64 protein-coding genes and 1 other RNA gene (2 of these 65 running past the window's edge) are annotated in these 53,827 nt (G+C 66.4%); 39 read left to right on the top strand and 26 right to left on the bottom strand.

The window, feature by feature from the left end; genetic code table 11:
- Window positions 1-765 carry the 5' portion of an enoyl-CoA hydratase gene (locus tag JO391_RS20170; RefSeq protein WP_220662180.1) on the bottom strand. Its footprint begins 12 nt before the window's first position, so the window shows 765 of its 777 coding nt (coding positions 1-765); its start codon is at window positions 763-765; the stop codon falls past the left edge of the window.
- 60 nt (window positions 766-825) lie between these two features.
- Window positions 826-1,677: a bifunctional DNA-formamidopyrimidine glycosylase/DNA-(apurinic or apyrimidinic site) lyase gene (mutM, locus tag JO391_RS20165; RefSeq protein ID WP_220662179.1), complete on the bottom strand. Its 852-nt coding sequence runs from the start codon at window positions 1,675-1,677 to the stop codon at window positions 826-828.
- Window positions 1,678-1,766: 89 nt separating this feature from the next.
- On the opposite strand from mutM, the gene ubiE reads away from it, so the two are divergent.
- Together ubiE and ubiB are read left to right on the top strand one after the other, a co-directional pair.
- Window positions 1,767-2,519 (top strand): bifunctional demethylmenaquinone methyltransferase/2-methoxy-6-polyprenyl-1,4-benzoquinol methylase UbiE, encoded by a 753-nt coding sequence (ubiE, locus tag JO391_RS20160; RefSeq protein WP_220662178.1) that lies wholly within the window; start codon window positions 1,767-1,769, stop codon window positions 2,517-2,519.
- Window positions 2,520-4,046, top strand: a complete 1,527-nt coding sequence (gene ubiB / locus JO391_RS20155) for a 2-polyprenylphenol 6-hydroxylase (RefSeq protein WP_220662177.1) — start codon at window positions 2,520-2,522, stop codon at window positions 4,044-4,046.
- A 38-nt stretch (window positions 4,047-4,084) separates the two neighbouring features.
- On the opposite strand, the gene JO391_RS20150 is transcribed toward ubiB, so the two are convergent.
- Together JO391_RS20150 and fliK are read right to left on the bottom strand one after the other, a co-directional pair.
- On the bottom strand, window positions 4,085-4,738 hold the full coding sequence (locus JO391_RS20150; protein ID WP_220662176.1) for a flagellar hook capping FlgD N-terminal domain-containing protein: 654 nt from the start codon (window positions 4,736-4,738) through the stop codon (window positions 4,085-4,087).
- Between the two features lie 12 nt (window positions 4,739-4,750).
- Entirely contained in the window at window positions 4,751-5,275 is a 525-nt protein-coding gene (gene fliK / locus JO391_RS20145) for a flagellar hook-length control protein FliK (protein ID WP_259444925.1), read from the bottom strand.
- Between the two features lie 1,060 nt (window positions 5,276-6,335).
- On the opposite strand from fliK, the gene JO391_RS20140 reads away from it, so the two are divergent.
- From JO391_RS20140 to JO391_RS20120, 5 genes are all read left to right on the top strand, one after another.
- Window positions 6,336-6,659 carry a hypothetical protein gene (locus JO391_RS20140; protein WP_220662174.1) on the top strand — a complete coding sequence of 108 codons (324 nt, stop codon included), beginning with the start codon at window positions 6,336-6,338 and terminating at the stop codon, window positions 6,657-6,659.
- Window positions 6,660-6,857: 198 nt separating this feature from the next.
- Complete coding sequence (locus tag JO391_RS20135; RefSeq protein WP_220662173.1) at window positions 6,858-8,063, top strand: flagellin N-terminal helical domain-containing protein; 1,206 nt, start codon at window positions 6,858-6,860, stop codon at window positions 8,061-8,063.
- A 66-nt stretch (window positions 8,064-8,129) separates the two neighbouring features.
- Window positions 8,130-8,513, top strand: coding sequence for a flagellar biosynthesis regulator FlaF (gene flaF / locus JO391_RS20130; RefSeq protein WP_220662172.1), 384 nt, complete (start codon window positions 8,130-8,132; stop codon window positions 8,511-8,513).
- On the top strand, window positions 8,510-8,914 hold the full coding sequence (gene flbT / locus JO391_RS20125; protein ID WP_220662171.1) for a flagellar biosynthesis repressor FlbT: 405 nt from the start codon (window positions 8,510-8,512) through the stop codon (window positions 8,912-8,914). The genes flaF and flbT overlap by 4 nt, the downstream gene beginning before the upstream one ends.
- Window positions 8,911-9,732, top strand: a complete 822-nt coding sequence (locus JO391_RS20120; RefSeq protein ID WP_220662170.1) for a DUF1217 domain-containing protein — start codon at window positions 8,911-8,913, stop codon at window positions 9,730-9,732. The genes flbT and JO391_RS20120 overlap by 4 nt, the downstream gene beginning before the upstream one ends.
- Window positions 9,733-9,740: 8 nt before the next feature.
- On the opposite strand, the gene JO391_RS20115 is transcribed toward JO391_RS20120, so the two are convergent.
- Window positions 9,741-11,063, bottom strand: a complete 1,323-nt coding sequence (locus JO391_RS20115; RefSeq protein WP_220662169.1) for a FliI/YscN family ATPase — start codon at window positions 11,061-11,063, stop codon at window positions 9,741-9,743.
- A gap of 77 nt (window positions 11,064-11,140) precedes the next feature.
- Between JO391_RS20115 and JO391_RS20110 the strand changes: the two genes are divergently transcribed.
- The 9 genes from JO391_RS20110 to JO391_RS20070 are packed head-to-tail and all read left to right on the top strand — an operon-like array spanning window position 11,141 to window position 15,602.
- Window positions 11,141-11,518 carry a FlgB family protein gene (locus JO391_RS20110; RefSeq protein WP_220662168.1) on the top strand — a complete coding sequence of 126 codons (378 nt, stop codon included), beginning with the start codon at window positions 11,141-11,143 and terminating at the stop codon, window positions 11,516-11,518.
- Between the two features lie 3 nt (window positions 11,519-11,521).
- Window positions 11,522-11,902, top strand: coding sequence for a flagellar basal body rod protein FlgC (flgC, locus tag JO391_RS20105; RefSeq protein ID WP_220662167.1), 381 nt, complete (start codon window positions 11,522-11,524; stop codon window positions 11,900-11,902).
- Between the two features lie 10 nt (window positions 11,903-11,912).
- Entirely contained in the window at window positions 11,913-12,203 is a 291-nt protein-coding gene (gene fliE, locus JO391_RS20100) for a flagellar hook-basal body complex protein FliE (RefSeq protein WP_220662166.1), read from the top strand.
- Window positions 12,200-12,466, top strand: a complete 267-nt coding sequence (locus JO391_RS20095; RefSeq protein WP_220662165.1) for a flagellar biosynthetic protein FliQ — start codon at window positions 12,200-12,202, stop codon at window positions 12,464-12,466. The genes fliE and JO391_RS20095 overlap by 4 nt, the downstream gene beginning before the upstream one ends.
- Window positions 12,467-12,468: 2 nt before the next feature.
- Window positions 12,469-13,179, top strand: coding sequence for a flagellar hook-basal body complex protein (locus tag JO391_RS20090; RefSeq protein ID WP_220662164.1), 711 nt, complete (start codon window positions 12,469-12,471; stop codon window positions 13,177-13,179).
- 9 nt (window positions 13,180-13,188) lie between these two features.
- Complete coding sequence (gene flgG / locus JO391_RS20085) at window positions 13,189-13,974, top strand: flagellar basal-body rod protein FlgG (RefSeq protein ID WP_220662163.1); 786 nt, start codon at window positions 13,189-13,191, stop codon at window positions 13,972-13,974.
- Window positions 13,974-14,402, top strand: a complete 429-nt coding sequence (gene flgA, locus JO391_RS20080) for a flagellar basal body P-ring formation chaperone FlgA (protein ID WP_220662162.1) — start codon at window positions 13,974-13,976, stop codon at window positions 14,400-14,402. The genes flgG and flgA overlap by 1 nt, the downstream gene beginning before the upstream one ends.
- An 8-nt stretch (window positions 14,403-14,410) precedes the next feature.
- Entirely contained in the window at window positions 14,411-15,133 is a 723-nt protein-coding gene (flgH, locus tag JO391_RS20075; protein ID WP_220662161.1) for a flagellar basal body L-ring protein FlgH, read from the top strand.
- Between the two features lie 7 nt (window positions 15,134-15,140).
- Window positions 15,141-15,602: a flagellar basal body-associated FliL family protein gene (locus JO391_RS20070; protein WP_220664648.1), complete on the top strand. Its 462-nt coding sequence runs from the start codon at window positions 15,141-15,143 to the stop codon at window positions 15,600-15,602.
- Window positions 15,603-16,052: 450 nt separating this feature from the next.
- Here JO391_RS20070 and ettA read toward each other — a convergent pair whose 3' ends face one another.
- Both ettA and JO391_RS20060 read right to left on the bottom strand, forming a co-directional pair.
- On the bottom strand, window positions 16,053-17,708 hold the full coding sequence (gene ettA, locus JO391_RS20065; protein WP_220662160.1) for an energy-dependent translational throttle protein EttA: 1,656 nt from the start codon (window positions 17,706-17,708) through the stop codon (window positions 16,053-16,055).
- Window positions 17,709-17,774: 66 nt separating this feature from the next.
- The gene (locus tag JO391_RS20060; protein ID WP_259444772.1) at window positions 17,775-18,245 is read right to left on the bottom strand and encodes a GNAT family N-acetyltransferase; all 471 of its coding nucleotides are present in this window, start codon (window positions 18,243-18,245) and stop codon (window positions 17,775-17,777) included.
- Window positions 18,246-18,339: 94 nt separating this feature from the next.
- On the opposite strand from JO391_RS20060, the gene JO391_RS20055 reads away from it, so the two are divergent.
- From JO391_RS20055 to JO391_RS20035, 6 genes are all read left to right on the top strand, one after another.
- A complete protein-coding gene (locus tag JO391_RS20055) occupies window positions 18,340-18,903 on the top strand; it encodes a nicotinate-nucleotide adenylyltransferase (RefSeq protein WP_259444924.1) in 564 nt (187 codons plus the stop codon).
- Window positions 18,900-20,369 carry a D-alanyl-D-alanine carboxypeptidase/D-alanyl-D-alanine endopeptidase gene (gene dacB / locus JO391_RS20050; protein ID WP_310795056.1) on the top strand — a complete coding sequence of 490 codons (1,470 nt, stop codon included), beginning with the start codon at window positions 18,900-18,902 and terminating at the stop codon, window positions 20,367-20,369. The genes JO391_RS20055 and dacB overlap by 4 nt, the downstream gene beginning before the upstream one ends.
- 123 nt (window positions 20,370-20,492) lie before the next feature.
- Complete coding sequence (locus JO391_RS21640) at window positions 20,493-20,621, top strand: hypothetical protein (RefSeq protein WP_259444771.1); 129 nt, start codon at window positions 20,493-20,495, stop codon at window positions 20,619-20,621.
- 2 nt (window positions 20,622-20,623) lie between these two features.
- Window positions 20,624-20,926, top strand: coding sequence for a YciI family protein (locus tag JO391_RS20045; RefSeq protein ID WP_220662157.1), 303 nt, complete (start codon window positions 20,624-20,626; stop codon window positions 20,924-20,926).
- Between the two features lie 147 nt (window positions 20,927-21,073).
- Window positions 21,074-21,526 (top strand): RrF2 family transcriptional regulator, encoded by a 453-nt coding sequence (locus JO391_RS20040; RefSeq protein ID WP_220662156.1) that lies wholly within the window; start codon window positions 21,074-21,076, stop codon window positions 21,524-21,526.
- A 9-nt stretch (window positions 21,527-21,535) separates the two neighbouring features.
- Complete coding sequence (locus JO391_RS20035; protein WP_220662155.1) at window positions 21,536-22,105, top strand: hypothetical protein; 570 nt, start codon at window positions 21,536-21,538, stop codon at window positions 22,103-22,105.
- Between the two features lie 9 nt (window positions 22,106-22,114).
- On the opposite strand, the gene JO391_RS20030 is transcribed toward JO391_RS20035, so the two are convergent.
- From JO391_RS20030 to JO391_RS19985, 10 genes are all read right to left on the bottom strand, one after another.
- Complete coding sequence (locus JO391_RS20030; RefSeq protein WP_220662154.1) at window positions 22,115-22,894, bottom strand: succinate dehydrogenase iron-sulfur subunit; 780 nt, start codon at window positions 22,892-22,894, stop codon at window positions 22,115-22,117.
- A 128-nt stretch (window positions 22,895-23,022) separates the two neighbouring features.
- The gene (locus JO391_RS20025; RefSeq protein ID WP_220662153.1) at window positions 23,023-23,355 is read right to left on the bottom strand and encodes a hypothetical protein; all 333 of its coding nucleotides are present in this window, start codon (window positions 23,353-23,355) and stop codon (window positions 23,023-23,025) included.
- Between the two features lie 69 nt (window positions 23,356-23,424).
- Window positions 23,425-25,227, bottom strand: a complete 1,803-nt coding sequence (sdhA, locus tag JO391_RS20020; RefSeq protein WP_220662152.1) for a succinate dehydrogenase flavoprotein subunit — start codon at window positions 25,225-25,227, stop codon at window positions 23,425-23,427.
- Between the two features lie 9 nt (window positions 25,228-25,236).
- Window positions 25,237-25,608: a succinate dehydrogenase, hydrophobic membrane anchor protein gene (locus JO391_RS20015; protein WP_220662151.1), complete on the bottom strand. Its 372-nt coding sequence runs from the start codon at window positions 25,606-25,608 to the stop codon at window positions 25,237-25,239.
- 7 nt (window positions 25,609-25,615) lie between these two features.
- Complete coding sequence (gene sdhC, locus JO391_RS20010; protein ID WP_220662150.1) at window positions 25,616-26,005, bottom strand: succinate dehydrogenase, cytochrome b556 subunit; 390 nt, start codon at window positions 26,003-26,005, stop codon at window positions 25,616-25,618.
- Between the two features lie 171 nt (window positions 26,006-26,176).
- Window positions 26,177-26,905 (bottom strand): DUF4344 domain-containing metallopeptidase, encoded by a 729-nt coding sequence (locus tag JO391_RS20005; RefSeq protein ID WP_220662149.1) that lies wholly within the window; start codon window positions 26,903-26,905, stop codon window positions 26,177-26,179.
- A gap of 79 nt (window positions 26,906-26,984) precedes the next feature.
- Complete coding sequence (locus JO391_RS20000) at window positions 26,985-28,016, bottom strand: MaoC family dehydratase (RefSeq protein WP_220662148.1); 1,032 nt, start codon at window positions 28,014-28,016, stop codon at window positions 26,985-26,987.
- Between the two features lie 25 nt (window positions 28,017-28,041).
- Window positions 28,042-28,245 carry a DUF1737 domain-containing protein gene (locus tag JO391_RS19995; protein ID WP_220662147.1) on the bottom strand — a complete coding sequence of 68 codons (204 nt, stop codon included), beginning with the start codon at window positions 28,243-28,245 and terminating at the stop codon, window positions 28,042-28,044.
- Window positions 28,242-28,799 carry an NnrU family protein gene (locus tag JO391_RS19990; RefSeq protein ID WP_220664646.1) on the bottom strand — a complete coding sequence of 186 codons (558 nt, stop codon included), beginning with the start codon at window positions 28,797-28,799 and terminating at the stop codon, window positions 28,242-28,244. Before JO391_RS19990 ends, JO391_RS19995 begins: the two co-directional genes overlap by 4 nt.
- A 54-nt stretch (window positions 28,800-28,853) precedes the next feature.
- Window positions 28,854-29,729 carry an HpcH/HpaI aldolase/citrate lyase family protein gene (locus JO391_RS19985; RefSeq protein ID WP_220662146.1) on the bottom strand — a complete coding sequence of 292 codons (876 nt, stop codon included), beginning with the start codon at window positions 29,727-29,729 and terminating at the stop codon, window positions 28,854-28,856.
- 284 nt (window positions 29,730-30,013) lie between these two features.
- Between JO391_RS19985 and JO391_RS19980 the strand changes: the two genes are divergently transcribed.
- Window positions 30,014-30,226: a CsbD family protein gene (locus tag JO391_RS19980; protein ID WP_220662145.1), complete on the top strand. Its 213-nt coding sequence runs from the start codon at window positions 30,014-30,016 to the stop codon at window positions 30,224-30,226.
- Window positions 30,227-30,257: 31 nt separating this feature from the next.
- Here the strand turns inward: JO391_RS19980 and JO391_RS19975 are convergent, their stop codons facing one another.
- Complete coding sequence (locus tag JO391_RS19975; protein WP_220662144.1) at window positions 30,258-31,013, bottom strand: sulfite exporter TauE/SafE family protein; 756 nt, start codon at window positions 31,011-31,013, stop codon at window positions 30,258-30,260.
- A 161-nt stretch (window positions 31,014-31,174) separates the two neighbouring features.
- Here JO391_RS19975 and mdh point away from each other — a divergent pair, with 161 nt between their 5' ends.
- The 4 genes from mdh to JO391_RS21635 all read left to right on the top strand — a co-directional run bounded on the left by mdh (window position 31,175) and on the right by JO391_RS21635 (window position 35,014).
- Window positions 31,175-32,137 carry a malate dehydrogenase gene (gene mdh / locus JO391_RS19970; RefSeq protein ID WP_220662143.1) on the top strand — a complete coding sequence of 321 codons (963 nt, stop codon included), beginning with the start codon at window positions 31,175-31,177 and terminating at the stop codon, window positions 32,135-32,137.
- Between the two features lie 69 nt (window positions 32,138-32,206).
- Entirely contained in the window at window positions 32,207-32,371 is a 165-nt protein-coding gene (locus tag JO391_RS19965) for a hypothetical protein (RefSeq protein WP_220662142.1), read from the top strand.
- 25 nt (window positions 32,372-32,396) lie between these two features.
- Window positions 32,397-33,626, top strand: a complete 1,230-nt coding sequence (gene pepT, locus JO391_RS19960; protein WP_220662141.1) for a peptidase T — start codon at window positions 32,397-32,399, stop codon at window positions 33,624-33,626.
- Entirely contained in the window at window positions 33,623-35,014 is a 1,392-nt protein-coding gene (locus tag JO391_RS21635; RefSeq protein ID WP_259444770.1) for a class I SAM-dependent methyltransferase, read from the top strand. Before pepT ends, JO391_RS21635 begins: the two co-directional genes overlap by 4 nt.
- Before the next feature lie 4 nt (window positions 35,015-35,018).
- On the opposite strand, the gene JO391_RS19950 is transcribed toward JO391_RS21635, so the two are convergent.
- Window positions 35,019-36,101, bottom strand: coding sequence for a glycosyltransferase family 2 protein (locus tag JO391_RS19950; RefSeq protein ID WP_220662140.1), 1,083 nt, complete (start codon window positions 36,099-36,101; stop codon window positions 35,019-35,021).
- Between the two features lie 256 nt (window positions 36,102-36,357).
- Here JO391_RS19950 and sucC point away from each other — a divergent pair, with 256 nt between their 5' ends.
- From sucC to lpdA, 9 genes are all read left to right on the top strand, one after another.
- The gene (sucC, locus tag JO391_RS19945) at window positions 36,358-37,551 is read left to right on the top strand and encodes an ADP-forming succinate--CoA ligase subunit beta (protein WP_220662139.1); all 1,194 of its coding nucleotides are present in this window, start codon (window positions 36,358-36,360) and stop codon (window positions 37,549-37,551) included.
- A gap of 3 nt (window positions 37,552-37,554) precedes the next feature.
- The gene (sucD, locus tag JO391_RS19940; RefSeq protein WP_220662138.1) at window positions 37,555-38,439 is read left to right on the top strand and encodes a succinate--CoA ligase subunit alpha; all 885 of its coding nucleotides are present in this window, start codon (window positions 37,555-37,557) and stop codon (window positions 38,437-38,439) included.
- Entirely contained in the window at window positions 38,439-38,603 is a 165-nt protein-coding gene (locus tag JO391_RS19935) for a hypothetical protein (RefSeq protein ID WP_220662137.1), read from the top strand. Before sucD ends, JO391_RS19935 begins: the two co-directional genes overlap by 1 nt.
- 58 nt (window positions 38,604-38,661) lie before the next feature.
- Entirely contained in the window at window positions 38,662-41,634 is a 2,973-nt protein-coding gene (locus JO391_RS19930; protein WP_220662136.1) for a 2-oxoglutarate dehydrogenase E1 component, read from the top strand.
- Window positions 41,634-42,839 (top strand): 2-oxoglutarate dehydrogenase complex dihydrolipoyllysine-residue succinyltransferase, encoded by a 1,206-nt coding sequence (odhB, locus tag JO391_RS19925; protein ID WP_259444769.1) that lies wholly within the window; start codon window positions 41,634-41,636, stop codon window positions 42,837-42,839. Before JO391_RS19930 ends, odhB begins: the two co-directional genes overlap by 1 nt.
- A gap of 53 nt (window positions 42,840-42,892) precedes the next feature.
- On the top strand, window positions 42,893-43,246 hold the full coding sequence (locus JO391_RS19920) for a nuclear transport factor 2 family protein (protein ID WP_220662135.1): 354 nt from the start codon (window positions 42,893-42,895) through the stop codon (window positions 43,244-43,246).
- Complete coding sequence (locus JO391_RS19915; RefSeq protein WP_220662134.1) at window positions 43,239-43,646, top strand: MAPEG family protein; 408 nt, start codon at window positions 43,239-43,241, stop codon at window positions 43,644-43,646. Before JO391_RS19920 ends, JO391_RS19915 begins: the two co-directional genes overlap by 8 nt.
- Window positions 43,647-44,039: an MAPEG family protein gene (locus JO391_RS19910; protein WP_220662133.1), complete on the top strand. Its 393-nt coding sequence runs from the start codon at window positions 43,647-43,649 to the stop codon at window positions 44,037-44,039.
- A gap of 79 nt (window positions 44,040-44,118) precedes the next feature.
- Entirely contained in the window at window positions 44,119-45,507 is a 1,389-nt protein-coding gene (gene lpdA / locus JO391_RS19905; protein ID WP_220662132.1) for a dihydrolipoyl dehydrogenase, read from the top strand.
- A gap of 41 nt (window positions 45,508-45,548) precedes the next feature.
- Here lpdA and JO391_RS19900 read toward each other — a convergent pair whose 3' ends face one another.
- The 7 genes from JO391_RS19900 to JO391_RS19870 form a co-directional block, all read right to left on the bottom strand.
- Window positions 45,549-46,007: a class I SAM-dependent methyltransferase gene (locus JO391_RS19900; RefSeq protein ID WP_220662131.1), complete on the bottom strand. Its 459-nt coding sequence runs from the start codon at window positions 46,005-46,007 to the stop codon at window positions 45,549-45,551.
- Between the two features lie 31 nt (window positions 46,008-46,038).
- A complete protein-coding gene (locus tag JO391_RS19895) occupies window positions 46,039-46,716 on the bottom strand; it encodes an HlyD family secretion protein (RefSeq protein ID WP_220662130.1) in 678 nt (225 codons plus the stop codon).
- 65 nt (window positions 46,717-46,781) lie between these two features.
- Window positions 46,782-47,576, bottom strand: coding sequence for an SDR family oxidoreductase (locus JO391_RS19890; protein ID WP_220662129.1), 795 nt, complete (start codon window positions 47,574-47,576; stop codon window positions 46,782-46,784).
- A 45-nt stretch (window positions 47,577-47,621) separates the two neighbouring features.
- Window positions 47,622-48,389, bottom strand: a complete 768-nt coding sequence (hdhA, locus tag JO391_RS19885; protein ID WP_220662128.1) for a 7-alpha-hydroxysteroid dehydrogenase — start codon at window positions 48,387-48,389, stop codon at window positions 47,622-47,624.
- Between the two features lie 106 nt (window positions 48,390-48,495).
- Entirely contained in the window at window positions 48,496-48,996 is a 501-nt protein-coding gene (locus JO391_RS19880) for a helix-turn-helix domain-containing protein (RefSeq protein ID WP_220662127.1), read from the bottom strand.
- A 258-nt stretch (window positions 48,997-49,254) separates the two neighbouring features.
- Window positions 49,255-49,905 carry a GntR family transcriptional regulator gene (locus tag JO391_RS19875; RefSeq protein WP_220662126.1) on the bottom strand — a complete coding sequence of 217 codons (651 nt, stop codon included), beginning with the start codon at window positions 49,903-49,905 and terminating at the stop codon, window positions 49,255-49,257.
- Between the two features lie 4 nt (window positions 49,906-49,909).
- Complete coding sequence (locus tag JO391_RS19870; RefSeq protein ID WP_220664644.1) at window positions 49,910-50,599, bottom strand: M48 family metallopeptidase; 690 nt, start codon at window positions 50,597-50,599, stop codon at window positions 49,910-49,912.
- Between the two features lie 70 nt (window positions 50,600-50,669).
- On the opposite strand from JO391_RS19870, the gene ffs reads away from it, so the two are divergent.
- The 3 genes from ffs to JO391_RS19855 form a co-directional block, all read left to right on the top strand.
- An RNA gene (gene ffs, locus JO391_RS19865) (signal recognition particle sRNA small type) lies at window positions 50,670-50,766 on the top strand.
- 157 nt (window positions 50,767-50,923) lie between these two features.
- Entirely contained in the window at window positions 50,924-52,096 is a 1,173-nt protein-coding gene (locus JO391_RS19860) for an efflux RND transporter periplasmic adaptor subunit (RefSeq protein ID WP_220662125.1), read from the top strand.
- 2 nt (window positions 52,097-52,098) lie between these two features.
- Window positions 52,099-53,827: the 5' portion of a MacB family efflux pump subunit gene (locus JO391_RS19855; RefSeq protein ID WP_259444768.1), read on the top strand. It continues 215 nt past the right edge of the window; only the first 1,729 of its 1,944 coding nucleotides appear in the window; its start codon is at window positions 52,099-52,101; the stop codon falls past the right edge of the window.

Here is a 53,827-nt window from a genome sequence, read left to right as displayed (position 1 = left end):
AAACTGCGGCTGGCGCTTTTCAAGGAAGGCGGCCATGCCCTCCTTCTGGTCCTCGGTCGCGAAGGCCGAATGGAACATCCGACGCTCGAACAAGAGGCCCTCCGACAGGACGGTCTCCTGAGAACGGTTGACCGCCTCCTTCACCATCATCGCGGTGATCGAGGACTTCTCCGCGATACGCGCCGCGATCTTCTTGACCTCTTCGATCAGCGACTTGGCCGGCACCACGCGGCTTACAAGGCCCGCGCGTTCGGCCTCTGCCGCCTCCATGAAGCGCCCCGTCAGGTTCATGTCCATGGCTTTGGATTTGCCGATCGCCCGCGTCAGGCGCTGCGTGCCCCCCATGCCGGCGACGATGCCCAGGTTGATTTCGGGCTGCCCGAACTTCGCCGTGTCGGCAGCAACAATGAAATCGCACATCATCGCCAGCTCGCACCCACCGCCCAGGCAATAGCCGGAAACGGCCGCGACAACAGGCTTGCGGATCGACGCGATGGCCTCGGCCTCGGGGCCGAACAGGTTGTCGAAGAACACCTCGGAATAGGTCTTGGACGCCATTTCCTTGACATCCGCTCCGGCAGCGAACGCCTTTTCCGAGCCGGTCACCACGATGCACCGTACCTGATCGTTTGCATCCGCAAGACGCATCGCCTCGGCCAGTTCCCGCATGAGTTGCGAGTTCAGAGCATTCATCGCCTCGGGCCGGTTGAGCCGGATGAGTGCGGTGTAATCCTCGATCTCGACGATGATCGTCTCGTAGGCCATCGGCGGTTCCCTTCGCTTTTCGGCAGACGGACTCCTAGCAGGCCGCCGGGTCTTGGCAAGTCACCTCTGGCACCCGGGGCAGAAGTAGCTGGACCGGCCCGACTGCACGACACGGGCGATGGTGCCCGCACAGCCCGGCGCTGAGCAGGGCTGTCCTTCGCGGTCGTAGACCCGAAAGGCGTGCTGGAAATAGCCGAGTTCGCCATCCGCCTGCCGGTAATCGCGCAGCGATGACCCTCCGGCCGCGATGGCTTCGGCCAGTACCTCACGCACCAGGGGCACGATCTGCCGCAACCGGGCTTCCTCGATCTGGCCGGCAAGGAGCCGGGGGTCGATGCCGGCGCGGTAGAGCACTTCGCAAACGTAGATGTTGCCGAGCCCTGCCACGACCCGCTGATCCAGCAATGCGGCCTTGATCGGGGTGGCCCGGCCCTTGAGCCTGTTGAAGAGGTAGTCCTCATCGAACGCATTGCCCAGGGGCTCGGGGCCAAGGCTCGCCAGCAAGGGATGCGCGTCTGTGGCCGCGGTTGGCATCAGATCCATCGCGCCGAACCGGCGTGCATCGTTGAACGTCACGCGGGCGCCCCTCTCCATGTCGAACACGACATGATCGTGTTTCTGAGGCGCGGGATGGTCATGATGAAAGGCACCAAGCTGAACACCGGACACAAGCATCCGACCAGACATGCCAAGGTGAATGAGAAGCGTCTCGCCCGTGGACAGGTCGGCGAGGATGTACTTCGACCGGCGGCGCAACTGTTCGACGCGCGCGCCGGTCAACCGCTCCGCCATGCGGTCCGGCAAGGTAAAGCGCAGGTCGGGACGGTTGACCTGCGCCAGACGGATGATCTGGCCGGTCATCACCGGTTCCAGGCCCCGACGCACGGTTTCGACTTCGGGCAGTTCGGGCATCTTCCCCCACCGGACAGACGGGCGCATTGCAGCGGGCGCCCCGCGACCTATAAGGAAGCGGGAACCCGGAACCTTCAAGGCCGCAGGGCATGACCGATACCAAGAACGGAACCACGCATTTCGGCTTTCAGACCGTGTCCGAGGCCGACAAGGCCGGCCTGGTCCATGGCGTCTTCACACGGGTGGCGAACCGCTACGACATCATGAACGACCTGATGTCGGGGGGCGTGCACCGGCTCTGGAAGGACGCGATGATGGACTGGCTCGCCCCGCGTCCAGGCCAGCGCCTGTTGGATGTTGCGGGCGGAACGGGGGATGTGGCCTTCCGTTTCCTGGGGCGGGCGCCGGGCTCCAGCGCCGTTGTTCTTGACATGACCGAGTCCATGCTGGTCGAAGGGCGCAAGCGCGCCGAGGCCGACCGCATGTCCGACCGGCTGGATTGGGTTGTCGGGGACGCGATGGCGTTGCCGCTGCCCTCGGCCAGTTTTGACGTCTACACCATCAGCTTCGGCATCAGGAACGTGACCCGTATCGCCGATGCGCTGAAGGAAGCCTACCGCGTCCTGCGACCGGGCGGACGGCTCATGGTGCTGGAGTTCAGCCAGATCCCGAATGACCTGCTGCAATGGCTGTACGACCGCTACAGCTTCAACGTCATTCCCGTCATGGGGCAGATCGTGGCGAACGATCGCGACAGCTATCAGTATCTGGTCGAATCGATCCGGAAGTTTCCGGATCAGGAAAGCTTTGCCACCATGATCCGGCAGGCGGGCTTTTCGCAGGTCAAGTTCCGCAACCTGACCATGGGCGTGGCGGCCCTGCATTCGGGGTGGAAGATCTAGGTGAGGGGCCCTCATAACATCGTCCGTCTGGTCCGCACCCTGGCAACGCTGGAGCGGGCAGGCGCCATAGGCGTGGTGCTGGAAGCATTCAGCGCGCCGCCAAGGCTGCGGGTCCTGGCGCGGGTGCTCGGCTGGCCCTTTGCCTGGCTTGGCCTGAGGGGAGACCCCGCGCTGCCGCCGCTGACCCGGGCGATCACGGCGCTTGGACCGGCCTACATCAAGTTCGGGCAGATCCTGTCGACTCGCCCCGATATCGTAGGCGACGAACTGGCCGAACAATTGCGCTATCTTCAGGATCAGCTGCCTCCCTTTCCCATCGCGATAGCGAAAGGGACCATCGAAGCCGAACTGGGCATTCGTGTCGACCAGGCCTTCAGCGAGTTTTCCGAACCGGTTGCAGCGGCCTCCATTGCGCAAGTGCATCGCGCAAGGCTGGCCGACACCGGGGCCGAAGTCGCGGTCAAGGTGCTGCGCCCCGATATCGAACGGGCCTTCCGCAAGGACATCGACGCCTTCTACTTCGCGGCTCGCGTCATCGAAACCCTCGCCCCGTCTTCGCGCCGGTTGCGGCCGATGGATGTGATCGCACATTTCGAGGGCGTCGTCATGGGCGAGCTGGATCTTCGGCTGGAAAGCTCGGCCGCGGCAGAATTCGCCGCGAACACAGAGAAGGACGTCGGAATCCAGGTGCCACGGCCGCTGTGGTATCTGTCCGGACGGCGGGTGATGACGCTGGACTGGGCAGAGGGTCTGCCTCTGGCCGACAACGCCGCGCTCGATGCGGCGGGGCATGACCGGCAGGTGCTGGGTGCGCGGGTGCTGCAGCTGTTCCTCAGCCATGCCCTGCGTGACGGCTACTTCCATGCCGACATGCACCAGGGCAACCTCAAGGTCGCGGCGAACGGCGACATCATCGCCTATGACTTCGGCATCATGGGCCGGATCGACGAATACACCCGCCGCGTCTATGCCGAGATCCTGATGGGCTTCATCCGCAAGGACTATCGCCGGGTGGCCGAAGTTCATTTCGAGGCGGGCTACGTGCCCGCCGACCGCGATATCGACGAGTTCGCGCGCGCCTTGCGGGCGGTGGGCGAACCGATCTTCGGCATGGATGCCAGCCGCATTTCCATGAGCCGTCTGCTGGCCTATCTGTTCGAGGTGACCGAGCGGTTCGGGATGCAGACACGCACCGAACTGATCCTGCTGCAACGGACGATGGTGGTGGTCGAAGGCGTGGCGCGTCGCCTCGACCCGCACATCAACATCTGGGAGGTCGCAAAACCCATCGTCGAAGGCTACATCACAAAGAACGTGGGGCCATTGGCCACGTTGCGCGACCTGCGGGAAACAGCCCGCGTATTGGCGCGGTTCGGCCCCCGCCTGCCTCGCATGGTCGAAGCGATCCTGATCGCGCAGGCCACACCGAAAGAGACCGCCCCCAAGCCCGCCGGGCGCCGGGTCTGGCCCTGGGTTCTGGCCGCAGCGGCCCTTGCTGGCGGCGTGGCGATCGGCGCCTTGCTCTGAAGTGGCACGGCAGGCACATCAGCTTTCTGCCAGCCAGGTCAAACACGGCGCAGGGCTGTGACAGATGTGGCGTCAACACTCTCCCCTCCGGCAAGCAGCAGCCTTATTCCGTTGGGACCGGCCTGCGCCTCGATGATCGTGGCATAGGATTCCACCGGCGAGGTCGCGAGGAGCGTCTCGCCGCCATAGCTTTCAAGCTCCAGTCGGTAGGTGCCAGCCGGCAGAGGGTTGCCCGCGATGTCCGCGCCCAGCCACAGATAGGGCGCCGATGAGACGGGAAGGGTTTCGCGCGAAACGACCGCGCCATCCTCATCTCGGACGACAAGCACGGCGTCGGTCGCGCCCAATGCCGGATTGGGTGAAATGGTGATCGGCGTGCTGCCATCGAATGCGACGGGCACGTCCGCCCGCGCCTGTTGCCCCACCCATCCGGCAAGCTGCGCCATGCCAAGAACGCTGAACTGGGTGGAAAGGCCCTCCAGCAACTGGTTCGCGCGCACCTGCTGCTCAACCCCGGTAAAGGTGGCAAGTTGGGTGGCATAGGCCGTGGAATCCATGGGATTCAGCGGGTCCTGGTTGCGAATCTGCGCCGTCATCATCTTCAGAAACATCTGATAGTCCGAACTTGTGGACTGTGCTGCGGTCATGGCGGATGGTGCGCCACTGGCCACGGGAGAGATTGCCGTTGTCATGGAGTTTCCCCGTCAAAGCAGAATGTATAGGTCGCGGTCCTGCGCGGCGGCACGTGTTTCGGCGCCGGACAGGTCCGCGAGACTTGCAGGCGACGCCGACGGTTCGGCATCTTTGCCAGCCTTGGCCGAGCCCCAACTGAGTGTCGTGTCGGCAAAGCCGGCCTCCCTGAGAGACCCCGTCAGTTCGTCTGCATGACGTCGCAAGAGTTCGAGCGTTGCCGGATGGTCGGCAAGCACATGCAGCGCCAGCCGCCCGCGCTTGTCCTTGATCCGCATCCGGACGGGTCCAAGCTCGGCAAGATCCAGTTCAAGCTCGGTCGTGCCGCCGGCCTTTCCCGCAAGGGGGGCGGTCGGAGATGCCGTCAAGACGGGACGGCAAAGCGCGTGATGCAAACCGTGATCTGCCTGGCTTTGGGTCGCCTGGGCAAGGGAAGTCGGCGGCGGCGGCGGGACCGGATCGGGAACCCACCGCAGGCTCAAGACAAGGGCCGGCCCACTGGCGCGCGGATCGGGCGGAGGACTTCCGGGGTCTGACATGCGAGGTGGGTCAACTGGGTCCACTCTGGCCAAACCCGACAACTCCGCGCCGGGCCCCGGTATTGGCCTGACCCAGGCATTGCGGGTGGCCCGTTCAGGGACTTGGGCTTCAGCCTGGTCGGCACCGAGAGGGCGGGTCTGCGAGTTCGGAACCGCTCTCTCCGCCTCTCGCCTCCCCAAGTCTGGCCTGCCCGGGTCTGGCCTTCCACTGTCCCCACTGACTGTCTGCGTTCCACCCGTCTGCCCAGCGCCTGTCGGTGCCGGGATCGTACTGGGGGCGGCGGTCGTCTCCTGTATCGGCAGACCATCAGGTGCGCCTTCGGTCGCAACAGGTACAGGTTCCACCGCAATTGCCCGGGTGTCAGGGGCAGCCTGAGGCCTGGTCTTGCCTGACGTATCGGCGGCCATCGCCTCAGGGTCAGATGACCCCGATCCCTGCTCGCTATGGACATGGGCGCCGTTCGACACGGCGCTGCCGCGGGCCGGGAGGATCGTCAGCAGAGCGAGAGCGTCCGCAGCCGGCAACGCGACAGCCGGGTCCCAGCCGACACCCCTATTCGATCCGCCATCCGCCTCTTCCTCGACCAACACAAGGAAGGGATCGGCATCGACCTCCGGTGCAGACCCCTTCGGGAGTTCTGCAAAGGCGACCACTTGAGGGCTATGAGGCAGGGCAAGAGCTCGGTCCATTGGGCTACCGTCGGGTTCCATGGATGCCTCTATCCAACGGAGCGGGTTACCGGCTGTTTACTGGCAAGGGGGAATAACGGGGAAAATCTGCAGAAAGGACATTCGATGCAGCTCACCTCCCCACCCGCCATTTCAGGCCTGCACAGCCCAACACCCCTTCAGCGACGGGCGGTCCAGCTTGAGGCGGTCTTTCTTTCGGAAATGCTGGCACATGCCGGGCTGGACCAGGGCTTGTCCCCTGGTTCGGGGGAGGCAGGTCCGGATCCCTTCGCGTCGTTCCTTCGCGAGCGACTGGCCGACCAGGTCGCGCGGTCGGGTGGAATCGGGCTTTCGGAAGCGATCTTTCGCTCCCTTGCGACGGAGGCTGGAGATGAAATCCTGGGATGACGTCTCGGCGGCCTGCGCCGCGGTGTCACGCCTCCTGCGCGAGGGTCGGCTGGCAGAACTCCCGGAAGCCGCGGCGTCCCTGGAAGCGGCGATTGAGGCTGCGGCGGTTGCGCTGCCTCCCGACCCGGAGGGGATGCGTCAAGAGGTACGAAACCTGAAGCGCCAGCTCGAAGCGGCGGCGCGTGGCATCCGCTCGGCACAGGCAAGACTGTCAGACATCCGCGCAGCCCGGCAGGCCGTCACCTATGACGGGGCGGGCCGGCGCAGCGGCCTTCGACCCGCCCCCTCCGTCGCAAGACGGTACTAGAACTCGCTCAAATGCTTCACGCTTTGCCCAAAGCGTTCAGCCTTCCTTAGGAGACACCGCGCTTCAATCGCCCTGCATCCCGGACGGGGTGGCGCGAAAGGGGTCTCCCCTCCGCAAGGGCCAAAAAGCCTGTTCCTGCACCGGTCCCCCGGTGCTCAACCCGCCGGCGCAAAGCGCCAGGCAAGCGAGGAATAGCACATGTCTTCCATTCTGACGAACACCAGCGCGATGGTCGCGCTGCAAACCATGAAGTCGATCAACGCCGGGCTGAACGCCACCCAGTCCGAAATCTCGACCGGCAAGACCGTCGCCACCGCGCGCGACAACGCAGCCATCTGGTCGATCTCCAAGGTCATGGAAGCCGATGTGCAGGGCTTCAAGGGCATCTCCGACAGCCTGGCGCTCGGCTCGTCGACGCTCGCCGTGGCCCGGCAGGCCGCGGAGACCGTCACCGACCTCTTGACCAAGGTGAAGGGCAAGATCGTTGCCGCCCAGGAAGCGAACGTTGATCGCGGCAAGATCCAGACGGATATCTCGGCCCTGCGCGACCAGATCTCTTCGGTGGTCAGCGCGGCGCAGTTCAACGGCCTGAACCTTGTCGATGGATCGCAAAGCTCGGTCTCGGTGCTCGCATCGCTCGATCGGTCGGGCTCGAACGTCGCGGTCTCCTCCATCTCGGTCACGGCGCATGACCTGTCCATCGGCGCCTATGCGGCCAAGGGCGTTCTCGCCGGATCGGACGGCGCCTCGACGAACAACGACACGGCGGGCTTCGCCATCGACAGCGGCGGCGGCACGGGCCTGATCGTGATCGATGACAGCACGGATGCCTTCGCTGCAGGCGACAAGGTTTCGCTCTCGATCGGCGGGAAGACCGCGACCTATACCGTGACCGAGGAGGATGTTGCCTCGACCACGGCCGCCGACATCGTGGCCATCGGCCTGAAACAGGCCGTCGAAGGCCTGGGAATCGAAGGTCTGACCATCGATTACGACAGCGCAAGCCCGGGCGAACTGTCCTTCACGAATGACGGCACGAACGACCTGACGGTCAGCGCACAGTTCAGCAACGCCGGGGCGGGCGGGCTTGGCGCTCTGTCGTCGATCGACGTTTCCACCCAGGCCGGCGCGCAGGCCGCGCTCGGCAACATCGAGTCGATGCTGCAGACCGCCATCTCCGCGGCGGCGGACTTCGGCTCGACCCAGGGCCGCATCGACATCCAGGGCGAATTTGTCAGCAAGCTGACGGATTCGCTGAAGGCAGGGATCGGCACGCTCGTCGATGCCGACATGGAGGAGGCGTCGGCGCGCCTGCAGGCGTTGCAGGTGCAGCAGCAGCTGTCGACACAGGCTCTGTCCATCGCGAACCAGCAGCCGCAGTCGCTCCTTTCGCTGTTCCGCTGAGGAGGCTGGGGCTGGATCGTCCAGCCCCACGTCCCCTTCGAAATCCCCTGAGCAAGCGAGCCCACCGTGACCATCAGCCAACTCACCAGCGCAGCCTATGCCGGCGCCAACCCCGTGCGCGCCCCCAGAACACTGGAGTACGACCTGCTGGCGCGCGCGACTCAGCGCCTGACACAGGCCTGGCGCAGCAGACGAACGGACTTTCCCGGCCTCGTCTCGGCACTTGCCGAAAACCAACAGCTCTGGTCGGCCCTGGCGGTCGATGTCGCGGGCGCCGGCAATGGCTTGCCTCCCAGCCTCCGCGCGCAACTCTTCTACCTTTACGAGTTCACCAGCCACCAAAGCCGCCAGATCCTCGACGGCAAGGCCGGAGTGGATGCCCTGATCGACATCAACACCGCCGTCATGCGGGGGCTGAGGGGCGATGCCGGAGGGAGCAACGCGGGATGACGGGTCTTGTTCTCAAACTCGGGCCACATGAACGGGTCCTCATCAACGGGGCCGTGATCGAAAACGGCGATCGCCGATCGCGTCTGGCGGTCATGACGCCAAATGCCCGCATTCTTCGGCTGCGCGATGCGATTCACCCCGATCAGGCGAATACGCCTGTGCGGCGGGTCTGCTATGTCGCCCAGCTTGTCCTTTCCGGAGATGCCGAACCCGAATCCGCGCGCCCGCAACTTCTGCGCGGCATCGAACAGTTGAGCCAGGTCCTGACCGATCACGACAGCCGGACCCAACTGGCGATCGCATCGCGAGCCATTCTGGAAGAGCAGCCCTACCAGGCCCTGAAGGCACTCCGCCTCCTGCTCCCACGCGAAGAGCGGCTTCTTGCCGCCGCCCGGCCATGAGCTTTTCCGCCCTGCTTCCCTCGACCGGCTATTCCGGCTGGGTGTATCTGCAGCGCACTGCCGATTCCCAGATGTCGCGATTGTCCGCCGATGCCGCGTTCCGAAGGGAGGAGGCACATTTCCGGGAGAAGATCGCCGGCATCGACACCGCCGAAGAGCTTGTCGCAGATCGCCAGCTTCTGAAAGTCGCTCTCGGCGCCTTTGGCCTTGGCGCGGATTTGCCGAATGTCTACTTCATCAGGAAGGTTCTCGAAGACGGAACCCTGTCGGTGGACGCCTTGTCGACGAAGCTCGCTGACAAGACCTATGCATCCCTGTCATCCGAATTCGGCTTCGGGGACTTTGCGACGCCCAGAACCAAACTCTCGGATTTCGCGGATGGCCTGATCGAGAAGTATCGCGCCCGCCGCTTCGAGGAAGCAGTCGGCGAGCAGGACGAAAGCCTGCGGCTCGCCCTCAATGCAGACCGAGAGCTGACAGCGCTTGCAAAGAAGTCCAACTCCGTTGACTCCAAGTGGTACGCAATCCTGGGGAACACGGCGCTGCGAAAGGTGTTCGAGACTGCGTTTTCCCTGCCCACATCCTTTGGGTCGATCGACCTGGATCAGCAGCTGTCCGTCATGAAACAGAAGGCAGAGGATTTGCTGGGTTCGGAGGACCCCGCCTCCCTTGCGGACGAAAGCTCGAGGGAAGCCCTGATCCGCCGCTTCCTCGTCATGGATGAAACTGCGTCACTTCGACAGGCCCAATCCCAAAGCGGCGCCGTCCAATTGCTCTCGCAAACGGTAAGCTTCCTGCGCGACCTCAGGGACAACTAGACACTCGCTCAGCCAGTTCCCAGGCATTCTTCCAGCCGCCGGAAGCTGCCTTCGATGCCATCGGCCGGGGCAGGCTCGGAAAGGAAGGCATCAAGCTGCGGAAAGACGCGGATCGCCTCATCCACGACCGGATCGCTCCCCTTGGCATAAAGGCCGGCCTGAATCATGATCTCTGCACGATCCCAGGCGCCAAGAAGGCGCCTTGCACGCCCTATCAGCGCGTTCTCTTCTTCCGATGCCGCATGGGGCAGGCTTCTCGAAACGGATCGAAGCAGGTCAATGGCAGGGAAACGGCCACGCTCGGCAATCCGGCGATCCATGACGACATGTCCATCCATCACGCCGCGCACGATATCGGCGACCGGTTCTTCCATGTCCGACCCGGCGACAAGAACCGAAAACACGGCTGTGATGTCCCCCTTTCCTTCCGGTCCCGGACCGGCCCGTTCGGCCAGTGACATGACCGCATGCGACAAGGATGGCGGAAACCCGCGCAGTGATGCCTGTTCACCCGCGGCAAGGGCGATCTCGCGATGAGCCTCGGCAAAGCGCGTCACCGAGTCCATCAGCAACAGCACCTGGGCCCCACGGTCGCGAAAATGCTCTGCCACCGTCATTGCCGTCCAGGCGCTCCTTCGCCGGGCAAGTGGGGATTCGTCCGAGGTCGCGGCGACCACGACCGAACGCGCCATTCCCGCAGGACCAAGCACTCTTTCCGTGAACTCGCGCAGTTCGCGGCCCCGCTCTCCCAACAAGGCAACGACAACGACATCGGCAGCGACGCCTCGGGCGAATTGCCCCAGCAGCGTTGATTTCCCGACGCCGGACCCCGCAAACAGCCCTATGCGCTGTCCTCTGACAAGCGGCAGCATCGTGTCGAAGATCGCCGTTCCGGTCTGAAGACGCGGGCCCAGTCGCCGCCTCTCGGTGGCGGCCGGCGGGCCGGACCGCAACTGCCGCGCGACCGGTCCACGAACCAGGGGGCGGCCATCCAGCGGTCGCCCCAGCGAATCCACGATCCGACCGATCCAGCGATCATCCGGCGCAATGACGGTCTGGCCACCAAGTTCCACCGCATCGCCGATGGCAAGCCCCTCGGCGCCGCCCTCAAGCAGAACGGATGTCACGCCCGCACCCAGTCCGACAATCTCTCCCGGCGCGGCGGTCCGCGCCCCCCTCACCGTGACCCGATCCCCAAGTCCGGCGCTCCGCTCCAGTCCTTGCACGCGCAGCATCCCGTGCGAGACCGCCGTCACCCGGCCAATTCGGTGCAGCGTCCTGATTTCCTGGACGGCGTGGACGAGACTATCAAGCACGGGCGCCAAGATCATTCCCCCTTCATACGGCTTACCCTTTCTAAACGAATCGAGCTTAAGCCTTGATGAAGCCAGTCGAGGGAGAAGCCCCGATGAATGAACCGCTGGAAGTCACGCGCCTCGCGCGCGCCTTGGCCGCCCATTCCGGGGCACGCCTCGCCCTGATTGCAGAGAATGTCGCGAATGCCGACACCCCCGGCTATCGCGCCCGCGATCTGCCGGATTTCTCCGACGTTTTCGAACAAAGCGCCCCCTCTTTGCGGCAAACACGCCCTGGGCATCTCTCGGCAATTACCGATTCGCCCGCGCCGGTCGAAATAGACGGCATCGCCTCGCTCGATGGCAACACCGTCTCTCTGGAAACGGAATTGGTCCGGGCGGCAGAGGTCCGGCAAGATCACGCCATGGCCCTGGCGATCTATCGGTCGACGTCCGATATCGTCCGGTTGGCCCTTGGCAGAAGGGTGTAAGCCATGGGCGATCTGAATCTCTCCCTCGGGCTCTCGGCCAGCGGCATGGAAGCACAAGCCACCCGCCTGCGCCACATCAGCGAGAACATCGCAAACGCCGACACACCCGGCTACCGCCGCAAGGTCATCGGCTTCAGCACGGATCACGAAACCCGCCAGGTGGTTCCCGGGCCTGTCCAGCTGGACAATCGCGAACTTCGTTCGGTCTTCGATCCCGGCAACCCTCTGGCCGATGAAAGCGGTCACTTCCAGGGGTCCAACGTCGACCTTGTGATCGAGATCGCAGACGCCCGCGAAGCCCAGCGGGGATACGAGGCAAATCTCAGAATCTTCGATCAGGCCCGCCAGATGGCGCAGGGCCTGTTCGATCTGCTCAGGCGGTAAGGAGAAAGAAATGGACCTGAACACATCCTTCGCGGCCAGGACCTACGAACTGGCCCGCCACGCCACATCTCCGGCACAGGGGACCCAGACTCCGGAGGCAGGCTTTGCCAAATCGGCGGCCAGCTTCGCCGAAACCCTCGCAGAAGGGGAAAATGTGGCAAAGGCTGCTTTGACCGGCGCTGCGGACCCTCATTCCCTGGTCGAGGCGCTCGCCTCCTCACAACTGGCCGTCGATACGGTCGTGACCGTCCGTGATCGCGTGGTCGAGGCCTATCAGGAAATCCTGAGGATGCCGGTGTGACCGAGAATGTCATTTTCGACCTCACCCGGGAAACGGTCTGGATTGCCGTGGTGATCTCCGCACCGCTTCTTGTTTCCGCCCTGGTGGTTGGCATTGTCGTCGGCCTGTTTCAGGCCCTGACCTCGATTCAGGAAATGACGCTGACCTTCGTTCCAAAAGTAGGCGTCATGATCCTGGTCTTCTGGGTTTCCATGAGCTTCATGACAGGAACGCTTGTGGCCTTCTTCGACACGCGCGTCCTTCCCATGATCGAAGGGGGCTGACCATGGACGCCGCAGGTCACGTCGTGCTGTCACGCCAATCCGGGCTGATGAAGGAACTGGCGGTCGTTGCCAACAACATTGCCAACCTGTCCACCGCCGGTTTCCGGCGCGAGGGCGTCGTCTTCGCAGAGCATGTGAACCGGCTCGAAGACGGCAGCGCCATCTCCATGGCCCATGCCTCGGCGCGCGTGACCGATCTGACCCAGGGCGCCCTCAGCCAGACCGGCGGCTCCTTCGACATGGCGATCGAGGGCGACGGCTTCTTCCTGGTGGAATCCGGTGGACAGCAGTTCCTGACGCGCGCCGGCAGCTTCTCGCCCCTCGCATCGGGCGAACTTGCCACGCGCGACGGCTACAGGCTTCTGGATGAAGGCGGGGCGCCCCTCGCAGTGCCCCCCGGCGATCGCACCGTCATGATCGGATCCGACGGGACGGTCACGGCAGAGGGCCAGCCGATCGGGCGGATCGGCCTGTGGCAGCCGGCCACGCCCAGCTCGCTTCGCCACGAAACGGGCGCCCTCTTTTCCGCCGATGCCGTCATGCCGTCCGAGGACGGCACGCTTCTTCAGGGCTACCTTGAGGACAGCAACGTGAACGCGGTCAGCGAGATGGCCCGCATGATCGAGGTGCAGCGCGCCTACGACCTCGGTCAATCCCTGCTGGATCGCGAGGACCAGCGCCTGAAACTCGTGATCGACACCCTTGGCCGATAGGAGCCCCCGATGAACGCCCTGCAGATCGCAGCCAGCGGCATGAGCGCCCAGCAGATGCGCGTGGATGTCGTGGCCAACAACCTCGCCAACATGTCGACAACCGCCTACAACGCCCGCCGCGCCGATTTCGCGGACCTGCATTATCAGCAGGTGGCCCGCCCCGGCACGGTCACGGCAAGCGACGGCACGATCCTGCCCACCGGCGTGCAGATCGGCCTTGGCGTCCGGCCCTCTGCCGTTTCGGTGGTCCTGTCCCAGGGGGCGCTGACGCAAACGAGCGGCGACCTCGATCTTGCCATCGAAGGCGCCGGCTATCTTCAGGTGAACCTGCCCTCGGGCACGGCCGCCTTCACGCGCGACGGGGCCCTGAAACGCACGGCCGAAGGCCTGATCGTGACCGCCGATGGCTACGAGGTGGCGCCGGGGATCACCATCCCCGCAGATGCGAAAAGCCTGTCCATCAATGCGGACGGTGAAGTCTACGCCTATTTCGAAGGAGAACCGGAAGCCCAGGCGCTCGGGCAGCTCACGCTCGCAAGCTTCGCGAACGAAAAGGGTCTCGAAGCCGTCGGCTCCAACCTGTTCATCGAATCCGAGGCGTCGGGCGGGCCGGTCGAGGGTCTGCCCGGCGAAGACGGGCTGGGATGGCTGCGCCAGGGCTATCTCGAGGACAGCTCGGTCGATGCCGTGCGCGAGGTCACCGAACTGATCAAGGCGCAGCGCGGGTACGAGTTGAACTCGAAGGTGATCACCGCGACCGATCAGATGCTCGCCGCCACCACCCAGGTGCGCTGATGCGGATCGCCGTTCTCGCCCTCCTGGCCAGCCTCGTCCCGACCGGGATCCTCGCCGAAAGCGTCGTCGCCGCTCGGGTCATCCGCGCCCGCAGCATCATCGCGCCAGCCGATCTCGTCCTCGTCGCGCAGGACCTCCCCGGTGCCGTCCTGCGCCCACAGGAGGCCGTGGGAAAGGAAGCGCGCAAGACCATCTATGCCGGACGGCCCATCCTGGCCGAAGACATCGGTCCCCCCGCCGTGATCGAACGCAACCAGATCGTCGTCCTGGCCTATTCCGTCGGGGGGCTGACCATCGAAGCCGAAGGCCGCGCGCTTGACCGCGCCGCGATCGGAGAGTCCCTGCGTGTCATCAATGCCGGCTCCCGCGCCGTGCTCTTCGGGATTGCGGCCTCGGACGGCACCGTCCACGTGGCCCCGGGAAGTTGAGGGAACCCATGACCAGAGCCATACTTCTTGTGCTGCTTGCCACCGCGGCCTGCGCCCGGTTCGATCACTTCGGCGGGCCGCCCTCCTTCTCCGAGGTCGAACGGGGCAGCCAAAGCGCCGCCATGTACACCGTTCCCGTGTCCGACACCCTTCTGGACACCGGCCCCGGCGCCGAATCCTCGCTGTGGACGGACGGGCCGGACTCACTCTACGCCGACCCGCGCGCCGCACGGGCGGGGGATATCCTGACCGTCGTCATCGCCATCGACGACGAAGCCGAGATTTCGAACCGCACCGACCAAAGCCGCGAGGGGTCGGAAGAGCTGGACATTCCTGCCTTCTTCGGCCTGCCACAACGGGCCGCCGCCATTCTTCCGGACGGCGCGACCCTGGACCCCGCGGTCGAGATCAGCTCGAACTCCGACTATCAGGGAGACGGCTCGGTCCGCAGAAACGAAAAGCTCACCCTGCGCATCGCGGCGACCGTCGTGGAACGGCTTCCCAATGGCGCGCTTCGCATCGAGGGCCAGCAGGAGGTTCGGGTGAACAACGAACTCCGGGAACTGACCGTCACCGGATTCGTCCGCTCGTCGGACATCTCCCGCAAGAACGAGATCACCTATGACAAGATCGCCGGCGCGCGCATTTCCTATGGCGGCAGGGGCCAGATCAGCGACGTCCAGATGCCGCGCTATGGCCAGCAGGTGACCGACGCCATACTGCCCTACTGAGGTCAGGCTGATGAAGAAGATCCTGATCCTTCTCGTTCCGCTGGTCTCCCTCGCCGCCGGCGTTGGCGCCGGCAGCCTGCTGAAGCCCGAAGCTGAAACACCCGGTGAATCCGATCACGGCGCCGAGGCCCCAGCGCCGGACGAAGCACCGGAATATGTCAAGCTGAGCAATCAGTTTGTGGTGCCGATCCTGCGCGACGGCCAGGTCGGCTCGCTGGTCATCCTGTCCCTCAGCCTGGAGGTGCGGCCCGGTCAAAGCGAAGAGGTCTATGCAAAAGAGCCCAAGCTGCGTGACGCATTGCTGCAAGTGCTGTTCGACCACGCGAACGCCGGCGGCTTCGACGGCGGTTTCACCGAAGGCGCCGCACTGTCGCCGCTGCGCCAGGCCCTGAAAGAGGCGGCCCAGGTGGCCCTGGGGCAGATCGTCACCGATGTGCTGATCTCGGACATCGTCCGCCAGGACGGCTGACCCCTCCCCTGACCGCTGCCTCGCGCCCCGGCAATGGCCCGCTCCGGGGGGCGCGGGGATGGCTTCGGACAAGGCCGACGGGCGATCTCAAAGGCATAGCTTCGGCGGCGCGGAAGGGCTGAAGCAAGATTGCCTATGCTTCAGCCTGTAAATGGCGCCGGCGGATCCGTTGCAAAAATCAAGCATTTCGCCAGCCACGCCTGCACGTCGTCCACCAGACGCCCACTTTGTCGGAGCGCGGAGGGGCGCGCGAATCGTCATTGACGGCTCACGGAACACTAGCGGGGTGGAACCCAGCCCAAGAACTCACTCGCTAAGGCTTGCTCATCGTCAGGCTGCGAGGGGCATGGTCAGGAACAGCTCTGCTTGGCCACACTTGTTTTGCGACATCGTGCGGACCAGCGACAGGAGAGCTCGTGGAGCTTGACGAGGGCGGAGTCCGACACATCCCTACCTCGCAAACCGCTTGTACTTCACCCGCTTCGGCTCGATCGAATCCGGCCCCAGCCTACGCACCTTGTCTTCCTCATAGGCCTCGAAGTTGCCCTCGAACCATTCCACATGGGCGTCGCCCTCGAAGGCGAGGATGTGGGTGCACAGGCGGTCAAGGAAATAGCGGTCGTGGCTGATCACCATGACGCAGCCCGCGAAATCCTCGATGGCGGCTTCCAGCGCCTGCAGGGTTTCCACGTCCAGATCGTTGGTCGGTTCGTCCAGCAGGATGACATTGCCGCCGGCCCGCAGCATCCGGGCCAGGTGAACGCGGTTGCGCTCGCCGCCTGACAGCAGGCCCACCTTTTTCTGCTGGTCGGTGCCCTTGAAGTTGAAGGCGCCGGTATAGACGCGCGAGTTGATCTCCATGTCGCCAAGGTGGATCACCTCGGACCCGCCCGAGATTTCCTCCCAGGCGGTCTTGTTGGGGTCCAGCGCATCGCGGCTCTGGTCCACATAGGACAGCTGCACGGTTTCGCCCAGCGTGATCGTGCCCTCGTCGGGCTGCTCCTGGCCGGTGATCATGCGGAACAGCGTGGACTTGCCGGCGCCGTTCGGGCCGATGATGCCGACGATGGCGCCCGGAGGCACGGTGAAGGTCAGGTCCTCGATCAGAAGCTTGTCGCCCATGTGCTTCTTCAGCCCCGTGACCTCGATCACCTTGGACCCGAGACGCTCGCCGTTCGGGATGATGATCTGCGCCACGCTCGCGCGTTCGCGCACGGTCTGGCCGGCCAGTTCGTTGTAGCGCTGGATACGCGCCTTGGACTTGGCCTGCCGCGCCTTGGCGCCGGCGCGGATCCATTCCAGTTCCTTTTCCAGCACCTTCTGGCGCGACTTGTCCTCGCGCGCTTCCTGTTGCAGCCGCTTGGCCTTCTGGTCCAGCCACGAGGAATAATTGCCCTCGTAGGGAATGGCGCGCCCGCGGTCCAGTTCCAGGATCCAGCCGGTGATGTCATCCAGGAAGTAACGGTCGTGGGTGACGATCAGGATGGTGCCCCGATAGTCGATCAGGTGCTTCTGCAGCCAGGCGATGGACTCGGCATCAAGGTGGTTGGTCGGTTCGTCCAGAAGCAGCATGTCCGGCGCTTCCAGCAAAAGCCGGCACAGCGCCACGCGGCGCCGTTCGCCGCCCGACAGCGTGGTCACGTCGGCATCGTCTGGCGGGCAGCGCAGCGCGTCCATCGCCACGCCGACCTGCGCTTCCAGCTCCCACAGGTTCTGCGCGTCGATCTGGTCCTGCAGCTGCGCCATCTCCTCGGCGGTCTCGTCCGAGTAGTTCATGGCCAGTTCGTTGTAGCGTTCCAGGATCGCGGTCTTGGCGGCCACGCCCTGCATGACGTTGCCCTTCACGTCCAGCGTCGGGTCAAGCTCGGGCTCCTGCTGGAGGTAGCCCACCTTGGCGCCCTTGGCGGCCCAGGCCTCGCCTTTGAAATCCTTGTCGATGCCCGCCATGATCCGCAGAAGCGTCGACTTGCCCGACCCGTTCACGCCCACGACGCCGATCTTCACGCCGGGCAGGAAGTTCAGCCGCACATCCTCAAAGCACTTCTTGCCGCCGGGATAGGTCTTGGAGACGCCATCCATGTGATAGACATACTGGTAGCTGGCCATTTCTCTCTCCGCGGCATTCGGGTGGACGGGCACCAGATAGTCGCACGGGGGCGAAAGGGCAATCGGTCACAGGTCCTTTGCGAACCAGTGTGTCGCCGGAAACGGGGTGAAGGGCGCGATCTCCGACCAGCCCAGACGGCGATACAGTGCAATCGCCTCGGGCAGGCTCTCGTTGGTGTCCAGCCGCAGGCGGGCAAGGCCCAGCCGGCGGGCCTCGGCCTCCACCGCGGCCATCATGGCGCGGGCCAGTCCCCGGCCGCGCGCCTCCTCTGCCACCCACAGCCGCTTCACCTCGCCGGTCGCCGCATCCACGGGCTTCAGCGCCACGCAGGCCACAGCGCGCCCCCCTTCGCGCGCAAGAAGAAAGGCGCCTTTCGGCGGGCGGTAGCTGCCCGCCTCGGGGTCCGGGTCTGGCACATGGGCGGCGGTGATGCCGGGAATGCGGTCGCGCAACAGCGCCAGATAGGCCGACAGGCAGGCGCGCGCCTCGGGCGCATCGGGGTCGACGGGGGCGATGGTCGGTGCGGGGCTGGACATGGCCGCAAGGTGAACCCAGAAGGGTGGGCGTGCAAGCCGATGACGGAACAGGCAGATGGCGCCACGACAGGGCTTTCCCCCGGCAAGCCGGGGCATGGTGATCGGGCTTCTGGGCGGGTCCTTCGACCCGGCCCATGACGGCCATGTCCATATCACCCGCGAGGCGTTGAAGCGGCTGGGGCTGGACCAGGTCTGGTGGCTGGTCAGCCCCGGCAACCCGCTCAAGGTGAACGGCCCGGCGCCGATGCCCGAACGGCTGGCGCGGGCCCGCTCGCTCATGCGTGATCCGCGCGTGAAGGTCACCGATCTGGAGGCGCGGCTCGGGACACGTTATACCGCCGCGACTCTCGAACGCCTTCAGGCGATCTATCCCGGCGTGCATTTCGTGTGGCTCATGGGCGCAGACAATCTGGTGCAGTTCACCCGCTGGCAACGCTGGCGCGACATCCTGCAAATGGTGCCGGTCGGCGTGCTGGCCCGGCCCGGCTGGGGCGCGCGCGCGCGCCTGTCCAAGGCCGCCCGGTCCATGCGCGCGCATGAGGTCGAGCGCGGCGAAAGCCTCCGTCTCCGCCGTGCACCGGCCTGGGCCTTCGTGAACCTGCCGATGCACCCGGCCTCGTCCAGCGCGATCCGCGCGCGAGGGGAGTGGCAGCGGTGATCTCCCGGCGCGGGCTTATGGCCGGGCTTCTGGCCGGCGCGGCGCTGCCCGCCTGGGCCGAGGCGCCCGTCACCTCCCCCCGTCCGGTGCCGCGCGGCGGCAAGCCCCTGCCGGTTCTGCCGGGGCCGGATGCCCTGGTGGCCGAGGCAAAGCTGGGCGGCGTCACCGGCCTTGTCGTGCTGGATGCGGGCACGGGCCAGGTGATCGAATCCCTCTCGGCAAACGAGGTCGTTCCCCCCGCTTCGGTGCTGAAGGCGATCACCACGCTTTTCGCGCTGGACAGGCTGGGGCCGGCGCATCGCTTCCAGACGCAAATCCTTGCCACCGGGCCGGTGCTGCAGGGGCAGGTGCAGGGCGATCTGGTGCTGGCGGGCGGCGGCGATCCCACGCTCGACACCGACGATCTGGGCGACATGGCGGCGGCCTTGAAGGCCGCGGGCGTCACAGGGGCCACCGGGCGCTTTCTGGTCTGGGCCGGCGCGCTGCCCACGATCCCGCAGATCGCCGCCGACCAGCCGGTTCAGGTGGGCTACAACCCGGCCCTTTCCGGCATGAACCTGAACTTCAACCGCGTGAATCTGGAATGGAAGCGCGCGCCCGATGGCTGGGCGTTGTCGATGGATGCGCGGGGCGAACGGTTCCTTCCACCGGTCGGCATGGCCCGCGCCTCGGTGGTGAAGCGGGAACACCCGATCTTCACCTATCAGCAGGACGGCACCGAAGAAATCTGGACAGTGGCCAGCGCGGCGCTTGGCAAGGGCGGAAGCCGCTGGCTGCCGGTGCGCCAGCCCGCGCTTTACGCGGGCGAGGTCTTCCGTACCCTGGCTGCCGCGCAGGGCATCGACCTGCCCGCGCCGCAGGTCATGTCCGGCCCGTCCCCCGCCGGGCAGGTTCTGGTCACGCATGGCAGTGACGACCTGCCCACCGTGCTCCGGGACATGCTGAAGTTCTCCACCAACATCACCGCCGAAGCCGTGGGCCTCACCGCCTCGGGCCAGCCCGACCTCGCCCTTTCCGCGCGCGAGATGCAGGGCTGGGCCGCCGCCCGGCTGGGCATGACCTCGATCTTTGGCGATCATTCGGGTCTGGGCACCGGGTCGCGCGTCACCGCGCTCGACATGGCGCGCGGGCTTGCCGCCGGAATGCAGACCCCCACTGGCGCGGCTCTGCCCGGCCTGCTGCGCGATATGAAGATGCGCGATGCCAAGGGCGCGGCCGACGAATCCAGCCCGATCCGCGTGGTGGCCAAGACCGGCACGCTGAACTTCGTCTCGGGCCTCGCCGGCGTGATCGCACCGCCCTCGGGCCGGGTCATGGTCTTCGCCATCTTCTCCGCCGACGAGGCGCGGCGCGAAGCCCTGCCCATCGAGGACCGCGAGGCGCCCGCCGGCCTGACCGGCTGGCTGAAGCGCGCCCGCACCCTTCAGGGCAAGCTCATCCACCGCTGGGGTACGCTTTACGCCTGACCGGCGGCGGGGTGCCGTTTCCCCTTGCTCCTTCGCGTGTGCGCGCCCACAGTCTCAGCAGCGGCCCCGCCCGGCACCTCTTGCCCGAGACCGTCCCCGACCACCCGTCATGAGGAGGACGCCATGGCCAAGGGCCAATTGCGCAGCAACAAGGAAAAGAAGAAGCCGAAGAAGGACAAGACCGCCGCCGCCCCGGCGCAGGCGATCTTTTCCAAGGGCACGCTTGAAGGTGCCCCGACGAAGAAGAAGTAGCCTTGGCCTGGCTGGTCCTGTCCGAAGATTCGGCAGAAGGCCCGGCGCTGCGCGCCGATGCGGCCCTGATGGCGGCGCATTGGGACTATGAGCAATCCATCGCGCCGCTCATCCTCGCCGCCGGAAGCCTGCGGGCCGACGACGGGGTGACAAAGACCGGCAGCCTGCTGATTCTCGACGTGGCCACCCGGCCCGAGGCCGCGGCGATCATCGCCGGCGATCCGGCCACGAAGGCCGGCCTGCGCGGCCGCATCGAGATCCGCTACTGGAACCCGGCCATCCTGGGCGGCCGCGTGCTGGGGTGACGCGTCCGGACAATTATGAAGTCCAAGTTAATTCGCCACAGCAAACCATTGATTTTGCTCATGCCATATCCCCGTCCGAGCTCGGACGCCTGCCCCTGATCATGCCTCATTGATTCCCGCCCGCCGCGCCCCTACTCTGCCCGGACGATGATCACGCAGAAGATGAAATACGCCCTCAAGGCGCTTCTGGCCCTCGCCGACGAGGCCGCGAAACCGCGGCCCGAGCCCCTGACCATCGAAGAAATCGCCCGCCGCTCCGGCACCCCCAAGCGGTTCCTGGAACACATCCTCCTGGAAATCCGCAACGCCGGCGTGATCGCCTCGACCCGCGGCCGCTCGGGCGGCTACAGCCTGGTCAAGGCCCCCACCGAAATCTCCATCTCCGAGATGCTGCGCCTGATCGACGGCCCCATCGCGCCCCTTCCCTGCCTCTCCCGCCGCGCCTACCAGCGCTGCGAGGACTGCGCCGACGAGGCCGCCTGCCGCATCCGCCGGGTCTTCGCCGAGGTCTTCTGGTCCTACCTCGTCATCATCGAGAGCCTCACCCTCGCCGACATGCTCCGCTCCGACCAGGTCGCCGAACAGGTGATCGGAGCCTGAGGGCAAAGCATGGCCACCGAAGATATCGCCATCACGCTGGAGCCCGCGCTGGACCGGGTGCACGATGTCGTGGACGCCACGCCCGGCACGTTCCAGGAACTGGGCCTCGGCATGGTGGTGCTGATCGTGGTCATCACCTTTCACGGCTGGGCCATGGCCCGCGTGAACGCCACCTTCAACCGGGAACTCATCCGCCTGGGCGACCACACCCCGGAATGGCGCTACAGCCTGCTGACAGCCGTCGGCATCGCCCTCCTGACCGCGACACACATGATCGAAACGCTGATCTGGTCCGTCCCGATCCTGGGCTTCGGCATCCTCGGCAACATGCGCGACGCCTATTACTTCGTGATGGAATCCTACACCACGCTTGGCGCCAGCGCGATCAAGCTGCCGGAAGCCTGGCGCCTGCTCGGCCCGGTCATCGCGATCTCCGGGCTGTTCACCTTCAGCTGGACGGGCTCGGTTCTCGTCTACATCGTCACCGAAACCGCCCGCCACCAGCGCGATGTCGGCAAGAAGCGGGCAAAGGCCGCCAGCAACAGCCCCAGCCCGCCAGACAAGGGCAAGTCCGATTGATGCGGCGGGTCAGACGACCCGCTCGACCATCATCTTCTTGATCTGGGCAATCGCCTTGGCCGGGTTCAGCCCCTTCGGGCAGGTCTCGGCGCAGTTCATGATCGTGTGGCAGCGGTACAGCTTGAACGGGTCTTCCAGCATGTCCAGACGCTCGCCGGTGGCCTCGTCGCGACTGTCCACGATCCAGCGCCAGGCGTGCAGCAGGGCAGCCGGGCCAAGGTAGCGGTCAGAGTTCCACCAATAGCTGGGGCAAGAGGTCGAGCAGGACGCGCACATCACGCATTCATACAGGCCGTCCAGCTTTTCGCGGTCCTCGATCGACTGGCGCCATTCCTTGGCGGGGCGGTTCGTCTTGGTTTCCAGCCAGGGCATGATGCTGGCATGCTGGGCGTAGAAATGGGTCAGGTCGGGGATCAGATCCTTCACCACCGCCATGTGCGGCAGCGGATAGATCCGCACGTCGCCCTTGATCTCGTCCAGACCCTTGATGCAGGCCAGCGTGTTCAGCCCGTCGATGTTCATGGCGCAGGATCCGCAGATCCCCTCGCGGCACGACCGCCGGAAGGTCAGCGTCGGGTCGATCTCGTTCTTGATCTTGATCAGCGCGTCCAGGACCATCGGGCCGCACTTGTCCATGTCCAGGAAGTAAGTGTCCACCCGTGGGTTCTGGCCGTCATCTGGGTTCCAGCGATAGATCTGGAACTTGCGGACGTTCTTGGCGCCTTCGGGCTTTGGCCAGGTCTTGCCGGTGCGGATCTTCGAATTCTTGGGAAGCGTGAACTGGACCATGCGAGGGACCTCCGGACTTTGTCTTCGAATAGCAGACGCATTTCAGGCTCGCCATGACGGGTCTTGCGAAATGCTGTCGCAGGTGAAGGTTTGCAGCCAGGGGAGGCGGCGCCCCTCCTGACCACGCATCAGGCGCCCGGCGCAGGCAGAGCCGGAATGGCCGAACGTGCCAGGCAGTCTCGGGCCGCAGGACGGGCGGCGATGGACAGGATGGTGTCAACCGTCGATGTGCCGGCAATCACGCCGACATCGCGCGACAACAGCCGCAGATCCTGCGAGGTGGCTGCGATCATCACGCAATCCGTGGCCGTCGCGGCCTGGGCCGGGGACATGAAGTCATCGAGCACCGGCGTCACCACGGTCTGCGCTGTCTGGCGCAGGACCGCGTCGGTCGCCTGCTGAGCGGTGCAGCCCGAAAGAGCCACCGCCGCAAGCATCGCAAGACCCGTTTGCCTGTTCATCCGTCCTGTCCCGTCCTTCGCGCCCACCGCTGGCGGACGCGACCCGCCTTGCCCAACCCAGGCCATTCCTCAGAACTTGCGTTCGGCCGGCGCGATCTTCTTCAGCGCGATGCCGCCCTCGGCCTCGGTGGTCAGCGGCTCGGTGTGCACGGGGCGATAGTCGAGCCGCACCTTGTTGCCGTCCACCCAGGCCAGCGAATGCTTGCGCCAGTTGGCATCGTCGCGCTGCGGATGATCCTCGTGCGCATGGGCCCCGCGGCTCTCGGTGCGGGCATGGGCGCCGTAGATCGTGGCCAGCGCGTTCGGCATCAGGTTGGTCAGTTCCAGCGTCTCCATCAGGTCGCTGTTCCAAACAAGGCTGCGGTCGGTGACCTTCAGGTCGGCAAGCTTGGCCGCGATCTCGGTCATCTTCTTCTCGCCCGCCGCCAGCGTGGCCTCGGTCCGGAAGACCGCCGCGTCGGCCTGCATGGTGCGCTGCATCTCCAGCCGCAGGTCGGCTGTCGGCGTGCCGCCGTTGGCGTTGCGCAGGCTGTCGAACCGGTCCAGCGCCTTGTCCACCCCGGCCTTGTTCACCGGGGCCGGCAGCGCCTTCGGGTCCACGATCTGGCCCGCGCGGATCGCCGCAGCACGGCCAAACACCACCAGGTCGATCAGCGAGTTCGACCCCAGCCGGTTCGCACCATGTACCGACGCGCAGCCCGCCTCGCCCACGGCCATCAGGCCGGGGAAGACGCGGTCGGGATCGTCGGCGGTGGGGTTCAGCACTTCGCCCCAATAGTTCGTGGGAATGCCGCCCATGTTGTAGTGCACGGTCGGCAGCACGGGGATCGGTTCCTTGTGCAGGTCCACGCCCGCGAAGATGCGGGCCGATTCCGTGATGCCGGGCAGGCGCAGTTCCAGCGACTCGCGCGGCAGGTGGCTCAGGTTCAGGTGGATGTGGTCCTTGTTCGGGCCCACACCCCGGCCCTCGCGGATTTCGATCGTCATGCAGCGGCTGACATAGTCGCGCGGCGCCAGGTCCTTGTAATGGGGCGCATAGCGCTCCATGAACCGTTCGCCCTCGCTGTTGGTCAGATAGCCGCCTTCGCCGCGCGCGCCTTCGGTGATCAGGCAGCCCGAGCCATAGATGCCGGTCGGGTGGAACTGCACGAACTCCATGTCCTGCAGGGGCAGGCCGGCGCGGGCCACCATGCCGCCGCCGTCGCCGGTGCAGGTGTGGGCCGAGGTCGCCGAGAAATAGGCGCGGCCGTAGCCTCCGGTCGCCAGCACCGTCATCTTCGCATTGAAGACATGCATGGTGCCGTCATCCAGCTTCCACGCCACCACGCCGGTGCAGCGCCCGTCGGTGATGATCAGATCCAGCGCGAAGTATTCGATGAAGAATTCCGCCTGCTGCTTCAGCGACTGGCCGTAGAGCGTATGCAGGATGGCGTGGCCGGTGCGGTCGGCGGCGGCGCAGGTGCGCTGCACGGGCGGGCCTTCACCGAATTCGGTGGTGTGGCCGCCGAAGGGGCGCTGGTAGATCTTGCCCTCTTCGGTGCGGCTGAACGGCACGCCATAGTGCTCCAGCTCGTACACCGCCTTGGGCGCCTCGCGCGCGAGGTATTCCATCGCGTCGGTGTCACCCAGCCAGTCCGACCCCTTCACGGTGTCGTACATGTGCCATTGCCAGTGGTCCGGCCCCATGTTCGACAGGCTGGCCGCGATGCCACCCTGCGCCGCGACCGTGTGGCTGCGGGTCGGGAAGACTTTGGTCACGCAGGCCGTGCGCAGGCCCTGTTCCGCCATGCCGAGCGTCGCACGCAGGCCGGCCCCGCCGGCGCCAACGACAACCACGTCATAGTCATGCACTTCATACGGATAGGCAGTCATGGTGATCCCTCAGAGCGCGATCTTGACCAGCGCGAAGATGCCGGCGGCGGCGGTTGCCCAGGACAGGCAGACCACGCCGATGATGGCCATCTTGCGCGCGGTGCCGCGCAGGTAATCCTCGATCATCATGGTGGCGCCGCCAGCAAAGTGGCGCATCCCGACGATCAGCAAAAGCCCGGTCACGATGGCCGGGAAGGGCCGCCCGAAGGTGGCCACCACCGTGGCGTGGTCCTGCCCAAGGGCCTTGCCGAAGATGTACATCCACACCGGCACCAGGAAGGCCAGGCCAACGGCCGAAACGGTCATGGACCAGTGGTCTTCGGTCCCGGCATGGCCCGAACCCTTGCCCTCGGCGCGCTTGCGGTCAGTCAGATAACGCATGGCAGCCTCACATCGCGACCAGAAGAACGGTAAGCGCGGTCAGCACGACCGAGCCGATCAGGCAGGCCCAGCCCAGCTTTTCCGCCGTGGGCACGTCCAGCCCCTTGCCGGCATCGTAGTACAGGTGCCGCAGGCCGGTGAGGTAGTGGAACCACATCGCCCAGGCCGAACCGACCCAGATCAGGATGCCGATCCAACTGGTCGCCAGCCAGTTCACGAAGTCGAAGTACTCGGGAGAGATCGCGGCGGCCAGCAGCCACCAGACCGCAAGGAAGAACCCGGCATAGAGCGCATGACCGGTGATCCGCGTCAGGATCGAGGTCAGCATGGGAATCTGCCAACGGTATATCTGCAGATGCGGAGAGAGGGGTCGCTCGACCCGCTTGGCTTCGGCCATGTCGGTTCCCTTCGTCGCTGGCTTGCCCCTGTCGTCCGGGGCGCGCTTGTTCTTCCGCTTCAATACCGCGTTTTGCGCCCGTGTCACGCGCGCGCTTGCCGCAGGTGCATGGTGATTGCGCTAAATCACGCGACAAAAACCACTACGTGATCACATATTTCGGAACCGTGATCACAGATCGGCGGCTTGGGCCCTCTCCCAAAGAAATTCGGCGAACTCGGTGCACATCAGGATGCGACTCTCGTCCGGGATATAGTAGGCATTGACCTCACCGCAGGATTCGATGTCGACGGTAATCTCCTGCGGCAGGTCAAATCGTTCGTTCAGCGTGTCGATTTCCTCGCTGATGACGCCCGCAATGAACTCGTCCTCGGCGGCGTCCAGCGAAATCGCCGTGCCTGGTGCCTGGTCGGCCAACGGCTGCAGGTACGTCCACCAGCTCTCATCGGCCAGTTCCCGTTCTTCAGCGCAGGTCGCCGCGCGTTCTTCCGGCAGGTTGGCGCTGGCTGCAAAGTCGGCGCGGTTCTCGGGGTCTGCGCCATAGAACAGGCAGACATGCGTGAAGTACCTTTGCATGTCATGTCCATGCACATCCCAGTACATGGGATCGTCTCCCTCCCCCTCCTCGGCGCTAAGCGCATAGGCGTAGGCTGTGTTCGCGACGATTTCCTGCGCGGCCTCCGGCTCCCAGACCTCGTCCACCAGCAGCACGGAAAGGATATCGGCAGCATCCTCTTCCTTGCCCAGGACGGGCAGGTTCAACTGGTCGATCAGCGCATGACCCAGTTCGTGATAGAAGACCGCCACCAGATTGTCGGCAACGAAATCGGCCTTCGGATCGGCCTCCTGCGCCAGGGCAGGCGCGGCAACAAGGGCAAGGGCAGCCAGGGCGGCGCGCATCGGGAACTCCGTTCGAAATCAATCGTATGCGGGAAACTACGGATTTTGCCGGCCACCGTCCATGCCCCGGGCCACCGCCTTACACCGGAACCAGCGCCCAGTAGTCGAGGTCCAGCAACACCTCGGGCAGGTACTTCCCATCTGCCCCTTTCAGCGCGAACTGCGGCGCGCCGTGCTTTACCGCCACCAGCCGCAGCCGCAGGGCACCCACGCCGGGTGCCGAGGTTTCGGACTTGTCCAGCACCTCGGACCAGGCGCGCACCGTGTCGCCGGCAAAGCAGGGATTGGCATGGGTGCCCGCATTCAGCGCCACGATCATCTGTGCATTGGCAAGCCCGTTGAACGACAGCGCGCGCGCAAGGCTGATGACATGGCCGCCGTAGATCAGCCGCCGCCCGTCCTCGCGGAAGGTCGCATCGAAATGCACCTTGGCCGTGTTCTGCCACAGCCGCGTGGCCATCATGTGTTCGGCCTCCTCGATGGTCACGCCATCGACGTGGTCGATCTTCTCGCCGATCTCGTAATCACCCAGGCGGTGCGGCTCGCCGGCCAGCTGGAAGTCATAGCGCGTGAAGTGCAGGCGGCGTGGAATCACAAAGGCCTCTGGCACCACCACCGGCGCCAGTTGCGGCACGGCGGCGCCGGGCGCAGGGGCATCGGGGCGGTTCTTGCGCACCATGACCCAGCGGACATATTCCAGCACCACCTCGTCGCGCTGGTTCAGGCCCTTGGTCCGCACATAGACCACGCCCGACTTGCCGTTCGAGTTTTCCTTCAGCCCGATCACCGTCGATTCGCTGCGCAGCGTGTCGCCCACATGCACGGGCTGCATCCAGCGCCCTTCGGCGTAGCCCAGGTTGGCAATCGCGTTCAGGCTGATATCGGGCACCGTCTTGCCGAAGACAATGTGGAAGGCCATCAGGTCGTCAACGGGCGCCGTCGACAGGCCCAGACCGTGCGCGAATTCGTCCGAGGAATAGACCGCGTGCCGCGCGGGATAAAGCGCGTGATACAGCGCCCGCTCCCCGCCCGAGATGGTGCGGGGCACGGCGTGGTGGATGGTCTCTCCAAGGCGGTAGTCCTCGAAGAAGCGACCGGGATTCGTCTTCATCACAGTCTCCGTGGGCGGTTTCGCCCTATTGCTCGCCCAGCTTGATGTCAGGCGTGTAAGTCCCCGGCGCATCCTTCACCACCGCCTGGCCGCAGCGCATGACACCCCGCGCCGCATCGAAGGCATAGGTCGGCCCGCCATGCAGCGCCCATCCCTTGTTCAGGGCGGCGGTGACCTTGTGGCAGAAGGCCGAGGTGTCGTCGTCGGACAGGAATCGATAGAGCTTCATCCGTAGGTCCCCACGAACGGGTTATGCCCCAGCCAGATGTGCACGCCGGCGATCAGGCCATAAAGCACCAGCGTGCCCGCCAGGTTCATCGCATCGCCCTTCAGCCCGCGCCCGCCGGTCGGTCGTGCCCAGGGGCCGGCGGCGTTGATCAGCACAATCTCGACCACCGCCCAGATCGCGAGCCCGCCGAAAAGCACGATCGAGGCCACATCGCCGTTCACAAGAAGATGCGCGACCGACCAGACAATCACGCCGGTCAGCATCGGATGCCGCATCTTCGTGTAAAGCGTGCCCTTGGTTCCCCCGACGCCGAACAGGAAGACCGAGACCAGCATGAGCAGGTTGTTCAGGTGCCCCATGCCGGGCAGGGGCGAATAGACCGGCTCGAAATCGGCCCCGCGATAGCCGATCACCATCAGCACCACCGAAAGCACCAGCACCAGCGCCACGGCGCCCTTGCCCGGATCGCCCAGTCGCGCCCGCGCCGTGGGCGCCAGGCGCTTGAACAGGTGTGCGAACGACCACAGCAAGACGCCGAGGGTCAAGAGGAACATCATCATGGCTGGCACTCCGTCAGGGCAGCGGGCATTTCGCGCGCCACCCTGCCGTCAAACGCCGTCCGATGCAAACTCCAGCGCGGCAATGGCCTCTGCCTTCGCCAGGGTCGCTTCGGCCGTGACGACATGCAGGTTTTCCACGATGCGCCCGTCAACCACGGCCACGCCCTGCCCCGCCGCCTTGGCGGCCGAAAATGCCTCGATCTGGCGCCGAGCCAGGTCAATTTCGGCCTCGGACGGCGCAAAGACCTGGTTGGCAATCGCCAACTGCGCCGGGTGGATCAATGTCTTGCCATCAAAGCCCATGTCGCGGCCCTGCTCGCATTCTGCGCGCAGGCCCTCGTCGTCCTTGAAGGCGTTGAAGACGCCGTCGACAATCACCTTGCCCGCCGCCTTGGCCGCCAGCACGCAAAGACCCAGCCCCGTGACAAGGGCCAGGCGGTCAGGGCGGAAGCGGCTGCCCAGTTCCTTGGCCAGGTCGTTGGTGCCCATGACCATGCCTTTCAACCGCGGATGCGCCGCAATGCCTGCGGCATTCAGCATCCCCGCCGCCGTTTCCATCATCGCCCAGAGATCGGCGCCCGGCACCAGATCGGCCACGGCACCCAGATCGGCGGCATGGTTCACCTTGGGCACGAGGATCGCGTCGATCCTTGCACCGCCGGCAATCGCCGTATTCATCGCCTCGGCATCGGCCCGGCCCCATTCGGTATCAAACCCGTTGATCCGCACGATCCGCATCCGCGGGCCAAAGTCGTAGTCCGCCAGCACCCGCGCCAGCAGAGCCCGCGCCGCTGGCTTCTCCTCGGGGGCGACTGCATCCTCCAGATCGAAGATGATGGCATCGGCCGGCAGCCCGCGCGCCTTGTCCAGCGCCCGGTCCTTCGAACCGGGAATGTACAGAACCGAGCGGCAGGGACGGGTCATGGCAGATTCCTCGCGAAAGATTCTTGCGCGAGGAACCACGAACTCGCCACTTTCTTCAAGCCCCCTTTTGCCGCAACGCAGAAATTTCTTGCGCAACGGCAGCATCGGCAGGGTCTCGCCGCCCCCAAAGGCCGCAACCGGCGGGTTCCGGCCGGACTTCGCCCCGCCGATTGAACGCCCGGCGCTGCGGCCCATCTGCCATGGTGCAGGCCGAACCCGGCCCGCCGGCGCGATGCGCTGCCCCGCCATTGAAGGCTGCCCCGCCATTGAAGGAAGGATACGTCATGAGCAGCACCGGAGACAGGATCAAGGGTCTGGCCAACGAAGCCGTCGGCAATGCGAAGCAGGCGCTCGGCAAGGCGACCGGGAAAGAGGATCTTCAGGCCGAAGGCGCCGTGCAAGAGCTGAAGGGCAAGGCCCAGCAACTGGAAGCCGATGCCAAGGACGCGGTGAAGAAGGCCGCCGACCGCGTGAAGGATGCGGTGGACAAGGCCTAGATCCGTCGGGGCGGGCGCTTCGGCGCCCGACTCACCCTGCCATCAGGTGCGCGGCGCCATCCCAGATCAGCCGCGCCGAGATCAGCAGCAGCGCCCAGGTCACAAGCTGGAAGAACAGCGTCTCGGGCAGGCGCCGCACGATCCAGACCCCCGCAAAGACCGAAATCGCCGCAACCGGCATCAGCATGGCCGCGTGCCACAGGTTTTCGGGCGAAAGCTGCCCCAGGAAGTAATAGGGGATCAGTTTCAGCGCGTTCACATAGGCGAATGCGATGGTGGAGGTGCCGGCGAACACCGCCTTGCGCATCCCCAATGGCAGGGTGAACACCTGATAGGGCGGCGCGCCGGCGTGGCTCACAAAGCTGGTGAACCCGGCAACCGTCGTCCAGAACAGCCCCTTGCCCCAAGCCGGTTGCTGCGGATCGACCACCACGCGCCGCCGCGCCAGCAGGTTCAGCGCGAAGGACAGCCCCACTACGCCCACCAGCAGCGTCACCGCCGCCTCCGACACCAGCGAGGCCGTGGCCCAGCCGACCCCCACCCCCACCGTCATGCCGATGCAGGCGATGACCAGCACCCGGCGGTCGAACTCGCGCCGATAGGCGTAAAGCCCGAACACATCGGAAATCACATAGACCGGCAGCAGCATCCCCGCCGCAACCACCGGCGAAATTGCCAGCGACAGGATCGGCACCGCCAGCATCCCCACGATGGGCAACCCGCCCTTGCCGGCCCCCACGGTCGCCGCCGCCAGCACGGCCAGAACCCAGAAAAACGTGCCTTCCATGCTTCTCTCCTGACCGGCTGCGTTTCGTTAGCGCGAACATCGGGCAGGCGCCAGAACGGACAGCATTTGCCGCATCCCGTGGCATGCCGAACCGCTTGCCAGCGGGGGGGTTTCGCCTTACCCAAGCCCGCGCAACAACCGCTCACCGGAGGGACAGACCCATGGCCAGACCGAAGATCGCCCTGATCGGCGCCGGCCAGATCGGCGGCACGCTCGCCCATCTGACCGCTATGAAGGAACTCGGGGACGTCGTCCTCTTCGACATCGCGGAAGGCACCCCGCAGGGCAAGGCGCTGGACATCGCCCAGTCCGGCCCCTCGGAAGGCTTTGATGCCTCGATGAAGGGCACCAACGATTATGCCGACATCGCGGGCGCAGATGTCTGCATCGTCACCGCCGGCGTCCCGCGCAAGCCGGGGATGAGCCGCGACGACCTTCTGGGCATCAACCTCAAGGTCATGAAAGCCGTGGGCGAGGGCCTGAAGGCCCATGCCCCGAACGCCTTCGTCATCTGCATCACCAACCCGCTGGACGCGATGGTCTGGGCGCTGCGCGAGTTTTCGGGCCTGCCGCACAACAAGGTGGTGGGCATGGCCGGCGTGCTGGATTCGGCGCGCTTCCGCCACTTCCTGTCGCTGGAATTCGGCGTCTCGATGCGCGATGTCACCGCCTTCGTTCTGGGCGGCCACGGCGACACCATGGTTCCGCTCTCGCGCTATTCCACCGTCGCCGGCGTGCCGCTGCCCGACCTGGTCAAGATGGGCTGGACCACCCAGGAAAAGCTTGATGCGATCATCCAGCGCACCCGTGACGGCGGCGCCGAGATCGTGGGCCTTCTGAAGACCGGTTCGGCCTTCTACGCCCCGGCCACCTCGGCCATCGAGATGGCGGAAGCCTATCTGAAGGACCAGAAGCGCGTCCTGCCCTGCGCCGCCTATGTGAAGGGCGCCTTCGGCCTGGACGGCATCTATGTCGGCGTGCCCACCGTGATCGGCGCCGGCGGGGTCGAGCGTCTGGTGGAAATCAGCCTGAACCCCGACGAGAACGCGATGTTCCAGAAGTCGGTCGACTCGGTGAAGGGCCTCGTCGCCGCCTGCAAGGGCATCGACCCCTCGCTGGCCTGATCCGCTTCGTGATACAGCAGACGCGCGCCAGCACTGGCGCGCGTTTCCATTTCAGGGCATCGTTCCAGCATGGACTATTCAAAATCCGGCAACGCCAAGGCCACCAAGGGCACCCCGAAGTTCGACGCGCAGAACCGTCACGGCGCGCCCAAGCAGTCGCATGGCAAGACTCCCGGCAAGGAGGAACTCCTCGCCCGCATGAAGGCCGCAGCCCAGGTGAAGAAGCCCGGCTGACCTGTTCCGCCTGCCCGAGGCAAGCATGACCGATTTCACTGCCGAGCTTGAGGATCGCCTGCTGCGCTATTGCGCCATCGACAGCCAGAGCGACGAGGATTCGCCCACCTCCCCCTCGACGCCCGAACAGCTGGTCCTCGCGCGCCTGCTGGTGCAGGAGTTGCACGACATGGGCGCGGCCGATGTGCGTCTGACAGAGTATGGCGTGGTGCTTGCCACCATCCCCGGCACGGCCCCCGGCCCGACCATTGGCTTCCTTGCCCACATGGACACCGCGCCGCAGTTCAACGCCACCGGCGTCAAACCCCGCGTGATCCGCGGCTACAACGGCGGCCCGATCACCTTCCCTGACGACCCGGCGCTGGTCCTGTCGCCCGAGGTCTCGCCCGCGCTGGCGAGCCATATCGGCCATGACATCGTCACCGCCTCGGGCACCACGCTTCTGGGGGCAGACGACAAGTCGGGCATCGCGATCCTGATGACCGCAGCCCGCCGGATGCTGACCGAGCCTCTGGCCCGCCGCGCACCCGTCCGCCTGGCCTTCACGCCAGATGAGGAAATCGGCCGCGGCGTCGATCCGCGCCTGCCCGCCGACCTGGCCGCCGACTTCGCCTATACCTTCGACGGCGGCGCACCGGGAGAGATCGAGTGGGAATGTTTCTCGGCCGACAACGCCCAGATCACGATCACCGGCGTCTCGGCCCATCCCGGCTATGCCAAGGGCCGCATGGTCAACGCGCTGACCCTGGCCGGAAAGCTGATCGCAGCCCTGCCCGCCGCGCAAACCCCCGAGCAGACCGAGGGGCGCGAGGGCTTCCTCCACCTCTATTCGCTCGAAGGCAGCGCCGCACGGGCCGAACTGCGCTTCATCCTGCGCGACTTCGACACCGCCGCGCTGGCCACGCGGGGCGAGATGCTGCGCGCGCTGGCCGCCGCCATCGTTGCCACCGAACCCCGCGCCGCGGTCACCGTGCAGATCCGTCCGGAATACCGCAACATGCGCGAAAAGCTGGAACAGGATCCGCGCCCTCTCGAACGGGCCGAATCCGCCGCCCGCCGCCTGGGACTTTCCCCCCGCCGCCTGTCCATCCGTGGCGGCACCGATGGCTCGCGCCTGACCGAGCTTGGCCTGCCCTGCCCCAACCTCTTCACCGGGATGCAGGAAATCCATGGCCCCCTGGAATGGGTCAGCCTGCAGGACATGGCGCTCGCCACCGAACTTTGCCTGACGCTGGTCCAAGAGGTTGCGGATTGATACGCCGCTCCCGGTCCGGCCCTCCCCTGGCCATGCTGCACATTGGCAAGACGGGGGGATCGGCGCTCTACGACCTCCTCGACCGGGCCAATCAGCGTCCGGGGGTGACCCCGGTCCGCCTTCTTCCGCACCGCGCCACCCTCCCCGCGCAGGTGCGCGATGACCCGAACCTGCACCTGGGCTTCGTCGTGCGAGAGCCCGTGGCGCGGGCCGTCTCGGGCTTTCTCAGCCGCCAGCGCAAGGGCCAGCCCCGCACCTACCGGCCCTGGTCGCCCGAGGAGGAGATTGCCTTCACGCGGTTTCCCACGCCCGAGGCGCTTGGCCTAGCCCTGGCCGATGGCACGCCAGAGGCCGAACAGGCCGCCCTTGCGATCCTGCATCTGCGGCTGAACTACGTCCACTATCTCGGCTCTGTCGAGGTGCTGCAGGCGAACCGCAAGCGCCTGTTCTTCGTCGGCGCGCAGGAGAGCCTTGCCGAAGATGTCGAACGGCTCAAGCGGCTGCTCGGCGTCCCGGCCGACCTGACGCTCCCGGCTGACCCGGTCGTCGCCCATGTGAACCCCGACCCGGCCGCTGCCGACATCTCCCCCCGCGCCCGGCAGGGGTTCGAACGGCTGGTCGCCGAAGACCGCCAGATCTACGACGAAAGCCGCCGCATCAGGGACAGCCAGATCGCGCAACGCACCCGCCGCCCCGCGCAAAAGGCCGTCCCGGAGCCCGCGGCCAGCATCTCGCCCTACCACGCCCCCGGCTTCTACGATCAGGCCCTTGCCGCAGGCCGGCACCGCGACATCGTCGGCGGCCGCTGGAAGGAAACCGGCGAGGTCCAGATGGCACTGCTGCGCGAGGCCGGCCTCCAGCCGCACCACCGCCTGCTCGACATCGGTGCCGGTTCCCTGCGCCTCGGCTGCCGGGCGGTGCCCTACCTTGACGCTGGCAACTACTGGGCCACCGACCTGTCGCTTCCCTTGATGCAACGGGGCTGGGAAAGCGAGCTTACCGAAAAGGACCGCCTGCCCCTTTCGCATCTGGTGCAGGACGAGGATTTCTCCTTCCCCGGCCTGCCCGCCGATTTCGACTTTGCCATCGCTTTCGCAGTCTTCACCCATCTGCCGATGAACCACCTGCGCCGCGCGCTGATCTCTATCCGCTCGCGCTTTCCCGCGCTGCGTCAGTTCCTGTTCACCGTCTTTCTCGCCCCCGATGCCGCGGCCTGCCTCGGCCCGGTCCGCCAGCCCGATGGCGTGGTCACGCATCCGCTCCGCGCGCCCTATCACATGCTGGCCGATGACCTGGATCACATGGTCACCGCCTCGGGCTTCCGCTTCACCTTGCCCACCGCCCGCCTGCCCCGCGGCCAGGTGCTTGTCCGCGCCGAGCCCGCCTGACAGCTCAGGCCCGCGGCCGCCGCCCGGTCCAGCGCGACAGCATCGCCCGCAGTCCGTGCTTCACCGCCTGAAAGTCCCGGCGCGGGCGATAGGCCATGACGTGGCGATCCAGCGCCGCTGCACTGAAGTCCAGCGCCAGACCGGGAAACGCCGCCTCGATCTTCGCAGGCAAATCCAGCTCGACATCCAGCAGAATGCCCTGCTCCGCCAGCGCCGTCTCGCGCGCGGGGTCCAGTTCCTTGATTAACGAATAGACCCGCGCCGCCGCGGCATCGTCGGTGGCGTCATGCACCGCCGCCAACTGGTTGCGCGTCGCCCGGTGGCTGTCGGGATAGGACCGCCACTCCGGCTGCTGCGCGATGGCCCGCCGCTTCTTGGCGACCCAGCCCGCCGGGGTCAGCCCGTCGAAATGCAGGATCAGGTGGCTGTACAGCACGTTCAGCGGTTCGCCCGCGCCATCGGGCAGATGCACACCCGCCGCCGCCCGCCCGCCGCTGCGGAAAACGCTCTTGCCCCCGGCGTAACCCGCCATGCCCTGGTCCAGGAACGGCGCGGCCGGACCGTCCAGCCGGGCGATGGCCACCTCGGCCTCGCCCCCCACCTGCCGGCGGAACCGCCCGCCAAAGACATTGGCCGCGTCCGCCGGGCCGGAATGCACGCGCTCGGCCACCGGGATCAGCAGGAACCCCGCCTCTTCCGGCTGGGCGGCAAGGATCTCGCCCATGTCGCCCGGCCCCCACAGAAACTCGTCGGCGTCGATGTGCAACAGCCAGGGAAAGCGCGCCGCGTCCAGTTCAACCTTCAGGTTCGCGCGTTGCCGAATCGCCGGGACCCAGGGCCGGTCCATGCCCAGCCCCGCCCAATACGCCGCGTCGCAGCGCACCAGACGCACGCGCGGGTTCGCCCCAAGCATCCGTTCCAGTTCAGGCGCCGGTTCGTCCAGGTAGAGGCACACCTCCGCCGCGCCCAGGCTCAGGGCATGGGCGGCAAAGGCCACCACCAGTTCCGGCGCCTCGCTCACGGTCGAGACCACGCCCCAGTCCTGCCGCCGTCCTGCCAGGTCCGCCTCCGCCTTGGTCTCCGGCACCCGCACGGCCGGACCAGTGTCGCCATAGCATCCGGCAGGATCGACGCCTACCGTGTCGTGGCTCAGGGCCCTCCGAATCCGGCACGAATCAACCGTCCGACTCAGTCAAATCAGCCTTGTGATCACAGGTTTTCTTGCCGTGATCACAAAATGTCGATTGTTAGCGCGAAACGTCGGTATACCAAAGAATACCGTTTCGTTCCTGCTGAAATCCGTGGCAAGACCCGCCCAACGGCACGACTGACGGGGAACTTTCATGAACATCCACGAGTATCAGGCCAAGGCGCTCCTCAAGAGCTACGGCCTGCCGGTCTCTGACGGACGCGTCGTCCTGAAGGCCGACGAGGCCAAGACCGCGGCGGGCGAAATTGACGGCCCGCTTTGGGTGGTCAAGGCGCAAATCCACGCCGGCGGCCGCGGCAAGGGCCACTTCAAGGAACCCGAAGCGGGAGAAAAGGGCGGCGTCCGCCTCGCCCGCTCGGTCGCCGAGGCCGATCTCTTCGCCCGCCAGATGCTGGGCCGCACCCTCGTCACGCTCCAGACCGGCGCGGCCGGCAAGCAGGTGAACCGCATCTACATCGAGGAAGGCACCGACATCTCGCGCGAGCTTTACCTCGCCCTGCTGATCGACCGCAAATCCAGCCGCATCTCCATCGTCTGCTCCACCGAAGGCGGCATGTCGATCGAGGACGTCGCCCATGACACGCCCGATAAGATCCTGACCATCACCGTCGATCCCGCGACCGGCCTGCAGGATTTCCACGGTCGCCGCGTCGCCTTCGCACTCGGCCTCACCGGCCACCAGATCAAGCAATGCGTCCAGATCGTGAAGAACCTCTACCGGCTCTTCGTCGAGAAGGACGCCGACATGATCGAGATCAACCCGATGGTCGTCACCAAGGAAGGCTCGCTGCGCCTGCTGGATGCCAAGATGGGCTTCGACGGCAACGCGCTGTTCCGCCACCCCGACATCGTGGACCTGCGCGACGAAACCGAGGAAGACCCCAAGGAACATGTCGCCTCGAAATTCGACCTGAACTACATCGCGCTCGATGGCGACATCGGCTGCATGGTCAACGGCGCCGGCCTTGCCATGGCGACGATGGACATCATCAAGCTCTACGGCGCGGCGCCCGCCAACTTCCTCGACGTGGGCGGCGGCGCGACGAAAGAGAAGGTGACCGAAGCCTTCAAGATCATCACCTCCGACCCGCAGGTGAAGGGCATCCTCGTCAACATCTTCGGCGGCATCATGCGCTGCGACATCATCGCCGAAGGCGTGATCGCGGCGGTCAAGGAAGTGGGCCTGAAGGTTCCGCTGGTGGTGCGCCTCGAAGGCACCAACGTGGACCTCGGCAAGAAGATCATCAACGACAGCGGCCTGAACGTGATCGCTGCGGACAACCTGTCCGACGCGGCGCAGAAGATCGTCAAGGCTGTGAAGGGGTAAGAAATGGCCGTTCTCGTCAACGAAAACACCAAGGTGATCTGCCAGGGCTTCACCGGCAGCCAGGGCACCTTCCACTCGGAACAGGCCATCGCCTACGGCACCAAGATGGTCGGCGGCGTCACCCCCGGAAAGGGCGGTTCCACCCACCTCGGCCTGCCGGTCTTCGACTCGGTCCATGACGCCGTCCTCGCCACCGGCGCCGACGCCACGGCGATCTACGTGCCCCCGCCCTTCGCGGCCGACTCGATCCTGGAAGCCATCGACGCCGAAATCCCGCTGATCGTCTGCATCACCGAGGGTATCCCCGTCCTTGACATGATGAAGGTCAAGCGCGCGCTCCTGAACTCGAAGTCCCGCCTCATCGGGCCGAACTGCCCCGGCGTCATGACGCCCGACGCCTGCAAGATCGGCATCATGCCCGGCTCGATCTTCAAGCGCGGCTCGGTCGGCGTTGTAAGCCGCTCGGGCACGCTCACTTATGAGGCCGTGAAGCAGACCACCGACATCGGCCTTGGCCAGTCCTCGGCCGTCGGCATCGGCGGCGACCCGATCAAGGGCACCGAGCATATCGACGTGCTGGAAATGTTCCTGGCCGACCCGGAGACGACCTCGATCATCATGATCGGCGAAATCGGCGGCTCGGCCGAAGAGGACGCCGCCCAGTTCCTCGCCGATGAAAAGAAGCGCGGCCGCTGGAAGCCCACCGCCGGCTTCATCGCCGGCCGCACCGCCCCTCCCGGCCGCCGCATGGGCCATGCCGGTGCCATCGTGGCCGGCGGCAAGGGCGACGCGGCAAGCAAGATCGAGGCGATGAAATCCGCCGGCATCGTGGTCGCCGACAGCCCGGCAGGCCTGGGCGAGGCCGTCATGAAGGCCATCAAGGGCTGATGGCAATGCGCCACGAAACGGCAGCCGTGGACGGAAATCCGCGCCTCGCCATGGCGGCGCTCGCGCTGCTCATTGCGGTCCTGGGATACGGCACATACCTGTCCCTCGACCGGGCCGAACCAAGACCGAACCTGCCGGATGCCTTCGCAACCACAACGGACTGACGGGCGGGGCAACAGCCCCGCCCATTCCATTGCCGCAACTCTTGGGAGGAGTTGACAGATGACCGAACAATCCCCGAACAGCCAGTTTCAAGCCTCGTCCTTCCTTCAGGGCGCCAACGCCGATTACATCGACCAGCTCGCCGCCCGCTATGCCGCCGACCCGGCCTCGGTCGATGCGCAATGGGCCGAGTTCTTCCGCGCCCTCGGCGACAGCGAGTTGGACGCCAAGCGCGCCGCGCAGGGTCCGTCCTGGGCACGCGCCGACTGGCCGCCCACCCCGTCCGATGACCTGACCGCCGCGCTCACCGGCGAATGGCCGGCACCGCCCGCCAAGGAAGGCAAGGCCGCCGCGCAGAAGATCGCCGCCAAGGCAGAGGAAAAGGGCGTCTCGCTCACCGATGCGCAGATGCAGCGCGCCGTGCTCGACAGCCTGCGCGCGCTCATGCTGATCCGCGCCTACCGCATCCGCGGCCACCTCGCCGCCGATCTCGACCCGCTTGGCATGCGCGAGGAAGCCCCCCACCCCGAGCTTGACCCGGCCTCCTACGGCTTCACCGAAGCCGACATGGACCGCCCGATCTTCATCGACAAGGTGCTCGGCCTCGACTTCGCCTCGATGCGCCAGATCATCGACATCGTGCGGCGCACCTACTGCGGCACCTTCGCGCTGCAATACATGCACATCTCCGATCCCGAACAGGCCGGCTGGCTGAAGGAACGGATCGAAGGCTACGGCAAGGAAATCGCCTTCACCCGCGAAGGCCGCCGCGCCATCCTGAACAAGCTGGTCGAGGCCGAGGGCTTCGAAAAGTTCCTGCACGTCAAGTACATGGGCACCAAGCGCTTCGGCCTGGACGGCGGCGAAGCCCTGATCCCCGCCATGGAACAGATCATCAAGCGCGGCGGCAACCTCGGCCTGAAAGAGGTTGTCATCGGCATGCCGCACCGCGGTCGCCTGAACATCCTCGCAAACGTGCTGATGAAGCCCTACCGCGCCATCTTCCACGAATTCCAGGGCGGCTCCTACAAGCCCGAGGATGTGGACGGCTCCGGCGACGTGAAGTACCACCTCGGCGCCTCGTCCGACCGCACCTTCGACGGTCACACCGTCCACCTGTCGCTGACCGCCAACCCCTCGCACCTGGAAGCGGTGAACCCCGTTGTCCTGGGCAAGGTCCGCGCCAAGCAGGACCAGCTGGGCGACCAGACCGACCGCACCGCGGTGCTGCCGATCCTCTTGCACGGCGACGCGGCCTTCGCCGGCCAGGGCGTCGTGGCCGAATGCCTCCAGCTTTCGGGCATCAAGGGCCACCGGACCGGCGGCTGCATCCACATCATCGTCAACAACCAGATCGGCTTCACCACGGCGCCGCATTTCAGCCGCACCTCGCCCTATCCGACCGACATCGCCCTGATGGTCGAGGCGCCGATCTTCCACGTCAACGGCGACGATCCCGAAGCCGTGGTCCACGCCGCCCGCGTGGCGACAGAGTTCCGCCAGAAGTTCCACAAGGACGTGGTCATCGACATCTTCTGCTATCGCCGCTTCGGTCACAACGAAGGCGACGAGCCGATGTTCACCAACCCCGCGATGTACAACAACATCAAGCGGCACAAGACCACGCTCCAGCTTTACACCGAACGCCTGGTGCAGGACGGCCTGATCCCCGAGGGCGAGATCGAGGACATGAAGGCCGCCTTCCAGGCCAAGCTCAACGACGAATACGAAATCGGCAAGGCGTTCAAGCCGAACAAGGCCGACTGGCTGGACGGCCGCTGGAAGAACATGGCGCCGAAGGACCTGACGAGCTACCAGCGCGGCGAAACCTGGATCAAGCCGGAAACGCTGGAAGAAATCGGCCGCGCCCTGACCACGGTTCCCGAAGGCTTCGACCTGCACAAGACCGTGGGCCGCCAGCTCGAGGCCAAGAAGGCCATGTTCGAAACCGGCAAGGGCTTCGACTGGGCCACCGCCGAGGCACTCGCCTTCGGCTCGCTCCAAGTCGAAGGCTTCCCGGTCCGCCTCTCGGGCCAGGATTGCACGCGCGGCACCTTCTCGCAGCGCCATTCCGGCTGGATCGACCAGACCACCGAGGAACGCCACTACCCGCTGAACCACATCCGCCCCGGCCAGGCGCGGTATGAGGTCATCGACTCGATGCTGTCCGAATATGCCGTGCTCGGCTTCGAATACGGCTACTCGCTGTCCGAACCGAACGCGCTGACGCTGTGGGAAGCCCAGTTCGGCGATTTCGCCAACGGCGCGCAGATCATGTTCGACCAGTTCATCAACTCCAGCGAATCCAAGTGGTTGCGCATGTCGGGCCTCGTGGTCCTTCTGCCGCACGGGTTCGAAGGCCAGGGACCGGAACATTCCTCCGCGCGCCTGGAACGCTTCCTCCAGCTTTCGGCAGAGGAAAACTGGATCGTCGCCAACTGCTCGACGCCGGCCAACTACTTCCACGTCCTGCGCCGCCAGCTGCACCGCGACTACCGCAAGCCGCTGATCCTGATGACGCCGAAATCGCTGCTGCGTCACCCGATGTGCGTCTCGGATGCGGGCGACTTCCTCGACGGATCGACCTTCCACCGTGTCCTGTGGGACGATGCGCAGAAGGGCCATTCCTCGCAGGTGCTGAAGCCCGATGCCGAAATCCGGCAAGTGGTGATCTGCTCGGGCAAGGTCTACTACGACCTGCTCGCCGAGCGCGATGCCCGCGGCCTGTCGGACGTCTACCTTCTGCGCCTGGAACAGCTCTATCCGGTGCCCACCGTCTCGCTCACACAGGAACTGTCGCGCTTCCCGCAGGCGCAGGTGGTCTGGTGCCAGGAAGAACCGAAGAACCAGGGCGCCTGGTCCTTCATCGAACCCGAACTCGAAGTGCTGCTGACCAAGACCGCCGGCAAGCCCAAGCGCGCCCGCTATGCCGGCCGCGCCGCCTCGGCCTCGCCCGCCACGGGTCTCGCCAGCAAGCACAAGGCACAGCAAGAGGCGCTCGTGAACGACGCCCTGACGATCGAAGGAAAGTGATGATGAGCATCGAAGTCCGAGTCCCCGCCCTGGGCGAAAGCGTCACCGAAGCGACGGTCGCCACCTGGTTCAAGAAGCCCGGTGATGCCGTCGCCGTGGACGAGATCCTGTGCGAGCTGGAAACCGACAAGGTCAGCCTCGACGTGCCCTCGCCCGCCGCCGGCATCCTGGGCGAGATCGTCGCACCCGAAGGCACCACCGTCACCGCCGCGGGCCTGCTGGCGACCATCGCCGAAGGCGCCGGCGCCGCCGCAAAGCCCGCCGCCGCCCCGGCCCCGGCCCCTGCTACGGCCCCACCCGCCGCGAAGGATGTCGAAGACGCCCCCGCCGCCAAGAAGGCGATGGCCGAAGCCGGCCTCGCGGCCGACCAGGTGCAGGGCACCGGCCGCGACGGCCGCATCATGAAGGAAGACGTGGCCCGCGCCGCCGCGGCCGTGCAGGCCGCCGCCGCCGCGACCCCGGCCCCCGCCGCCATGCCGCGCGCGCCTGTCCCGGCCGACGATGCCGCGCGCGAAGAGCGGGTGAAGATGACCCGCCTGCGCGCCACCATCGCCAAGCGCCTGAAGGACGCGCAGAACACCGCCGCGATGCTGACCACCTATAACGAGGTGGACATGTCCGGCATCATGTCCCTGCGCAACGAATACAAGGACCAGTTCGAAAAGAAGCACGGCGTCAAGCTCGGCTTCATGTCCTTCTTCGTGAAGGCCTGCTGCCACGCGCTGAAGGAAGTCCCCGAGGTCAACGCCGAAATCGACGGCCAGGACGTGGTCTACAAGAACTATGTCCACATGGGCGTCGCCGTCGGCACGCCGACCGGCCTCGTCGTGCCGGTCGTCCGCGACGCCGACCAGATGTCCTTCGCCGCCATCGAGAAGAAGATCGCCGAACTGGGCATCCGTGCCCGCGACGGCAAGCTCACCATGGCCGAACTGCAAGGCGGCTCCTTCACCATCTCGAACGGCGGCGTCTACGGCTCGCTCATGTCCTCGCCGATCCTGAACCCGCCGCAATCCGGCATCCTGGGCATGCACAAGATCCAGGACCGCCCGGTGGCGGTGAACGGCCAGATCGTCATCCGCCCGATGATGTATCTCGCGCTCAGCTACGATCACCGCATCGTCGACGGCAAGGGCGCCGTGACCTTCCTCGTGCGCGTGAAAGAGGCGCTGGAAGATCCGCGCCGCCTGCTGATGGATCTGTGATCCCGCACCCGTAGGATGGGCAATATTGCCCATCCTACCCCGCAAGGCCCGCCATGCAGACCCTCCCCGCCCTCGAACAGACCCTCTGGCGCCGGGAAACCCGCTTCGACCGCGCGCTGATGGAGGCGACCTTTGCGCCCGATTTCTTCGAATTCGGCCGCTCCGGCCGCCGCTACACCCGCGCCGAGCTGATCTTCGACAAGGCGCAGGCAAGCGACATCCCCGCCACGCTCCACCGCCTCACCGTCACCCCCCTCTCGGACAGGCTCGCTCTCGTGACCTACATCTCCGAACTCCGCTGCGACCCGCCCGAATGGGCCAACCGCGCCTCGCTGTGGGATATCAGCTCGGGCCGCTGGCAGCTCCGGTTCCACCAGGGCACCCCCTGCGAGGCCCTACATGACTGACGCCGGACTTACCCCCGAACTCGCCGCCCTCACCGCCGCCGCCGTGGTGCATTTCGTCACGATCTTCGCCGCACAGCGCGCGCTCGAACGCGACGTGGGCCACGATGGCAACACCGGCACGCGCGAGGGGATCGAGGACCGCCTCTCCCCCCGCACCCAACGCCTCCGCCGCGCCACCGCCAATTTCACCGAAAACATCGGCCCCTTCATCATCGCCGTCCTTGTCGTAGTCCTGGCCGGCAAGACCTCGCTCCTGACCGCCGCCCTCGCCTGGGCCTTCGTCGCCGCCCGCGCGCTCTATGTTCCGGCCTATGCGCTCGGCTGGGTGCCGTGGCGCAGCTTCATCTGGTTCGCGGGCTTCCTCGCCACCGCCGCGCTTCTCCTGATCGGAGTGCTGTAGATGACAGCCGAACTCGCCGCCCTCGCCGTCGCGATCCTCGTGCAGGTCGCTACGCTCTCGATCTTCGCCGTCGCGGCCAACATCGAGCTTGGCACCCGCGTGACCCTCTCCCCGCGCGACAAGGGCATCCCGCCGCTCTCCGTCCGCACCGGCAGGCTGCAGCGCGCCACCGCCAACGGCTTCGAGGGGCTCACCCTGTTCACCCCGGCCGTCGCCCTCGTGGCCCTCACCGGAACAGCCTCGCCGCTCACCGCCGTCGCCGCCTGGGCCTATGTGGCGCTCCGCCTCCTCTACATCCCCGCCTATGCCTATGGCTGGGTGCCCGCCCGTTCCATCATCTGGGGCCTCGGCCTCGTCGCCACCCTCACCCTCGTCGGAGCCGCATTGCTCTGACTTCTTCCGTTCCCAAATATCCTCCGGGGGTCCGGGGGTGGAAAACCCCCGGCTCGCCCGCCGACCCAAGGAGACAACCATGGCAACATTCGACGTGATCATCATCGGCGGCGGCCCCGGCGGCTATGTCTCGGCCATCCGCTGCGCCCAGCTCGGCCTCAAGACCGCCTGCGTCGAAGGCCGCGACACGCTTGGCGGCACCTGCTTGAACGTGGGCTGCATCCCGTCCAAGGCGCTCTTGCACGCCACCGATTCCTTGCACGAGGCGCAGCACAACTTCGCCAAAATGGGCCTCACCGGCGCCGCGCCCACGGTCGATTGGTCCGCCATGCTCGGCTACAAGGACGATGTCGTCGGCCAGAACACCAAGGGCATCGAATTCCTGTTCAAGAAGAACAAGGTCACCTGGCTCAAGGGCTGGGGCACCATCCCCGCCCCCGGCCAGGTCAAGGTGGGCGACGAGTTGCACGAGGCGAAGGCCATCGTCATCGCCACCGGCTCCGAATCCGCCTCGCTCCCCGGCGTCACGGTGGATGAAAAGACCGTGGTCACCTCCACCGGCGCGCTGACCTTGGGCGCGATCCCGAAATCCATGGTGGTCATCGGCGCCGGCGTCATCGGCCTGGAAATGGGCTCGGTCTATGCCCGGCTCGGCACCGATGTCACCGTCATCGAATACCTCGACGCCATCACCCCCGGCATGGATGCCGAGGTGGCAAAGTCGCTGCAGAAGATCCTCGCCCGCCAGGGCCTGAAATTCGTGCTCGGCGCCGCGGTGCAGGGCGTGGAAACCGGCGCCAAGGGCGCCAAGGTCTCCTACAAGCTGCGCAAGGACGATTCGGCGCATGACCTCACCGTCGATACCGTCCTCGTCGCCACAGGCCGCCGCCCCTATACCGCCGGGCTCGGCCTCGAAGCCCTGGGCGTCGAGATGCTGCCCCGCGGCCAGGTCAAGACCGACGACCACTTCCGCACCAACATCCCCGGCCTCTATGCCATCGGCGATGCCATCCCCGGCCCGATGCTGGCCCACAAGGCCGAAGACGAGGGCATGGCCGTGGCCGAGATCATCGCCGGCAAGCATGGCCATGTGAACTACGGCGTCATCCCCGGCGTGATCTACACCACGCCCGAAGTCGCCTCGGTCGGCAAGACCGAAGAACAGCTGAAAGAGGAAGGCCGCGCCTACAAGGTCGGCAAGTTCCCCTTCATGGGCAACGCCCGTGCCAAGGCGGTGTTCCAGGGCGACGGCTTCGTGAAGATCCTCGCCGACAAGGCCACCGACCGCATCCTCGGCTGCCACATCATCGGCCCGGCAGCGGGCGACCTGATCCACGAAATCTGCGTGGCAATGGAATTCGGCGCCTCGGCCCAGGACGTGGCGCTCACCTGCCACGCCCACCCGACCTTCTCGGAAGCCGTCCGCGAAGCCGCGCTCGCCTGCGGCGACGGCGCCATCCACGCCTGATTGCCGCGCCCGGCCCCTCCTCCGGGGGGGGGCGCCGCCCGCTACTCCACGATCTCCGAGATCGTCATATAGTTCACCATGGCAGAGACGCCCCCCGCGATCACGCCCAGCAGGATCACGGCGGTCACCAGCCCGACCTCGACCGTGCCGAACAGCCGCTGCCAGACCACAGCACCGGCCACCAGCGCGCCAAAGGCAAAGAGGCCGTGCTTCACCACCAGCCACAGCGTCGTCGGAAAGAACGGCTTCTTCGGCCCCTTCACCGTAAGATGCGCCACCGCTGTCAGGATCATCGCCAGCGATACCGCCAGCGGCACAGCCGACCCCAGCACCGTATGGGTGCCTGCGCTGATGCCGTCCACCGACAGCGGGATCACCTCACTGCCGCGCAGCAGCCAGGCCTGGATGGCCCCGTTGACCACGGCGTTGATCACGCCCGACAGCACGGCCCCCTTCACGATCTCGGGCCGGGCCGGGCCGGTGACGGCACTCGGGTTCATCGCAACCTCCTTCAGCGGCCCCGTCTCCGCCTCAGCGCGGCGCGGCCATGACCTGTTCAAGGCTCGGGAAAAGCACCGCCTTGCAGCGATCCAGCCCCGCCTGCCGGTTCTGAAAGTTCGACCGGGCCATGGCCAGTTGCGCCTCCCGCTCCAGAACCTCGCTGTCGGGCACGCCGCCGCGCGCATTCAGCTGCCGCGCCCGCTCCAGCGACTTCTCGGCAAAGGCCGCCCAGGCCTGATGCGCCACCACCTCGTCCGGCCCCTTGTCGCAGCCGGCCTCCCATCCGCGGCGGAACACGGCATACAGGTCCTCAACCATGACCGTCCCCCCGGCGAAATGCTCGGCCATCCGGCTCATCGCCTCGTACTCCGCGCTCAGATAGACAAGGTTTTTCTGGGCCACGATCAGCTGCTTGCGGTTCCAGGCATCCTTCAGTTGCGAAATCTCAAGGTCGAGTTGCGAGATCGCGCTGCGGGCAAACAGCTCCTCGTTCCGCTTCAGGATCGCCGCGTCGCGCTCAAGGTCGGCCTTCACCGTGTCGATATTGATGCGCGCCATCATGACCTGATAGCCGAAGGACCGGCCGCTGTCGGTGAAGTACAGCATCATGACCTGATCGCTGGTCACCGGCACGCCCTCGGCCTTCAGGCCGGCGGGCAGGGCCAGCGCCAGCACAACCGCCCCGACCACCTGCAATGCCCGGCTCACCTGGCCTCTCCTTCCACCCGGTCTCCGGGGCGGGCCACCCGCCCCAGGCCTCAATCCGTCCGACTTCATTCCCCGAACAACCGCGTCACGCCGCCGCCGCCGTGGATGTTGATGGTCTGGCCGCTGACCCATGCCGCCGCGGGCGAGCAGAGCCAGAGCATCGCATTGGCAATGTCCTGCGGCCGGCCCGGACGACCGGTCAGGTTGTCGGGATGCATCATGCGCTCCTGCATCTCCGGCGTGATCCCGGCGCTGGCATAGCCCTCGGTGATCACCGTGCCGATCAGCACCGAATTCACCCGCACCCGCTTGTTCAGCAAATGCGCCAGCGACACCATCATCTGGTTCAGCGCGGCCTTGGCCGTGGCATAGGGCAGGATGTCATAGGCCGGCACGGCCGAAGAGAACGAGCCGGAATTGGTGATCGACCCGTTCTTCGCCTTTTCAAGATACGGCAGGCAAGCCATGCTCATGCGGTAGGCGCTGATCGTGTTAAGCTTGTAGGACCGGACGAATTCCTCCTCCGGGATCGCCGCGGGGTCGGGCTGCCGCCCGCCCCAGCCCACGTTGTTGACCAGCGTGGAAATCCCGCCAAAGGCCGCCGCGGTCGCAGCCACCGTCGCCTCGATGGCGGCAAGGTCGGTCACGTCGCAGGCCATGCCGCGGCAGTCGTTGCCGGTCTCGGCGGCGATGGCGGCCGCCGTCTCTGCGGCCTTCTCCCCGTTCAGGTCGGCGATCATCACCTTCGCCCCCGCGCCCGACAGCGTTTTGGCGATGCCCGCGCCGATGTTCTGCGCGCCGCCGGTGATCAGCACCTTGTGCCCGTCCATGCGGAATTCCGCGAATGCGTCAAAGCTCATGCCTTGTCTCCCTGAAAAGCGATTGATCGGGTGCCCGGTGACGGCTCAGTCCAGTTCCTGCAACCCGCCGCCAGAAACGGTCAGAACCTGCCCGCTGACCCAGGACGCCGCCGGCGAACACAGGAACAGCGCGGCATGGGCCATGTCGGCCGGCTCTCCCAGCCGTTTCAGCGGCGTGTGTTTCAGCATCACCGCCTCGATCTCGGGCGTCAGAACGCTGGCCAGCGCCGCCGTGCGGGTGGCACCGGGCGCAATGGCGTTCACACGGATGTTCTTCGGACCCAGGTCGAAGGCGATGTTGCGCGTCAGATGACTTTCCGCCGCCTTCGACGAGCCATAGGAGGCCATGCGCTGGTTCTTGTTGTCACCCGACATCGAGGTGATGTTCAGAATCGCCCCGCCGCCCGCCTTCTCCATGTGCGGCGCAGCCAGTTGGCACAGCCGGAACACCGAAAAAACGTTCAGCTCATAGGCCCAGCGGAAATCGTCCATCGGCATGTCAAAGGGCTTCGGCCCGCCGCCGCCGGCATTGTTCACCAGGATGGTCAGTCTGCCGAAGGTGGAAACCGCCGCGTCGACGGCGGCCGACAGATCGGCCTCCTTCGTCACATTGCAGGCAATGCCGGTCGCCTTGCCGCCCGAAGCCATGATGTCCTTCGCCACCGCATCGGCCGCCTCCTGCTTCAGGTCGCTGACCACCACCGCCGCCCCGGCCCCCGCGAACATCTCGGCGATGCCGCGACCGATGCCCGCGCCCGCGCCGGTGACCAATGCCACCTGGCCGTCCAGTCTGAAATTCCTTGGATCGAACACCGCGCGTCTCCCTCGCATCCTGAACTGCGCCAGTAGCTACGGCAGGTGCGGGACGCGGCAAGAAACCACCTGCCCGAAATGGGCAGTCTCCGGGCGCGGGTTGGGTTCAGTCCTCCGGCGCGCGCCCGAAGGTCTCCAGCATCGCGACAAGACGGGCGATGCGCAGGCGGGCGCGCTGGTCGAATTCGGCGTGATCCCGGCGCACGGGAAGGTCCCGGCCATCCGGGTCCTCGGCAAGCGACCAGCCCCCGTCTGGCCCCTGCACCACCCAGCCCTTTTGCCGCAGCGACTCGAGCTTGCGCCGCACGGTCTCTCGCGGGATTCCCGTCACGTCCGCCAGTCGCGAGGCCGAGATCGCCATCGCCTCCGGTCCCGGCAGGTCGGCCATATCGACGCGGCGCCGAAGGTTCATCCGCCTTTGCCCGATGATCGCCAGGATGAGGATCTGCTGGAAATCCCCGCCATAGCTGCGGCTCAGGTCGGACAGGTGATCGACCAGGAAGTTCACGAACGCGTATTGATAGGTCGGATAGTCCCGCCCGAACCCCTCGACGAGCCCTGCGACGCGGCTATCCAGGGCAGATGTGCCGGGCTTCTGCGTCGTCATTCGTCCAGCCTCCCCTTCGCGTATCGCCGCTCCCCGGCAGGATCGTACGCGCTTCCGGGACGATAGCGCACGACAGGCGCTCCGGCCAGTTGCACCCGGGACAAGTCGGCGCGCAGCCCGCGCTGGCCGCCTCCGATCCGTGCAAACTCCGCCCGCCGTTCAAGGGCAGACCTGGACGGATTCCTTAAGTCCAAGTTAATTCGCGACCGTAACCAACTGATATTGCTGTATCCGCCTCAGCGTCCGAGCTCGGACGCCTCAGCCCGCCAGGTGCTTCAGCCCCTGGGTCACATCGGTCCGGACCGCCAGCCGCAGCCCCGGCTCGTCCCCGGCCCGAAGCGCGGCCAGGATGATCCGGTGGTGGTGGGGCGGCTCCCTCCGCCGCAGCCTCTGGTACAGCGACCGCATGGTCGGCCCCAGCTGAAGCCAGACCGTCTCGCAAAGGGCCAGCATCGCCGGGGTCTGGGCCCGCAGGTACAGGGTCCGGTGGAACTCCAGGTTGGTCCGGACATAGGCCACCGCATCCTGCTTCAGCACCGCCTCGGCATTGGCGGCATTGATCGCGGCCAGCCGGTCGATCAGGGCAAAGTGGGCGCGCGGGAGGGCGCGGGCGGCCATCTCGGGCTCCAGCAGCGCCCGGATCGCCGCCAGTTCCTCGATCCTTTCAGGCGAAAGCTCCGGCGTGGAGATGCGGCCCGAAGAGGACAGCGTCAGCGCCCCCTCCGCCACCAGCCGCCGCACCGCCTCGCGCGCGGGGGTCATCGACACGCCAAAGCTCGCCCCGATCCCCCGCAGCGTCAGGTGGTGCCCCGGCGCCAGCTCCCCGTGCATCACCTGCTGGCGCAGCACCCGGTAGACCCGTTCATGGGCGGCGGCGGTCAGGTCGGCGGGGCGCGTCGTGCCGGTCATGGCCTCATTCCCCGAACCGCCAGCCCTGCAACGCCTGCCCCTCACTCCGCAACCAGCCCCGGTGGACCCGCCAGTCGGGACACAGCCGGCTCACCACGGCCCAGAAGGCATCGGAGTGGTTCATCTCCACCAGATGCGCCACCTCATGCGCGGCCACATAGTCCAGCACCGCTGGCGGCGCCATGATCAGCCGCCACGAATACATGATCGCCCCCGAGGCCGCGCAGGACCCCCACCGCGACCGCGTGTCCCTCAGCGTCACCCGGCTGACCCGGCGCCCAAGCGCGGCGGCATGTGCGTCGGTCGCCGCGACCAGCCGGTCGCGCGCCCTGGCCTTCAGCCAGGCCTGCACCCGCACCGGCATCTGCGCCGGATCGCCCGGCACCAGAAGGGCCCCGCCCTCCACCCGGATCTGCCGGCCCGCCGCGGGCACAAGCTCCAACTCCACCCCCTCCACCGGCAGCCGCGCCCCCGGCGCCACCACCTGCCCGCCCGCCGGCATCTCGGCCAGCATGCGCCGCAGCCAGTCCTCCTGGGCGCGCAGGAAGGCCATGGCCTCGGCCTCGCGCGCCCGGACCGGGATCGACAGCGTCACCCGTCCGTCCATCCGGGAAACCCTAAGCGTGAATCGCCGCGCCCGCGCCGAGCGGCGCAGCACGATCTCGACGGGGGGGGAACCGGGCAAGGTGGGCATGAGCCCCGCAAGCATAGCCCCCTGCCGCCAAGCCTTGCAAGGCGCGGGGAGCGGCGCTATATGCCGCCATGAGAGGTTGGCGCGGGCAGGCACCTCGCCAACCCGGTCAGGTCCGGAAGGAAGCAGCCGTAACGAGCCCCGCTTGGGTCGTTGTCCAGCCTCTCACCCTCCCCCATCAACGGGGCCTAGGTCCCGAACTCGCAAAAAGGTGACCGGCCATACTGCCTGGTCTTGCTTTTCATCGCGCCAGACAGGACCAGATTGGCGACGGAACGGCGCGTGTCCGGCGTTCAACCGGTGCAGGACCGAACGGACGAGGGGTCGATGAAGCGCAGATATCTGGTGATCCCGGTCCTTGTCGCCGCCCTGGCAGGCGGCGGCTGGTACTATACCCAGGCCGAGGAAACAAAGGTCACCGCCCCGCCGACCGTGGCAGTCGACCGTGGAACGGTCGAACAGACGGTGCTGGCCACCGGCGCGGTCGAGGCGATGAAACTCGTCTCTGTCGGCGCGCAGGTGTCGGGCCGGATCGAGGAATTGACCGTCGCGGTCGGTGACAAGGTCAAGACCGGCGATCTGATCGCCCAGATCGACTCGCTGGATCAGGAAAACGCCGTCGCCCGCGCCGAGGCGGCGCTCGCCCAGGTGGATGCCCAGATTGCGGCCAAGCAGGCCTCGCTGGACGAGGCCGAAATCTCCCTCACCCGCAAGGAACGGCTGGCCGAAAAATCCTTTGCCACAACCGAGGAACTGGATGCCGCCCGGGCTACCGTAAAGCTGGCCAAGGCCGAGGTCGCCGCGCTTCAGGCCGCCCGCCGCATGGCCGAGGTCGAGCTGGCCGCAGCCCAGCTTGACCTGGACCGCACCCGCATCACCTCGCCCGCCACCGGAACGGTCGTGGCCGTCGTCACCAACGAAGGCCAGACCGTCGTTTCCTCGCAGCAGGCGCCCGTGATCGTGAAGATCGCGGCGCTGGACCGGGTGGTCATCAAGGCCGATGTCAGCGAAGCCGATGTGGTCCGCGTCGCCCCCGGCCAGGCCGCCCGCTTCACCCTTCTGGGCGCGCCGGAACACCCGCTTCAGGCGACCGTGGACTCCATAGAACCAGCCCCGGCCTCCATCGCCGACAGCGACGAAATCGACAACGACAAGGCGATCTACTACCGCGCCCGCTTCGAGGCAGACAATCCCGAGGGGCTGATGCGCATCGGCATGACGGCCGAGGTGACCATCTCGATCACCCGCGCCGACGACGTCTTGCGCGTGCTGACCTCGGTGCTGGGCAACCCGGGCGAGGATGGCAGCTATGAGGTCGAGGTCTGGAACCCCGCCAGCCAGACTCGCGAGACGCGCAAGGTCACTGCAGGCATCGCCGACGACCTGCGCACCGAGATCACCTCGGGCCTGAACGAGGGCGACCTCGTGGTCTCCGACCGCACCTCGGGCCAATCGGCGGTGGCGCAGATGCGGCGCCCGCCGGGGCTGCCGGGGTTCTGACGATGGCCGAGCCGCTGATCTCGCTGCGCGGCATCACCCGCAGCTTCGTGGCGGGCGACCAGACCACGACGGTGCTGGCCGATGTCGATCTGGACATCTTCCCCGGCGAGATGGTGGCCATCGTCGGCGCCTCCGGTTCGGGCAAGTCCACGCTGATGAACGTGATCGGCTGCCTGGACCGGCCGACCTCGGGCTCGTTCCGCTTTGCCGGCCAGGACGTCGGCGCGATGGACGAAAACGCCCGCGCTCGCCTTCGCCGCGCGCATTTCGGCTTCATCTTCCAGCGGTATCAGCTGCTGCCCGACCTGGACGCCACCGGGAACGTGGAAATCCCCGCCGTCTACGCAGGAGCGGCGCGCAGCGAACGGCGGCACCGCGCACGGGACCTGCTGGCAAGGCTCGGCCTGGCCGAACGGTCCGACCACCGGCCCTCGGAACTCTCGGGCGGCCAGCAGCAGCGCGTCTCGGTCGCGCGGGCGCTGATGAACGGCGGCGAGGTGATCCTGGCCGACGAACCCACCGGCGCGCTGGATTCCAAATCCGGCGCCGACCTGATGGCCCTGCTGCGCGACCTGAACCGCCAGGGCCATACCATCATCTTGGTCACGCATGACCCGGCCATCGCCGCCTCGGCCGACCGCGTGGTGGAAATCCGCGATGGCCGCATTGTGGCCGACCGGCGCAATGCCGAAACCCCGGCCAAGGCCCGGCTGGACCGCCCGGCAGAACCGCGCGGCGGCCCCTTCGCCCTGATCGACCGCCTGCGCGAGGCGCTGTCGATGGCACTCAAGGCCATGGGCGCGCACCGGCTGCGCACCTTCCTGACGATGTTGGGCATCATCATCGGCATCGCCTCGGTGGTGGCCGTGGTGGCGCTTGGCACCGGCAGCCAGCAGAAGGTTCTGGCCGACATCTCGGCCATCGGCACCTCGACCATCGATATCCGCCCCGGCTCGGGCTTCGGCGACCGCCGCGCCAATGCGATCGAAACGCTGGTGCCCGCCGATGCCACGGCGCTGGCGGGCCAGCCCTGGGCTGTCTCGGTCTCGCCCGAGGCCGCCACCAATGTCACGGTGGTTCGCGGCAACATCTCGACCTCGGCGCAGGTGCGCGGCGTCGGCGCGGGCTACTTCAACGTGGGCGCCTTCACAGTCACCGCAGGCAGCACCTTCGGCCAGGACGCGGTGGACAGCCGCGCGCAGGTGGCCGTGCTGGCCGCCGACACCGCTCAGACGCTCTTCCCCGATGGAAGTGACCCGGTCGGCCGCACCGTGCTTGCCGGCGGCGTGCCGCTGAAGATCATCGGCGTCGTGCGCTCGGCCGGCGCCAGCTTCGGCCCTTCGACGCTGCGCATCTACACACCTTACAGCACGGTGGGCGCCCGCTTCACCGGCAAGGAACGGCTGGACAGCATCTCTGTCCGCATCGCCGACGAATACAAGATGTCCACCGCCGAAGGGCTCATCACAGATTTCATGCTGGCCCGCCACGGCAAGCGCGATTTCTTCCTGACGAACTCCGACACCATCCGCGGCACGATTCAGAGCACCACGCAGACGCTGACCCTGCTGGTCGCCGCCATCGCGGTGATCTCGCTGGTCGTGGGCGGCATCGGCGTGATGAACATCATGCTGGTCTCGGTCACCGAACGCACGCGCGAGATCGGGGTGCGCATGGCGGTGGGCGCGCGGCGGTCCGACATCGTGGCGCAGTTCCTGATCGAGGCGATCC

Origin of the sequence: Neotabrizicola shimadae (assembly GCF_019623905.1) — a bacterium.
Taxonomy (GTDB): Bacteria; Pseudomonadota; Alphaproteobacteria; order Rhodobacterales; family Rhodobacteraceae; genus Neotabrizicola; species Neotabrizicola shimadae.
This window is presented reverse-complemented; position numbering and strand designations above follow the sequence as displayed.

Bases quoted from the DNA above. Each gene is read 5' to 3' on its own strand.
- JO391_RS19980 (WP_220662145.1), top strand. From the start codon at position 30,014: ATGAGCAGCACCGGAGACAGGATCAAGGGTCTGGCCAACGAAGCCGTC.
- JO391_RS20005 (WP_220662149.1), bottom strand. From the start codon at position 26,905: ATGCGCGCCGCCCTGGCTGCCCTTGCCCTTGTTGCCGCGCCTGCCCTG.
- JO391_RS20040 (WP_220662156.1), top strand. From the start codon at position 21,074: ATGATCACGCAGAAGATGAAATACGCCCTCAAGGCGCTTCTGGCCCTC.
- sucD (WP_220662138.1), top strand. From the start codon at position 37,555: ATGGCCGTTCTCGTCAACGAAAACACCAAGGTGATCTGCCAGGGCTTC.
- JO391_RS20015 (WP_220662151.1), bottom strand. From the start codon at position 25,608: ATGCGTTATCTGACTGACCGCAAGCGCGCCGAGGGCAAGGGTTCGGGC.
- JO391_RS19900 (WP_220662131.1), bottom strand. From the start codon at position 46,007: ATGAACCCGAGTGCCGTCACCGGCCCGGCCCGGCCCGAGATCGTGAAG.
- sucC (WP_220662139.1), top strand. From the start codon at position 36,358: ATGAACATCCACGAGTATCAGGCCAAGGCGCTCCTCAAGAGCTACGGC.
- JO391_RS20055 (WP_259444924.1), top strand. From the start codon at position 18,340: ATGGTGATCGGGCTTCTGGGCGGGTCCTTCGACCCGGCCCATGACGGC.
- ubiE (WP_220662178.1), top strand. From the start codon at position 1,767: ATGACCGATACCAAGAACGGAACCACGCATTTCGGCTTTCAGACCGTG.
- mdh (WP_220662143.1), top strand. From the start codon at position 31,175: ATGGCCAGACCGAAGATCGCCCTGATCGGCGCCGGCCAGATCGGCGGC.
- ettA (WP_220662160.1), bottom strand. From the start codon at position 17,708: ATGGCCAGCTACCAGTATGTCTATCACATGGATGGCGTCTCCAAGACC.
- JO391_RS19880 (WP_220662127.1), bottom strand. From the start codon at position 48,996: ATGACGACGCAGAAGCCCGGCACATCTGCCCTGGATAGCCGCGTCGCA.
- sdhC (WP_220662150.1), bottom strand. From the start codon at position 26,005: ATGGCCGAAGCCAAGCGGGTCGAGCGACCCCTCTCTCCGCATCTGCAG.
- JO391_RS19910 (WP_220662133.1), top strand. From the start codon at position 43,647: ATGACAGCCGAACTCGCCGCCCTCGCCGTCGCGATCCTCGTGCAGGTC.
- JO391_RS19975 (WP_220662144.1), bottom strand. From the start codon at position 31,013: ATGGAAGGCACGTTTTTCTGGGTTCTGGCCGTGCTGGCGGCGGCGACC.
- JO391_RS21640 (WP_259444771.1), top strand. From the start codon at position 20,493: ATGGCCAAGGGCCAATTGCGCAGCAACAAGGAAAAGAAGAAGCCGAAG.
- flgA (WP_220662162.1), top strand. From the start codon at position 13,974: ATGCGGATCGCCGTTCTCGCCCTCCTGGCCAGCCTCGTCCCGACCGGG.
- JO391_RS19875 (WP_220662126.1), bottom strand. From the start codon at position 49,905: ATGACCGGCACGACGCGCCCCGCCGACCTGACCGCCGCCGCCCATGAA.
- JO391_RS20115 (WP_220662169.1), bottom strand. From the start codon at position 11,063: ATGATCTTGGCGCCCGTGCTTGATAGTCTCGTCCACGCCGTCCAGGAA.
- JO391_RS20030 (WP_220662154.1), bottom strand. From the start codon at position 22,894: ATGGTCCAGTTCACGCTTCCCAAGAATTCGAAGATCCGCACCGGCAAG.
- mutM (WP_220662179.1), bottom strand. From the start codon at position 1,677: ATGCCCGAACTGCCCGAAGTCGAAACCGTGCGTCGGGGCCTGGAACCG.
- JO391_RS20140 (WP_220662174.1), top strand. From the start codon at position 6,336: ATGAAATCCTGGGATGACGTCTCGGCGGCCTGCGCCGCGGTGTCACGC.
- JO391_RS19995 (WP_220662147.1), bottom strand. From the start codon at position 28,245: ATGAAGCTCTATCGATTCCTGTCCGACGACGACACCTCGGCCTTCTGC.
- JO391_RS20025 (WP_220662153.1), bottom strand. From the start codon at position 23,355: ATGAACAGGCAAACGGGTCTTGCGATGCTTGCGGCGGTGGCTCTTTCG.
- JO391_RS19935 (WP_220662137.1), top strand. From the start codon at position 38,439: ATGGCAATGCGCCACGAAACGGCAGCCGTGGACGGAAATCCGCGCCTC.
- JO391_RS19920 (WP_220662135.1), top strand. From the start codon at position 42,893: ATGCAGACCCTCCCCGCCCTCGAACAGACCCTCTGGCGCCGGGAAACC.
- JO391_RS20135 (WP_220662173.1), top strand. From the start codon at position 6,858: ATGTCTTCCATTCTGACGAACACCAGCGCGATGGTCGCGCTGCAAACC.
- odhB (WP_259444769.1), top strand. From the start codon at position 41,634: ATGATGAGCATCGAAGTCCGAGTCCCCGCCCTGGGCGAAAGCGTCACC.
- flgG (WP_220662163.1), top strand. From the start codon at position 13,189: ATGAACGCCCTGCAGATCGCAGCCAGCGGCATGAGCGCCCAGCAGATG.
- JO391_RS20150 (WP_220662176.1), bottom strand. From the start codon at position 4,738: ATGACAACGGCAATCTCTCCCGTGGCCAGTGGCGCACCATCCGCCATG.
- JO391_RS20060 (WP_259444772.1), bottom strand. From the start codon at position 18,245: ATGTCCAGCCCCGCACCGACCATCGCCCCCGTCGACCCCGATGCGCCC.
- flgC (WP_220662167.1), top strand. From the start codon at position 11,522: ATGGGCGATCTGAATCTCTCCCTCGGGCTCTCGGCCAGCGGCATGGAA.
- JO391_RS20090 (WP_220662164.1), top strand. From the start codon at position 12,469: ATGGACGCCGCAGGTCACGTCGTGCTGTCACGCCAATCCGGGCTGATG.
- JO391_RS20110 (WP_220662168.1), top strand. From the start codon at position 11,141: ATGAATGAACCGCTGGAAGTCACGCGCCTCGCGCGCGCCTTGGCCGCC.
- pepT (WP_220662141.1), top strand. From the start codon at position 32,397: ATGACCGATTTCACTGCCGAGCTTGAGGATCGCCTGCTGCGCTATTGC.
- lpdA (WP_220662132.1), top strand. From the start codon at position 44,119: ATGGCAACATTCGACGTGATCATCATCGGCGGCGGCCCCGGCGGCTAT.
- fliK (WP_259444925.1), bottom strand. From the start codon at position 5,275: ATGTCAGACCCCGGAAGTCCTCCGCCCGATCCGCGCGCCAGTGGGCCG.
- JO391_RS19930 (WP_220662136.1), top strand. From the start codon at position 38,662: ATGACCGAACAATCCCCGAACAGCCAGTTTCAAGCCTCGTCCTTCCTT.
- JO391_RS20035 (WP_220662155.1), top strand. From the start codon at position 21,536: ATGGCCACCGAAGATATCGCCATCACGCTGGAGCCCGCGCTGGACCGG.
- JO391_RS20120 (WP_220662170.1), top strand. From the start codon at position 8,911: ATGAGCTTTTCCGCCCTGCTTCCCTCGACCGGCTATTCCGGCTGGGTG.
- JO391_RS19915 (WP_220662134.1), top strand. From the start codon at position 43,239: ATGACTGACGCCGGACTTACCCCCGAACTCGCCGCCCTCACCGCCGCC.
- JO391_RS19990 (WP_220664646.1), bottom strand. From the start codon at position 28,799: ATGTTCCTCTTGACCCTCGGCGTCTTGCTGTGGTCGTTCGCACACCTG.
- sdhA (WP_220662152.1), bottom strand. From the start codon at position 25,227: ATGACTGCCTATCCGTATGAAGTGCATGACTATGACGTGGTTGTCGTT.
- fliE (WP_220662166.1), top strand. From the start codon at position 11,913: ATGGACCTGAACACATCCTTCGCGGCCAGGACCTACGAACTGGCCCGC.
- flgH (WP_220662161.1), top strand. From the start codon at position 14,411: ATGACCAGAGCCATACTTCTTGTGCTGCTTGCCACCGCGGCCTGCGCC.
- flbT (WP_220662171.1), top strand. From the start codon at position 8,510: ATGACGGGTCTTGTTCTCAAACTCGGGCCACATGAACGGGTCCTCATC.
- JO391_RS20000 (WP_220662148.1), bottom strand. From the start codon at position 28,016: ATGAAGACGAATCCCGGTCGCTTCTTCGAGGACTACCGCCTTGGAGAG.
- JO391_RS19890 (WP_220662129.1), bottom strand. From the start codon at position 47,576: ATGAGCTTTGACGCATTCGCGGAATTCCGCATGGACGGGCACAAGGTG.
- JO391_RS19985 (WP_220662146.1), bottom strand. From the start codon at position 29,729: ATGACCCGTCCCTGCCGCTCGGTTCTGTACATTCCCGGTTCGAAGGAC.
- JO391_RS19965 (WP_220662142.1), top strand. From the start codon at position 32,207: ATGGACTATTCAAAATCCGGCAACGCCAAGGCCACCAAGGGCACCCCG.
- JO391_RS19860 (WP_220662125.1), top strand. From the start codon at position 50,924: ATGAAGCGCAGATATCTGGTGATCCCGGTCCTTGTCGCCGCCCTGGCA.
- JO391_RS19870 (WP_220664644.1), bottom strand. From the start codon at position 50,599: ATGCCCACCTTGCCCGGTTCCCCCCCCGTCGAGATCGTGCTGCGCCGC.